General features: G+C 67.1%; 56 protein-coding genes, 1 tRNA gene and 1 other RNA gene (1 of these 58 cut by a window edge). 30 read left to right on the top strand and 28 right to left on the bottom strand.

Annotated features, from left to right (window positions below):
- The 7 genes from D6T64_RS10815 to D6T64_RS10785 all read right to left on the bottom strand — a co-directional run.
- Positions 1 to 861: the 5' portion of a glycosyltransferase gene (locus D6T64_RS10815; protein ID WP_119974677.1), read on the bottom strand. 558 nt of this gene lie to the left of the window's left edge; the window shows 861 of its 1,419 coding nt (coding positions 1-861); its start codon is at positions 859 to 861; the stop codon falls past the left edge of the window.
- A gap of 462 nt (positions 862 to 1,323) precedes the next feature.
- Entirely contained in the window at positions 1,324 to 2,493 is a 1,170-nt protein-coding gene (locus tag D6T64_RS10810) for a cysteine desulfurase family protein (RefSeq protein WP_267900482.1), read from the bottom strand.
- Positions 2,490 to 3,344, bottom strand: coding sequence for a carboxylating nicotinate-nucleotide diphosphorylase (gene nadC / locus D6T64_RS10805; RefSeq protein ID WP_119974676.1), 855 nt, complete (start codon positions 3,342 to 3,344; stop codon positions 2,490 to 2,492). The genes D6T64_RS10810 and nadC overlap by 4 nt, the downstream gene beginning before the upstream one ends.
- Complete coding sequence (nadB, locus tag D6T64_RS10800; protein WP_119974675.1) at positions 3,338 to 4,987, bottom strand: L-aspartate oxidase; 1,650 nt, start codon at positions 4,985 to 4,987, stop codon at positions 3,338 to 3,340. Before nadB ends, nadC begins: the two co-directional genes overlap by 7 nt.
- Positions 4,984 to 6,291: a quinolinate synthase NadA gene (nadA, locus tag D6T64_RS10795; protein WP_119974674.1), complete on the bottom strand. Its 1,308-nt coding sequence runs from the start codon at positions 6,289 to 6,291 to the stop codon at positions 4,984 to 4,986. Before nadA ends, nadB begins: the two co-directional genes overlap by 4 nt.
- Positions 6,272 to 6,991: an NUDIX hydrolase gene (locus D6T64_RS10790; RefSeq protein ID WP_119974718.1), complete on the bottom strand. Its 720-nt coding sequence runs from the start codon at positions 6,989 to 6,991 to the stop codon at positions 6,272 to 6,274. Before D6T64_RS10790 ends, nadA begins: the two co-directional genes overlap by 20 nt.
- A 97-nt stretch (positions 6,992 to 7,088) precedes the next feature.
- Positions 7,089 to 7,841 (bottom strand): polyprenol monophosphomannose synthase, encoded by a 753-nt coding sequence (locus D6T64_RS10785; RefSeq protein WP_119974673.1) that lies wholly within the window; start codon positions 7,839 to 7,841, stop codon positions 7,089 to 7,091.
- A gap of 276 nt (positions 7,842 to 8,117) precedes the next feature.
- Here D6T64_RS10785 and D6T64_RS10780 point away from each other — a divergent pair, with 276 nt between their 5' ends.
- Positions 8,118 to 8,945, top strand: coding sequence for a carbon-nitrogen hydrolase family protein (locus tag D6T64_RS10780; protein WP_267900483.1), 828 nt, complete (start codon positions 8,118 to 8,120; stop codon positions 8,943 to 8,945).
- Between the two features lie 42 nt (positions 8,946 to 8,987).
- On the opposite strand, the gene D6T64_RS10775 is transcribed toward D6T64_RS10780, so the two are convergent.
- Together D6T64_RS10775 and D6T64_RS10770 are read right to left on the bottom strand one after the other, a co-directional pair.
- Complete coding sequence (locus D6T64_RS10775) at positions 8,988 to 9,374, bottom strand: DUF7882 family protein (protein WP_233551048.1); 387 nt, start codon at positions 9,372 to 9,374, stop codon at positions 8,988 to 8,990.
- 252 nt (positions 9,375 to 9,626) lie between these two features.
- On the bottom strand, positions 9,627 to 10,760 hold the full coding sequence (locus tag D6T64_RS10770) for an alpha/beta fold hydrolase (RefSeq protein WP_119974671.1): 1,134 nt from the start codon (positions 10,758 to 10,760) through the stop codon (positions 9,627 to 9,629).
- Positions 10,761 to 10,974: 214 nt separating this feature from the next.
- Here D6T64_RS10770 and D6T64_RS10765 point away from each other — a divergent pair, with 214 nt between their 5' ends.
- Positions 10,975 to 12,048: an alkene reductase gene (locus tag D6T64_RS10765; protein WP_119974670.1), complete on the top strand. Its 1,074-nt coding sequence runs from the start codon at positions 10,975 to 10,977 to the stop codon at positions 12,046 to 12,048.
- Between the two features lie 66 nt (positions 12,049 to 12,114).
- Here the strand turns inward: D6T64_RS10765 and D6T64_RS10760 are convergent, their stop codons facing one another.
- On the bottom strand, positions 12,115 to 13,329 hold the full coding sequence (locus tag D6T64_RS10760) for a pyridoxal phosphate-dependent aminotransferase (RefSeq protein WP_119974669.1): 1,215 nt from the start codon (positions 13,327 to 13,329) through the stop codon (positions 12,115 to 12,117).
- 206 nt (positions 13,330 to 13,535) lie between these two features.
- Between D6T64_RS10760 and D6T64_RS10755 the strand changes: the two genes are divergently transcribed.
- The 5 genes from D6T64_RS10755 to D6T64_RS10735 all read left to right on the top strand — a co-directional run bounded on the left by D6T64_RS10755 (position 13,536) and on the right by D6T64_RS10735 (position 19,535).
- A complete protein-coding gene (locus D6T64_RS10755; RefSeq protein WP_199719136.1) occupies positions 13,536 to 15,161 on the top strand; it encodes a S1C family serine protease in 1,626 nt (541 codons plus the stop codon).
- A 237-nt stretch (positions 15,162 to 15,398) separates the two neighbouring features.
- Positions 15,399 to 16,472, top strand: a complete 1,074-nt coding sequence (locus D6T64_RS10750) for a glycosyltransferase family 2 protein (protein ID WP_267900481.1) — start codon at positions 15,399 to 15,401, stop codon at positions 16,470 to 16,472.
- 2 nt (positions 16,473 to 16,474) lie between these two features.
- On the top strand, positions 16,475 to 17,302 hold the full coding sequence (locus tag D6T64_RS10745; RefSeq protein ID WP_119974667.1) for a CDP-alcohol phosphatidyltransferase family protein: 828 nt from the start codon (positions 16,475 to 16,477) through the stop codon (positions 17,300 to 17,302).
- A gap of 13 nt (positions 17,303 to 17,315) precedes the next feature.
- Complete coding sequence (locus D6T64_RS10740) at positions 17,316 to 18,188, top strand: glycosyltransferase family 2 protein (RefSeq protein ID WP_119974716.1); 873 nt, start codon at positions 17,316 to 17,318, stop codon at positions 18,186 to 18,188.
- Between the two features lie 54 nt (positions 18,189 to 18,242).
- A complete protein-coding gene (locus D6T64_RS10735; RefSeq protein ID WP_233551047.1) occupies positions 18,243 to 19,535 on the top strand; it encodes a CDP-glycerol glycerophosphotransferase family protein in 1,293 nt (430 codons plus the stop codon).
- Here D6T64_RS10735 and D6T64_RS10730 read toward each other — a convergent pair.
- Positions 19,480 to 20,286 (bottom strand): hypothetical protein, encoded by an 807-nt coding sequence (locus D6T64_RS10730; protein ID WP_233551046.1) that lies wholly within the window; start codon positions 20,284 to 20,286, stop codon positions 19,480 to 19,482. The genes D6T64_RS10735 and D6T64_RS10730 overlap by 56 nt on opposite strands.
- A gap of 158 nt (positions 20,287 to 20,444) precedes the next feature.
- On the opposite strand from D6T64_RS10730, the gene D6T64_RS10725 reads away from it, so the two are divergent.
- The gene (locus tag D6T64_RS10725) at positions 20,445 to 20,756 is read left to right on the top strand and encodes a helix-turn-helix domain-containing protein (protein ID WP_119974666.1); all 312 of its coding nucleotides are present in this window, start codon (positions 20,445 to 20,447) and stop codon (positions 20,754 to 20,756) included.
- A 101-nt stretch (positions 20,757 to 20,857) separates the two neighbouring features.
- On the opposite strand, the gene D6T64_RS10720 is transcribed toward D6T64_RS10725, so the two are convergent.
- From D6T64_RS10720 to D6T64_RS10710, 3 genes are all read right to left on the bottom strand, one after another.
- Positions 20,858 to 21,640 carry an ABC transporter ATP-binding protein gene (locus D6T64_RS10720; protein WP_119974665.1) on the bottom strand — a complete coding sequence of 261 codons (783 nt, stop codon included), beginning with the start codon at positions 21,638 to 21,640 and terminating at the stop codon, positions 20,858 to 20,860.
- Complete coding sequence (locus tag D6T64_RS10715; protein WP_199719135.1) at positions 21,640 to 22,437, bottom strand: ABC transporter permease; 798 nt, start codon at positions 22,435 to 22,437, stop codon at positions 21,640 to 21,642. Before D6T64_RS10715 ends, D6T64_RS10720 begins: the two co-directional genes overlap by 1 nt.
- 70 nt (positions 22,438 to 22,507) lie before the next feature.
- Positions 22,508 to 23,200 (bottom strand): phosphocholine cytidylyltransferase family protein, encoded by a 693-nt coding sequence (locus tag D6T64_RS10710; protein ID WP_119974664.1) that lies wholly within the window; start codon positions 23,198 to 23,200, stop codon positions 22,508 to 22,510.
- A 275-nt stretch (positions 23,201 to 23,475) separates the two neighbouring features.
- On the opposite strand from D6T64_RS10710, the gene D6T64_RS23520 reads away from it, so the two are divergent.
- Positions 23,476 to 25,011, top strand: coding sequence for an ABC transporter ATP-binding protein (locus D6T64_RS23520; protein WP_325049792.1), 1,536 nt, complete (start codon positions 23,476 to 23,478; stop codon positions 25,009 to 25,011).
- Entirely contained in the window at positions 24,987 to 26,561 is a 1,575-nt protein-coding gene (locus D6T64_RS10700; protein ID WP_119974663.1) for a hypothetical protein, read from the top strand. The genes D6T64_RS23520 and D6T64_RS10700 overlap by 25 nt, the downstream gene beginning before the upstream one ends.
- Positions 26,562 to 26,641: 80 nt before the next feature.
- Here the strand turns inward: D6T64_RS10700 and D6T64_RS10695 are convergent, their stop codons facing one another.
- A complete protein-coding gene (locus D6T64_RS10695) occupies positions 26,642 to 28,153 on the bottom strand; it encodes an HNH endonuclease signature motif containing protein (RefSeq protein ID WP_147364525.1) in 1,512 nt (503 codons plus the stop codon).
- Between the two features lie 163 nt (positions 28,154 to 28,316).
- On the opposite strand from D6T64_RS10695, the gene D6T64_RS10690 reads away from it, so the two are divergent.
- On the top strand, positions 28,317 to 28,604 hold the full coding sequence (locus D6T64_RS10690) for a DUF3039 domain-containing protein (RefSeq protein WP_119974661.1): 288 nt from the start codon (positions 28,317 to 28,319) through the stop codon (positions 28,602 to 28,604).
- Between the two features lie 37 nt (positions 28,605 to 28,641).
- On the opposite strand, the gene D6T64_RS10685 is transcribed toward D6T64_RS10690, so the two are convergent.
- Positions 28,642 to 29,961 carry a nicotinate phosphoribosyltransferase gene (locus tag D6T64_RS10685; protein WP_267900480.1) on the bottom strand — a complete coding sequence of 440 codons (1,320 nt, stop codon included), beginning with the start codon at positions 29,959 to 29,961 and terminating at the stop codon, positions 28,642 to 28,644.
- Between the two features lie 57 nt (positions 29,962 to 30,018).
- On the opposite strand from D6T64_RS10685, the gene murI reads away from it, so the two are divergent.
- From murI to D6T64_RS10665, 4 genes are all read left to right on the top strand, one after another.
- On the top strand, positions 30,019 to 30,882 hold the full coding sequence (murI, locus tag D6T64_RS10680; protein WP_119974660.1) for a glutamate racemase: 864 nt from the start codon (positions 30,019 to 30,021) through the stop codon (positions 30,880 to 30,882).
- Positions 30,879 to 31,664 carry a ribonuclease PH gene (gene rph / locus D6T64_RS10675; RefSeq protein WP_325049791.1) on the top strand — a complete coding sequence of 262 codons (786 nt, stop codon included), beginning with the start codon at positions 30,879 to 30,881 and terminating at the stop codon, positions 31,662 to 31,664. Before murI ends, rph begins: the two co-directional genes overlap by 4 nt.
- Complete coding sequence (gene rdgB, locus D6T64_RS10670) at positions 31,661 to 32,272, top strand: RdgB/HAM1 family non-canonical purine NTP pyrophosphatase (protein WP_377010472.1); 612 nt, start codon at positions 31,661 to 31,663, stop codon at positions 32,270 to 32,272. The genes rph and rdgB overlap by 4 nt, the downstream gene beginning before the upstream one ends.
- Before the next feature lie 100 nt (positions 32,273 to 32,372).
- Positions 32,373 to 33,293 carry a cation diffusion facilitator family transporter gene (locus D6T64_RS10665; RefSeq protein WP_119974658.1) on the top strand — a complete coding sequence of 307 codons (921 nt, stop codon included), beginning with the start codon at positions 32,373 to 32,375 and terminating at the stop codon, positions 33,291 to 33,293.
- A gap of 14 nt (positions 33,294 to 33,307) precedes the next feature.
- On the opposite strand, the gene D6T64_RS10660 is transcribed toward D6T64_RS10665, so the two are convergent.
- The 4 genes from D6T64_RS10660 to D6T64_RS10645 all read right to left on the bottom strand — a co-directional run bounded on the left by D6T64_RS10660 (position 33,308) and on the right by D6T64_RS10645 (position 35,962).
- The gene (locus D6T64_RS10660; protein WP_119974657.1) at positions 33,308 to 34,036 is read right to left on the bottom strand and encodes a DedA family protein; all 729 of its coding nucleotides are present in this window, start codon (positions 34,034 to 34,036) and stop codon (positions 33,308 to 33,310) included.
- A gap of 111 nt (positions 34,037 to 34,147) precedes the next feature.
- Complete coding sequence (locus D6T64_RS10655; RefSeq protein ID WP_233551045.1) at positions 34,148 to 34,888, bottom strand: DedA family protein; 741 nt, start codon at positions 34,886 to 34,888, stop codon at positions 34,148 to 34,150.
- 27 nt (positions 34,889 to 34,915) lie between these two features.
- Positions 34,916 to 35,000, bottom strand: a tRNA-Leu gene (locus D6T64_RS10650).
- A gap of 2 nt (positions 35,001 to 35,002) precedes the next feature.
- Positions 35,003 to 35,962, bottom strand: a complete 960-nt coding sequence (locus tag D6T64_RS10645; RefSeq protein WP_119974656.1) for a LysR family transcriptional regulator — start codon at positions 35,960 to 35,962, stop codon at positions 35,003 to 35,005.
- 136 nt (positions 35,963 to 36,098) lie between these two features.
- On the opposite strand from D6T64_RS10645, the gene D6T64_RS10640 reads away from it, so the two are divergent.
- From D6T64_RS10640 to D6T64_RS10595, 10 genes are all read left to right on the top strand, one after another.
- Positions 36,099 to 37,505, top strand: coding sequence for an MFS transporter (locus D6T64_RS10640; RefSeq protein WP_119974655.1), 1,407 nt, complete (start codon positions 36,099 to 36,101; stop codon positions 37,503 to 37,505).
- Positions 37,498 to 38,337: a 3-hydroxybutyrate dehydrogenase gene (locus tag D6T64_RS10635; RefSeq protein ID WP_199719134.1), complete on the top strand. Its 840-nt coding sequence runs from the start codon at positions 37,498 to 37,500 to the stop codon at positions 38,335 to 38,337. Before D6T64_RS10640 ends, D6T64_RS10635 begins: the two co-directional genes overlap by 8 nt.
- A 324-nt stretch (positions 38,338 to 38,661) precedes the next feature.
- Positions 38,662 to 39,894, top strand: coding sequence for a CpaF family protein (locus tag D6T64_RS10630; RefSeq protein ID WP_119974654.1), 1,233 nt, complete (start codon positions 38,662 to 38,664; stop codon positions 39,892 to 39,894).
- On the top strand, positions 39,891 to 40,787 hold the full coding sequence (locus D6T64_RS10625) for a type II secretion system F family protein (RefSeq protein ID WP_233551044.1): 897 nt from the start codon (positions 39,891 to 39,893) through the stop codon (positions 40,785 to 40,787). The genes D6T64_RS10630 and D6T64_RS10625 overlap by 4 nt, the downstream gene beginning before the upstream one ends.
- Positions 40,775 to 41,722, top strand: coding sequence for a type II secretion system F family protein (locus D6T64_RS10620; RefSeq protein WP_233551038.1), 948 nt, complete (start codon positions 40,775 to 40,777; stop codon positions 41,720 to 41,722). Before D6T64_RS10625 ends, D6T64_RS10620 begins: the two co-directional genes overlap by 13 nt.
- A 57-nt stretch (positions 41,723 to 41,779) precedes the next feature.
- Positions 41,780 to 41,995: a hypothetical protein gene (locus D6T64_RS10615; protein WP_233551036.1), complete on the top strand. Its 216-nt coding sequence runs from the start codon at positions 41,780 to 41,782 to the stop codon at positions 41,993 to 41,995.
- Between the two features lie 20 nt (positions 41,996 to 42,015).
- Positions 42,016 to 42,432: a TadE/TadG family type IV pilus assembly protein gene (locus tag D6T64_RS10610; protein WP_119974653.1), complete on the top strand. Its 417-nt coding sequence runs from the start codon at positions 42,016 to 42,018 to the stop codon at positions 42,430 to 42,432.
- Positions 42,407 to 42,895, top strand: a complete 489-nt coding sequence (locus D6T64_RS10605; RefSeq protein WP_119974652.1) for a hypothetical protein — start codon at positions 42,407 to 42,409, stop codon at positions 42,893 to 42,895. The genes D6T64_RS10610 and D6T64_RS10605 overlap by 26 nt, the downstream gene beginning before the upstream one ends.
- Positions 42,892 to 43,371: a pilus assembly protein TadG-related protein gene (locus tag D6T64_RS10600; protein ID WP_119974651.1), complete on the top strand. Its 480-nt coding sequence runs from the start codon at positions 42,892 to 42,894 to the stop codon at positions 43,369 to 43,371. The genes D6T64_RS10605 and D6T64_RS10600 overlap by 4 nt, the downstream gene beginning before the upstream one ends.
- Positions 43,372 to 43,659: 288 nt before the next feature.
- A complete protein-coding gene (locus D6T64_RS10595; protein ID WP_119974650.1) occupies positions 43,660 to 43,932 on the top strand; it encodes a hypothetical protein in 273 nt (90 codons plus the stop codon).
- Positions 43,933 to 43,961: 29 nt separating this feature from the next.
- Here D6T64_RS10595 and D6T64_RS10590 read toward each other — a convergent pair whose 3' ends face one another.
- Genes D6T64_RS10590 through D6T64_RS10580 form a run of 3 tightly spaced genes read right to left on the bottom strand, consistent with a single transcriptional unit; the run spans position 43,962 to position 46,406 of the window.
- Positions 43,962 to 44,630, bottom strand: a complete 669-nt coding sequence (locus tag D6T64_RS10590; RefSeq protein WP_119974649.1) for a pentapeptide repeat-containing protein — start codon at positions 44,628 to 44,630, stop codon at positions 43,962 to 43,964.
- A 2-nt stretch (positions 44,631 to 44,632) separates the two neighbouring features.
- The gene (locus D6T64_RS10585) at positions 44,633 to 45,103 is read right to left on the bottom strand and encodes a nitroreductase family deazaflavin-dependent oxidoreductase (RefSeq protein WP_119974648.1); all 471 of its coding nucleotides are present in this window, start codon (positions 45,101 to 45,103) and stop codon (positions 44,633 to 44,635) included.
- A 43-nt stretch (positions 45,104 to 45,146) separates the two neighbouring features.
- Positions 45,147 to 46,406 carry an MFS transporter gene (locus D6T64_RS10580; protein WP_119974647.1) on the bottom strand — a complete coding sequence of 420 codons (1,260 nt, stop codon included), beginning with the start codon at positions 46,404 to 46,406 and terminating at the stop codon, positions 45,147 to 45,149.
- 82 nt (positions 46,407 to 46,488) lie between these two features.
- Between D6T64_RS10580 and prfB the strand changes: the two genes are divergently transcribed.
- The 5 genes from prfB to ssrA all read left to right on the top strand — a co-directional run bounded on the left by prfB (position 46,489) and on the right by ssrA (position 50,878).
- A complete protein-coding gene (prfB, locus tag D6T64_RS10575; RefSeq protein WP_119974646.1) occupies positions 46,489 to 47,601 on the top strand; it encodes a peptide chain release factor 2 in 1,113 nt (370 codons plus the stop codon).
- Between the two features lie 89 nt (positions 47,602 to 47,690).
- Positions 47,691 to 48,923, top strand: a complete 1,233-nt coding sequence (gene ftsE, locus D6T64_RS10570; protein ID WP_119974645.1) for a cell division ATP-binding protein FtsE — start codon at positions 47,691 to 47,693, stop codon at positions 48,921 to 48,923.
- Positions 48,920 to 49,834 carry a permease-like cell division protein FtsX gene (gene ftsX / locus D6T64_RS10565; RefSeq protein WP_119974644.1) on the top strand — a complete coding sequence of 305 codons (915 nt, stop codon included), beginning with the start codon at positions 48,920 to 48,922 and terminating at the stop codon, positions 49,832 to 49,834. Before ftsE ends, ftsX begins: the two co-directional genes overlap by 4 nt.
- 71 nt (positions 49,835 to 49,905) lie before the next feature.
- Entirely contained in the window at positions 49,906 to 50,382 is a 477-nt protein-coding gene (gene smpB / locus D6T64_RS10560) for an SsrA-binding protein SmpB (protein WP_119974643.1), read from the top strand.
- A 122-nt stretch (positions 50,383 to 50,504) separates the two neighbouring features.
- Positions 50,505 to 50,878: a transfer-messenger RNA gene (ssrA, locus tag D6T64_RS10555) on the top strand.
- Positions 50,879 to 50,956: 78 nt separating this feature from the next.
- Here the strand turns inward: ssrA and D6T64_RS10550 are convergent.
- The 5 genes from D6T64_RS10550 to D6T64_RS10530 form a co-directional block, all read right to left on the bottom strand.
- Positions 50,957 to 51,721, bottom strand: a complete 765-nt coding sequence (locus tag D6T64_RS10550) for a PIG-L deacetylase family protein (RefSeq protein WP_119974642.1) — start codon at positions 51,719 to 51,721, stop codon at positions 50,957 to 50,959.
- A complete protein-coding gene (locus D6T64_RS10545; RefSeq protein WP_233551034.1) occupies positions 51,718 to 52,950 on the bottom strand; it encodes a glycosyltransferase in 1,233 nt (410 codons plus the stop codon). Before D6T64_RS10545 ends, D6T64_RS10550 begins: the two co-directional genes overlap by 4 nt.
- Positions 52,951 to 52,959: 9 nt before the next feature.
- Positions 52,960 to 54,153, bottom strand: coding sequence for an XdhC family protein (locus D6T64_RS10540; protein ID WP_119974640.1), 1,194 nt, complete (start codon positions 54,151 to 54,153; stop codon positions 52,960 to 52,962).
- A 60-nt stretch (positions 54,154 to 54,213) separates the two neighbouring features.
- Positions 54,214 to 55,053, bottom strand: a complete 840-nt coding sequence (locus D6T64_RS23215) for an SRPBCC family protein (protein ID WP_233551031.1) — start codon at positions 55,051 to 55,053, stop codon at positions 54,214 to 54,216.
- 8 nt (positions 55,054 to 55,061) lie between these two features.
- Positions 55,062 to 56,335, bottom strand: a 1,274-nt coding sequence (locus tag D6T64_RS10530) for a vWA domain-containing protein (protein WP_119974639.1), incomplete at its 5' end; no start/stop codon positions are given.

Raw genomic sequence — 56,335 nt, 5'->3', positions numbered from 1 at the left:
ACGACTCCACCGCACCCGCTGCTTCACGAAGGTACGAAAGCTGGAGGGGAACATCGACAGGGCTCGCGCGGATGACTGGTGCACGGTCTTGTAGCCCGAGGCCAGTACCAGCCAGGTGAGGCGGCCATCATCGCCGGAGATGCACCGGCGGCCCAAGAAGAATTCGTTTTCGAGGTGCTCGAGCACAGGGATGACGGCCGAGCGGCGATACACCGCCGTTCGCCCGGAAACGCAGGGTACGGCGCCGGCCCGGCCCATAGCCGGCACATAGTCGAGGTAACGCAGGTCGACGAGCCAGTCAGCGACGCGGCGCCAGATGCTGGAGTCGCGCTGGTAGACGTTTTGGTGGGTGCTGACCGCGCCGACGAGCTCGTCTTCAAAGGGCATCTGCACGGTGCGCAGCAGATCACGGCGCCACCAGGTATCGGAATCCGTCAGGATCAAGAGGTCATTGCGGGCTTGGCGAATCCCCGCTCCGAGCGCGGAGCGCTTGCCGACGTGGTGGAAGAGGATCGGGCGTACCCTCGCGTCTCCGAGCGCTTCGATCCGTTCATAGGCGTCAAGATCCTCGACATCCAGAACGATGATGATCTCGCCCGGGTCCTGGTGGCGCCAGGAATCCAGGCAGCTCATCAGAATGTCGGGGTCTTCATGGAACGAGGGGACGACGACCGATGTGGTGGCTCGAAAGTCGCTGACGATCGGCCGCGCCCGGCGAGAGAGGACAAAGCGATAGATCCACAGTCCCCAGACAATCGCTCCGGCGATGGCGACGGGGAAGTAGGGGCGGGCATCGCTCAGGAAGTCGCCGACCAGAGTCCAGTTGAAACTGAGGTCGCCAAAAAAAGTCGGTTCGGGCATTGGGATCGGGTTCCTTTTGCTCAGTAGGCATTTTTACGGTGGGCATTTTTTTACGGTGGGCATGTTCGAGGGGGCATATTCACAGCAGGGCATAGTCGCAGCGGGGGTAGCGCTGCGGGCTGCTGTCTCGGCTGGTGGACGAAATCGGCTGGTGGACGAACTGGGGGACGAACTGGTGGACGAAACAGCCGAAACATCACGTCGCGGTCCTCAACACGGACGTGACGGGTGGGCGGGCGAGCTGCCTGGCAAACGAGTCCGCGGGAAAACTTCGTCGTGAAGTCTCGGCAGCACTCAAAGTACACAGGCCGAACCCGGCCCGGCAACGGGTTGACCCCGCGTTAAGCGATTGTTAACATCCCAGTATCTCGCACGAAACACACGTCTCGTCGGGCCAGAGAACCCCCCAAACAGCCGAAAACGCCCCCCGAACAGGAGTATTCCTCAAGTGTGGTGGCCTTCTCAGCGTGCGATCCGGCGAATCCGGGCGACGGACTCGTGCACAGACGCGGCCGCCGTCTCCAGCTCCTGCTCGGAGGTCCGTGCCGACAGGGTGAAGCGCACGGCTGTCTGGGCGTCGTCGGCGCTGAACCCCATCGAGGTCAGCACGTGGGAGGGTTCAGAGCTGCCGGCCGCGCACGCGGATCCACTCGAACAGACCACGCCGCGGGCTTCCAGCTCGAGCAGCACGGCTTCCCCGCTCGTCCCGGGAAACACGAACGATGCGGAACCGGGCAGCCGGCGCGTGCGGTGACCCGTGAGCCGGGCACCGGGGGTGTCCCGGAGCACCCGCTCGGTGAACGTGTCTCGCAATCGGGCGACGGAAGTTGCGGCCTGGAGACGTTCCCCCTCGGCCAGGCGAAGGGCAGTGGCGACAGCAACCGCCCCGGCGACATTCTCGGTTCCACTGCGCTTGCCGCGCTCCTGCCCGCCGCCGTGAAGGAGCGGCTCGATCGGCAGTCGGCCGCGCACGAAGAGCACTCCGGTGCCCGTGGGCGCTCCCATCTTGTGTCCGGACAGGCTCAGGGCGTCGACGCCGAGATCAACCACGTTGACCGGCAACCAGCCGGCCGCCTGCACGGCATCGCTGTGCAGCGGCACCCGCGCCGCGCGGGTCAGCGCCGCGAGGGCGGAGAGGTCCTGCACGGAGCCCACCTCGTTGTTGGCGTACTGTACCGAAACCAGGGTGGTGTCGGGGCGCAACGTTGCGCGCAGTTCGTCCGGGTCGACGAGCCCCGCGGCATCCGTCGCGAGCAGGGTGATCTCGAAACCGTGCAGGCGGTGCAGGTAATCGCAGGATTGGAGCACGGCCTCGTGTTCGATCGACGACGTGATCAGGTGGCGGCCGCGCGGAGACCCGAGGGCGATGCCCTTGATCGCGAGGTTGTCGGCCTCGGTTCCGCCGCTAGTGAAGATGACGTCGCCGGGCCGGCAGCCGAGAACGTGGGCCACGCTCTGACGCGCACCCAACAGCGCGGCGGCGGCGGCTTCGCCGACCCGATGATGGCTGGAGGGGTTGCCGAAATCGGACGTGAGGAACGGCCACATCGCGGTGAGCACCTCGGACCTGACCGGCGTGGTGGCCGCATTGTCGAGGTAGATGGCGGCGGGGGAGCGTCGGGGTTCGCTCACACGTGCACGTCCACATCGAGCCCGAGGTCGAGCGCGTGCACGCTGTGGGTGAGGGCGCCGACCGAGATGATGTCCACGCCGCACGCCGCGATCGCGGCCACCGTGTCGAGGGAGACTCCGCCGCTGGCTTCGACGAGCGCACGGCCGGCAACCCGGCTAACCCCGGTCAGCAGATCGGCGGTGGAAAAATTATCGAGCATGATCGTGTCGATCCCTGCCGCGAGCACCTCGTCGATTTGATCGAGGTGGTCCACCTCCACCTCCAGATGGGTGGTGTGCGAGAGCCGGGCGCGCACGTCGAGCAGCGCCTGCGTCAGGCCCAGCCCATTTTGCGTGAGCACGGCCAAGTGGTTGTCCTTGGCCATCACGGTGTCGGACAGGCTGAACCGGTGGTTGTGGCCCCCGCCATCGCGCACGGCCTGGCGTTCGAAGGCGCGCAGCCCGGGGGTGGTCTTGCGGGTGTCGACGATGCGGGCCCGGGAGCCGGCCACCTCGGCAACGTAGCGGGCCGTGAGCGTGGCGATTCCGCTCATCCGCTGCACGAAATTGAGCCCGACGCGTTCGGCCTGCAGCACGCCGCGGGCGGGCCCCGCAACGTCGGCGAGTACATCGCCGGGAATGAAGCGCTCGCCGTCGCTGAGCCGCACTGTCACGCTGATGCGGGGATCGGTGAGCCGAAATGCGGAGCTGAAGACCGCGCCACCGCTGAACACGCCCGGTTCGCGCGCGACGAGGCGGGCCGTGGCGACAGCGCTTTCGGGGATCAATACCGCGGAGGTGAGGTCGCCCCACGGAGCGTCTTCGTCGAGGGCCCCGCGGACGACGGTGTCGATCAGGTGTTCGGTTAGCATGCAATGGCCTCCTCGGCCTCGGTGTCGCCCGGGAGGGTCAGGACCGGGTGCGGCCCGTCGTCGGCGCGGGTCCACGCCGACGAGACGGCGAGCTCAGAGCGGGGTTCGGGGAAATCGGCCCGATGGTGTGCGCCGCGGGATTCCTGACGGCCGAGCGCTGCCGCGACGGTCAGACGTGCCAGGTCGAGGAGGTTGCGGTCCTCGTGTTCGGCCACTGTGCGCGGGTGTTCGGTGGCGGTCCAGAGGGCGAGGGTCTGCACCGCCGCCGCAAGGCCGGCTCCGGAACGGTGCACGCCGGCCGACTCCCACATCAGGTCTTGCAGGGCGCGACGCAGGCCAGGTGTGGCAGCGCTCGCTGTGCCTGTGCCTGTGCCTGTGCCTGTGCGCGTGGGCGTGGGCGTGGCCGTGGCCGTGGGCTGGGTGGCGGGTACGGGGTCGGTGGCGGTGGGGGTGGTGGTGCCGAGGGCGCGTACCGCGCGGTCCGCGAAGACCGCGGCCTCGAGCAGGGAGTTCGAGGCGAGCCGGTTGGCACCGTGCGCGCCGGTGCGGGCAACCTCGCCGACCGCGAACAGTCCCGGCAGCGAGCTGCGCCCCCACGTGTCCGTCACGATGCCGCCCATCCAGTAGTGGGCGGCGGGGGCCACCGGGATTGGTTGTTCGGCCCAGTCGAGGCCCGCCGCGCGGCAGGCGGCGGTGATGGTGGGAAAGCGACGCTCGAGCGCACCGCGGCCGAGGCCGGTCGCGTCGAGCACGACCGGCTCACCGTTCTGGGCCGCCATCTGGCGGGCAATGCCGCGGGCAACGACATCGCGCGGGGCAAGTTCGGCGTCCGGGTGTTCGGCGAGCATGAAACGATCGCCGGCGCGGCCGAGCAGCACGGCGCCCTCCCCGCGCACGGCCTCGGAGACCAGGGGCGTGCCGGGAACGGCGAGGGCCGTCGGGTGAAACTGGTAGAACTCAAGATCGGCGACGGATGCCCCCGCCCTCCAGGCCGCGGCGAGTCCGTCACCGGTCGCGACGTCCGGGTTGGTGGTGTGGCGGTAGAGCATCCCGGCGCCTCCGGTGGCGAGGATGACGACATCCGCGCTCAGCGTGCCGGGGTTGCCGTCGTGCACGGTCCGAGCCCCGGTGACCCGACCGGCGTCGACCACGAGGTCGGTCAGCATGGTGTGCTCGAGAATCTGCAGCGTCGAATTTGCTCGCGCGGCGCGCTGCCGCGCGGTGGCGACGAGGGCATTCTCGACGATCGCCCCGGTCGCGTCGCCCCCGGCGTGCACAACTCTCGACCGTGAGTGCGCGGCTTCGAGGCCCCGGGCGACCCCGGACTCGTCCCGGTCGAAGTCGACCCCGAAGCGAATGAGGTCACGGACCCGTTCCGGGCCTTCTGAGCACAGAATTCGCACCGCCCGCGTGGAACAGAGGCCGGCCCCGGCACGCAGGGTGTCCCGCATGTGGGAGTGCACCGAATCGTCGGGAAACAGGGCGGCCGCGATCCCACCCTGCGCGTAGCGGGTATTGCTTTCGGGCAGCGCGGCCTTGGTGACGAGGACGACGTGGTGACCGGCATCCGTCGCCCGCACCGCGGCGACCAGGCCCGCGAGGCCGCTGCCGATCACGAGCACGGACAGGGGTCGGGCGCTCATGCGACCGGCACCGGCGGACGGGCCGCGAGCATGCGTTCGAGGGCGACGCGGGCCTGGTCGGCGACGTCGCTGGCGACCGTGATGCGGTTGAGCGCCACGGGTGCGGTCTCGGCATCTCCGACCAGGCCTTCCAGTACCCAGGCCAGGTAACCCGCGTGGATGCGGTACATCGTCGAGCAGGGGCAGACCACCGGGTCCAGGCAGAATATCGTGTGTTCGGGGTGCGCGGCCGCCAGGCGCTGCACGAGGTTGATCTCCGTGCCGATCGCGAAGGTGGTGCCCGCCGGCGCAGCGCTGATCGCCTTGCCGATGTAGTCCGTCGAGCCGTTCTCGTCGGCGGCGTCCACGACCTCCATCGGGCACTCGGGGTGCACGATCACGCGCAGTCCCGGATGCTCGGCACGGGCCGCGGTGATCTGGTCGACCGTGAATCGACGGTGCACGCTGCAGAATCCGTGCCACAGGATGACGCGCGCATCGCCCAGCTGCTCTTCGGTGCTGCCGCCCAGCGCACGGCGCGGGTTCCACATCGGCATCTGGGTCAGCGGCACGCCCATCGCCTTGGCGGTGTTGCGCCCCAGGTGCTGGTCGGGGAAGAACAGCACGCGCTGTCCGCGTTCGAATGCCCACTCGAGAACGGTCTGCGCATTGGAAGAGGTGCAGACAATGCCGCCGTGCTCGCCGCAGAATCCTTTGAGCGCGGCCGAGGAATTCATGTAGGTGACGGGGATGACCGGAACCCGGCCGGAGGCATCCGGTGCCGTGCCGTACAGGTCTTCCAATTGTTCCCAGCACTCGGTTACGGAGTCGAGGTCGGCCATGTCGGCCATGGAGCAGCCGGCCGCGAGGTTGGGCAGGATGACGGACTGGTCGGGGCCGGAGAGCAGATCCGCGGTCTCGGCCATGAAGTGCACACCGCAGAAGATGATGGCCTCGGCGTCCGGCCGGCTCGTCGTGGCCTGCGCCAGCTGAAAGGAGTCGCCGATGACGTCGGCGTGCCGCAGCACTTCATCGCGCTGGTAGAAGTGCCCGAGAATCACCACCCGGTCGCCGAGGGTGGCCTTGGCCGAGCGGATGCGCGCATCCAGCTCGTCGGCCGTGGCCGTGCGGTAGCGGGCGGGCAGTTCGCCCTGCCGGGGCGAGCCGGTGGGAATCACGTCGCCCATCGACGAACCCGGGCCGTAGCCGGGGGCCTCGGCATCGAATTCCCACGGGTTGCGGGCGAGATCGGGGCTGCAGGTGCTTCCGGTGGTCTTGCCCGTGCTGATCAAGCTGATGGTGAGATCAACGGATGCGGTCGTCATGGGCGAACTCCTCGTGGCGGTTGGTCGGGTCGGTCGGCGGGGTGGGTTCTGTGCTGGTGTAGCGGTAGAGGCGGGGCGGCCGATGCCGTGCACCTGCGACCCGTTCGCCGGTGTCGATCAGTGTGCCGGAGGATTCCATCGATCGCCGAAAGTTGGCGGGGTCGAGGGGACGCAGCAAGACCGCTTCGTGCACTTCCCTCAGCTGCGCGAGGGTGAACGAGGTTCCCAGAAAGGCCTGGGCGATGCGGGAATACTCCATCTTGGTCCGCAGTCTCCACAGGGCGTAGGCCACTATTCGGTTGTGGTCGAAGGCGAGCTGAGGCAGCGCGTCGGCCGCAAACCATCGCACGTTGTCGTCGACGATCGCACGGTCGGCCTCGGTGGGCTGAACGAGCGCCCAGTAGACGATGGACACGACCCGATCGCCGGGTGTGCGATCCAGGTCGCCAAAGGTGAAGAGCTGCTCGAGAAATTTCGGAGCAAGCCCGGTGGTCTCTTCGAGGGTGCGGGAGGCTGCGTGCTCGAGCTCTTCCTCGGCCGAGAGCCAGCCCCCGGGAAGTGCCCATTGGTTCAGGAAGGGGTCGCGGGTGCGACGCACGAGCGGCACCCAGAGCACGTGGGCGCTGGGCCCGGCACCTCGGGGGCGCAACGCAAAGATCACGGTCGACACGGCCAGTGTGTTCGCTCGGGGACTCGTCATCGTGGGTTCCATCAGGTGGCTTCAATCAGGTAAAGGTCAGTAAGACTCTAACTGCTGAAGCCATCATATAGGGGATCGGGCCGGGCCGAGCGGGCTGCTAGCCGCCGGTATTCGCTGCCGGCTGGCTGACCGCCGATCGGGTGGCACCCTTGCCGGTCAGTCCCCAGAGCGTCACACGGCCCATCGCTTCCGCCACGATACGGCCGCTCATCTTCGAGGAACCCAGGGTACGTTCCACGAAGGTGATCGGCACCTCGACGACCAGGAGGTGCGCCTGGACGGCATGCAGCAACATGTCGATCTGGAAGCAGTAGCCGAGGCTGTCGATGTTGGACAGGCGCATCCGCTCGAGGGCATATTGTGAATAGACGCGGTACCCGCCCGTGACGTCACGTTGCCGCAGGCGCAGGATGACCCGTGAATAGATCGAACCGCCCTGTGACAGGGCGCGCCGGTGCCAGGGCCAGTTCTCCACCATGCCGCCCGGCACCCAGCGGGACCCCATGACGACGTCCGCCGTTTCGGACGCACGCAGCAGTGCTGGGAGTTGTTCGGGCAGGTGCGAGCCGTCGGCGTCGAGCTGCACGAGGCGATCGTAGCCGCGGCTCAGGCCCCAGCCGAAGGCCTCCAGGTAGGCCGCGCCGAGTCCGGCCTTGGAACGGCGATGCAGCACGTGGACGTGCGCGTCTCCGGCAACGAGCGCATCGGCGAGCACCCCGGTGCCGTCCGGGCTGGCGTCATCCACGATGAGCACGTCGGCCGCCGGTACGCTCGCACGCACTCGCGCCACGATCGGGCCGATATTGTCGCGCTCGTTGTACGTCGGGATGATGACCAGGGTGTTGGGCATTCGGCTACCTCAGGTTTTTGGCGGAAGGGCTACAGGATGACGCTAGGCCACCCACATGAACGTTGTGCACGGGTGGGGGTTGACGGCCTGGAAAAGACCTCTGAGTCTGCTCCATAATGCGCGTCTGCTCCACCGTGCGAGTCTGCTCCCAGTTGGCACAGGGGGCACCGATGGCATGGACGTTCCCGGCGGGCTCACGGCTAGGCTGGCGTGATGAGCGAGTTGTCGAGCACACCGGAGTTGTCGAGCACACCGGAGTTGTCGAGCACACCGGAGTTGACGAGCACCGCGGGCACCGCCGAGTCCCCGATCGCCGTCGCCGTCGCTCAGTTTTGCCCCGGGACCAACGAGCAGTGCAACCTCCGGGCGATGACCATCCTCGCCACGACGGCGGCCGAGCGCGGAGCACGCCTGGTCGTCTTCCCGGAATACTCCGCATTTTTCGAACCGGTCCTCGGGCCGGGGTGTGTCGCTGCCGCGCAGCCGCTCGACGGGACCTTCGTCACGGCGATCGCGGGCCTGGCCGCCGAGCTCGACATCGCCATCGTCGCGGGCATGCTGGAAAGCACGGCCGTGGCTGGCCGGTTCAGTAACACCCTCGTCGCCGTCGACCCGCGCCACGGGCTCGTGGCGACCTATCGCAAGCAGCACCTCTACGACGCCTTCGGTCAGCGCGAATCGGACTGGGTGCTGCCCGGCCCCATCGAGGCCCCGCACACCTTCCGGGTCGGCGACCTGACGGTGGGCATGCAAACCTGTTACGACATCCGGTTTCCCGAGGTGACCCGCCGGCTCGTGGATGCGGGCGTCGATCTTGTACTCGTGCCGGCTGAATGGGTGCGGGGCCCGCTGAAGGAACAGCACTGGCGCACGCTCCTGACCGCGCGTGCAGTGGAAAACACGGTCTACCTCGCCGCAGCCGACCAGGCCCCGCCGGTCGGGGTCGGCAACAGCATGATCCTCGACCCGATGGGGGTCGAACTCGTCACGATCGGGGAGACCACCGACGTCGCCGTCGCGTGGCTGTCCGGCGATCGGCTGCGGACCGTCAGAGCTCAGAATCCTGCCCTGCAGCTGCGTCGATTTCGCGTTGTGGAACGTTAGGCACGCTGTCCGTCTGGTGGGTTCCGTGTGTTTCGAGCGGCGCTAGTTTTCGGAGGCCTTCGTGGCGCGCGTGGTCGCGGCCGGACGGATACTGAAGGCGACCTCGGAACGCGCAGCCGGGTCGCGCTCGACCATAGAGCTTTCCTCGCCCGTCACCACGAGGCCCTGCGAGCTGTTCGCTGAGCGCGTGAGCTGGGCCAGCCATTGCGGGTTGATGATCGGCGCCCGTCCGCCGGCGAACTTGAAGTACAACGGAATCGCCGGGTGCAACCACGCAGAACTGCGACCGTCCCCGACGACGGCGGCGTCCCGCCAGGACAGCAGGAAGCTCTCGCCCCTGCGCAGCTTCTGGATGATGACGACCTGAAGGTGGGCCAGAATCCGGTCATCGAATTCGACCACCACTCGGTCGTAGGTGAGAGAACCCATGGTGTGTCACTTTCGATCGGTCGCGCGAGTGCAGGAGCCGGCGAAAGCGAGGCTGTTCACGGTGACGATGTCACTGTGGACATAGTCACCGTGAACACGTCACCGTGAACGCGTCACCGTGAACATGTCGCGGGGACATGAATCACTGGGGAAATGAACCGGAGCTTTACTCACTCTGCTCCTTTTATACGCCCGCCACAAGAGACGTGCCAAGCATTGGGGGTGAAATCCCAATGCCGTGGTGCGCTGCCTTCACTGCGTCGAGCACGGAGATCGCAGTGTATCGAGCACTGTGAACGGTCGCTCGATGTGCGCAAAGTGGCCGACTCCGCCGACGGTGACGGCCTCGAAGCGTCGGATAACCCCGCGCAGCCGGTCGGCATCCGTCGCTGCCACGAAGACGTCAGATTCGCCGGTTAGAGTCCGCACCGGGCAGAGAATTCGGGACCACCGCTCGCCGGCGGGATAGGCACCGGCTCGGGCGGATGCGACGGCGAAGCCGAGTGGACGGACCTCACCGGCGAGGGCCCTGATGATTCCGGCCTCGATGTCGTCGGGGCGCGCGAACAGTGGGGACACGGCCACACGGAGCAGGGGCAGCCGCGAGACACCGGAGATGAGCGCTCGGCCAAGCCGGCCGAGCCGCGCAAGCAGACGCATCACCAGCAAGAGCGCCGTGTAGGCGGGCAGCGTGGTAAATCTGGTCAGCGGATGCCGCACGCTGTCGATGACCGCGAATGTGGTGGGAGAGATCAACTCGACCCGCGCTGTCGCCTCGGGGGCGGCGGCGGCGAGTTCCAGGGCAACAAAACCGCCCATGGAATGTCCGACGACAATCCACCGGCGGTAGCCCAACGCCCGGGCGATCTCGGCGACGGTGGCGGCGAGGACTTCCACGGTGCGGTCGGCCGGATCGCCGGGCAGTGCGCTGTCGCCCCAGCCGGGAAGGTCGGGGATGATGAGGTCGGTCAGCGGCAGGCCGGAGGCATCGGCCTCCCGCAGACCAGACGAGGTCATGGTGGCCTCGGCCGCGGTGAGGAGCGGCGTCCACGTCGTCCACGATCCGGCGGCGCCGTGCAGCAGGATGGTGGCCGTGTCTCCCGCGGTTCGGCGGCCGTGCCGCACGACGACGACGCCGTGGGCGAGGCGCATGGCGCTCGTGGTGAGGCCGAAGGTGCGGGGATCGTGGCCGAGCGGGAATGGACTGTACCGCGCTCGTGACTCGACTGCCGGATTGGGCCGGCGCAGGCTGCTCTGGACGTCGAGTTCGGTCTGGCGGTCGAGTTCGGTCTGGCGGTCGAGTTCGGTCTGGCGGTGCAGGCGGTGCAGGCGGTGCAGGCCGTGCTGCGGTGTCGGGCGCTGCACCCTCGTCATTGTCGTGCTCATGCGGGGGGTTCGTCGCGGACGCCCGGACGGATTGGAACCGTCTGTAGCTCAGCCGGGAATGACCTGATGACTCCGTGCGCATGGAATATCGCCGCTCACACCGCCGTTGTCGACCAGTGCGCCGGTTTTCGGCGCTGCCCGGGCGCATGTTCCAGACGGGCATATTCCAGACGGCACGATCAACAGATCAACAGATCAACAGAATGAGTGGCTCGTGAAACTTTTCTCCCCCCTGAACCTTGGCGACATCGAACTGCCCAACCGTGTGATCATGGCCCCGCTGACCCGCACCCGCTCGGGCGCGCTCGGCATTCCCGGCCCACTCGTTGTGGAGCACTACACCCAGCGCGCCACGCTCGGTTTGATCGTCTCCGAGGGCACCTACCCCAGCCACGCCGGCCAGGGCTACGGCGGCCAGCCCGGCCTCGTCACCCCCGAGCAGCTCGCCGGTTGGAAGACCGTGACCGACTCCGTGCATGCCGCCGGCGGCCGCATCTTCGCCCAGGTCATGCACGCCGGCCGTGTCAGCCACTCCGACACCAACGGCGGCTATGAGGTCGTCGCGCCGAGCGCCATCGCCATCGTCGGCGAGACCCGTACCAGTACGGGCAAGCAGCCCTACCCGGTGCCGCACGCGATCACCACCGCCGAGCTGCCCGGCGTGCTCGCCGAGTTCGTGCAGGCGTCGACGGATGCCATCGCCGCCGGCTTCGACGGTGTCGAGATCCACGGCGCCAATGGCTACCTGCTGCACGAGTTCCTCTCGCCGGCCTCAAACGTGCGTGATGACACCTACGGCGGAACCCCGGCCAACAGGGCCCGTTTCGTGGCCGAGGTCACCATCGCGGTCGCCGCGGCGATCGGTGCCGGCAAGGTCGGCATCCGCATCTCCCCGGAGCACAACATCCAGGATGCCCTCGAGACCGACGCTGCCGACGTGCTCGCCACCTATGGCGCCCTCGTGGACGCCCTCGCTCCCCTCGACCTCGCCTACCTCAGCGTGCTGCACGCCGACCCGACCGGGGCGCTCGTGCAGGAACTGCGCACCCGGTTCGCGGGAACGTTCATCGTGAACAGCGGATTCGGCGAGATCACGACCCGCGAGGAGGCTCTCGCCATCGTGCGCGACGGCCACGCCGACGCCGTCGTCGTGGGCCGCCCCGCGATCGCCAACCCCGACCTGGTGCGTCGCTGGCGCGAAGACCTTCCGGTCAACGCTCCGAACGCGGCGACGTTCTACGGTGACGGTGCCGTCGGCTACACCGACTACCCGGCGCTGGCTTCCTAACGAACCAGGCCCTTCTGGCCCCCGCCTGACTCCGTGTCGCCGACACGGAGTCAGGCGGGGGCTGAATCAAGCGGGGCTGAGGGTCGCGAGATTCGCGGCGGCGCGAGTGAGCACATCCGTCGTCTTGCAATAGGCAAAACGTACGAGCGACGCATACTCGGCGCGGTGGTCCGGGGAGCAGAACGCCGAGATCGGCACCGCCACCACGCCCGCGAGCCCGGGGAGGGCGCGGCAGAATTGCGCGCCATCCGTGTATCCCACAGGGCGGGCATCCGCCACGATGAAATACGAGCCCTGCGGTAGGGCGATCGTGAATCCGGCGCGGGTCAGCCCGGTTGCGAGGGTGTCCCGTTTAGCCTTCAGCACGGCTGCGATCCCGGAAAAATAGCTGTCCGGAAGGTCGAGCCCCACGGCCATTGCCGGCTGGAATGGAGCCCCGTTGACATACGTCAGAAATTGCTTCACGGCCAAAATCGCTGTGACCAGAGCCGCCGGCCCACTCAGCCAGCCCACCTTCCACCCGGTCGTGCTGAACGTTTTCCCGCCCGAGGAAATCGTCACGGTGCGCTCCCACGCGCCGGGGAGCGTGCTGATCGGAATATGCCGTGCACCAAAGGTCAGGTGCTCGTAGACCTCATCGGTGACGATCAGGGCGTCGTGCCGGTGCGCCAACTCCACGATCAGCGTGAGTGTCTCGGCGGTGAAAACCGCGCCCGTCGGGTTGTGCGGGTCGTTGACCAGGATCAGCCGAGTCTTGTCGGTGACGGCCGCCCGAAGCACGTCCAGATCGGGTTGAAAGGTCTCGGTCACAGACCCGGGCGCTCGCAGCGGAACGGTGCGATGGATGCCCCCGGCCAGGGCGATCAGGCCGCCGTAGGCATCGTAGAACGGCTCGAAGGTGACGACCTCATCGCCGGGTTCCAGCAGCGCCAGGAGTGTCGCGGCAAGGGCCTCCGTCGCGCCGGCGGTCACCAGGATCTCACTGTCGGCGTCCAGGTCAAGTCCGTAGAAGCGCTTTTGGTGGCCCGCGATCGCCGCACGCAAAACAGGCATTCCGCGGCCGGGCGGGTACTGGTTCACGCCATCCCGGATGGCGCGCTGCGCGGCTTCCAGCACCTCGGGCGGGCCGTCCTCGTCGGGAAAACCCTGGCCGAGATTGAGGGCGCCGGTGCGCGCGGCGAGGGCGCTCATCTCGGCGAAGATGCTGGCGGCGACGCTGCCGTCGTCAGCGAGCAGACCGGCGCCCCGGGCCGTTCGGCGCCATGCTCCCGAAATCGTCATGCGCCGCGCCGCCCCGGGGTCTGATGAACCTGCATCGTTCCAACCTAGGACACCGCCCCCGTGAGAGTGCACGAGCACGGTCACGGTGTCTTCCACGGTCACAGTGTCGTTTAAGGTCACAGTGTCATCATTGAATGCTCCCAGTTTGCACATATCGAACGCTCAGGTTGAGGCGCAAAGCTGGCACAGCTTGGAAGGAGCATCCCATGACCGACAGCACCAAGGAACCCGGCAACATTCCTGAACCCACCCCGGGCGAGGCCATCACCGGCACTCCGCCCGCCGAACCCGTTCAGCCGTTCCAGCCGGTTCACCCCGAGCCGACCCGAGCGGCCGACCCCGACACCTCCGTCGACCGCACCTCAAACACTCTGGCCTACCCCGCCGCAGTCGGCGCCCCCGCAGTCGGCGCCCCTGCAGCCGGTGCCACTGCCGCCGGTGCCACTGCCGCCGGTGCCACTGCAGAGTATCCGCGAGACGCCTTCGGCCGACCGATTGACGTCGCCCCCGCGGGCGCCGAAACCCTCGCCTATCCGGCCTACCAGGCGCAGCAGGGATATGCCACCGAGTCCGGCCAGCCCGGCCAGCCGAGCGGACCCGGGTCGAAGGACCCGGCCCGGCGCAAGAGCAGCGTCGCCCTGATTGCCGCGCTGGCCATCGGCGCCCTCGTCGGCGGTGTCTCGGGTGCCGGCATCTACGCCCTCGCCGATTCCGGCCGTGGCAACGGGACCGCCGTGAGCGACTCCCAGGGTCCGAGCAACGTCGTGGTCAACAACACCGACAGCGTCAACCAGATCACCGCCGTCGCCGCCAAGGCATCCCCGAGCGTCGTCACGATCGAGGTCGCGAGCGGCCAGGACGGTGGCACCGGTTCCGGCGTGATCCTCAGTTCCGACGGCTACGTGCTCACCAACACCCACGTCGTCACCCTCGACGGTGCCGTCTCCGACGTCTCCATCCAGGTCAAGGCCGACGACGGCAGGCTGTATAGCGCGACCGTCGTCGGAACCGACCCGATCTCCGATCTCGCCGTCATCAAACTCGACAACGCCAGCGGATTGACCGCCATCGACTTTGCCGATTCGAGCAAGCTCAATGTCGGGGACACGGCCATCGCCATCGGCGCTCCGCTCGGACTCTCGGGCACGGTGACCAACGGTATCGTCAGTGCCCTGAACCGCAGCATCACGGTCGCATCGTCCGCGGCCCCGTCGACACCCGACGAGACCGTTCCCGATGACAGCGGCCAAAGTCCGTTCGACTTCTGGAACTTCGACATTCCGAACGAAGACGGTTCCCCGTCCCAGGCGCCCACTGCCAACAGCAGCATCTCGCTGCCGGTGATCCAGACGGATGCCGCCATCAACCCCGGCAACTCCGGCGGTGCCCTGCTCAACGGCGAGGGCGAACTGATCGGCATCAACGTCGCCATCGCCAACGCCGGCGGTAGTTCCTCTACCGCGGCCGGCAGCATTGGAGTGGGATTCTCCATTCCGTCCAACTTCGCCAAGCGCATCTCCGAGGAGCTCATCGCTGACGGCGCCGCGACGCACGGGCTGCTGGGAGCGAGCGTGACGACCGCATCGAGCGATGCAAGCAGCACGACCGTCGGCGCGCTGATCAGTGAGGTCAGCTCGGGCGGGGCTGCCGAAGCGGCCGGGCTCCAGAAGGGTGACATCGTGACCAACTTCAACGGCGTACCGATCACCGATTCCATCGACCTCACCGCTCAGGTTCGCGTTCTCCCCGCCGGTGGAACCGCCGACCTCACCTACGTTCGCGACGGCGAGTCCGCGACCGTGTCCGTGACCGTCGGGGAGCTGTCCAGCTAGGCAGCCCGGCCCTCGGGCCCGCTCCTTCCAAGCTCCACAACTGCGCCGCCGGTCGCCCGGCGGCGCAGTTGTGCGTGTGCCGATATGTCTGGGCCGATCCGGGAAGCCTGGGCCGATCCGGGAAGCCTGGGCCGATCCGGGAAGCCTGGGGCGATCCGGGAAGCCTGGGCCGATCCGGGGAAGCCCGACTGATAGGCTCGATCGTCCTACCCCTCAATCGGAAAGCTGGCCAGCCAGGTGCATGACCGACAGGGGAGTGACGCACCAGAGAGTGACGCTCGGGGGAGCGCATCCGCACTTCCGGGCGTTTCCTACGTCATGCCGGTGTTGAACGAGGCGACCCACGTGCGGGATGCCGTGGCCAGCCTGCTCACCCAGGACTATGCCGGCCCCTTCGAAGTCACCCTTGCCCTGGGCCCAAGCATCGACGGCACCACCGAACTAGTCGAAGAAATGGCCGCCGTCGATTCTCGAATCCGCGTGGTGGACAACGAGGTCGGATCGACCCCGGCCGGGTTGAACACCGCCATCCGAGCCTCCCGATACCCCATCGTCATTCGGGTTGACGCCCACTCCGTGCTGCCGACGGACTACGCCCGCATCGCGGTCGAGACGCTCGAACGCACCGGCGCCGACAACGTCGGCGGCATCATGGACGCGCAGGGCGTGAGCCCCTTCGAGAAGGCCGTCGCCCGTGCCTATGGCACGCGCATCGGCCTCGGTGGCACGCCACTGCACGTGGGCGGGCCGGAGGGGGAAGCCGAGACGGTGTACCTCGGCTGCTTCCGTATCCAGAGCCTGTTTCGGGTCGGGCTCTTCGACGAGAACATCAAGCGCGGCCAGGACTGGGAGCTCAACCGCCGGCTCCGTGAGACTGGCGGTTCCGTCTGGTTCACCCCGCGGTTGAAGGTGCTCTACCGGCCCCGGCCGAACGTCTCGCGTTTGGCACGTCAAATGTTGTCGACGGGCCTGTGGCGCGGCGAACTGGCCCGACGGTTTCCTGAGGCGAACGGCATCCGCTACTTCATTCCACCCGCGATGGTGCTTGCCGTATTCCTCGGCACGCTGGGCGGACTCGGCGGGCTGGTGCAGGTCGCTGTCGGCGCGGCCCCGTGGCTGCTGCTCGGCTGGCTCGCACCCCTCGGGTATTTCGCCATCGTGCTCGCGGCGACGCTGGCCCGGCGCGACGAATTTCGTACCGCCCTGCGCTTTCTCGTAGTCTTGCCCTGCATCCACTTCTGCTGGGGGATCGGTTTTGTGCTCGGCTACCTGACCTTCACCCGCAACATCACCGCTCACACCGGAAGGTGACCATGACACCCGGTTCACCCGCATCCGCTCGCCCGCAGTCCGAACGGCCGTCCTCGATCGCCGAGTTGCGCCGCGTGGCGCAGCCGCCCGAGGTTCGCCTCCGCGCCAACGCCGAGCACTGGACGGCCTCGCTCTACCTTCGGGACCTCTCGCCCTACGTGACCTGGCTGCTGCTCAAGACCCGGATCTCGGCAAACGGGGTGACGGCGCTGATGATCCTGGTTGGCTGGTCGACCGCCGCCGCGCTGTTGATTCCCGGAATCTGGGGTGCCCTGCTCGCTCTCGCGCTCGGGCAGTTGCAGATGCTCGTGGACTGCTGCGACGGCGAAGTCGCCCGGTGGCGCCGCACGTCCTCGCCGGCGGGGGTGTTCCTCGACAAGGTCGGCCACTACTCGACCGAGGCCCTGATTCCGATCGCCCTCGGCATTCGGGCGGCGGCCTACCCCTTTGAGGCCCCGGCGGACTTTCTCTTCACGAGTCTCGGCCTGATGCTCGCCCTGATCATCGTGTTGAACAAGGCCCTGAACGACATGGTGCACGTGGCACGCGCCAACGCCGGCCTGACCAAACTCGCCGATACCCACGGCGAGAAAACGCCGACGTCGAGCCTGCTCGCCCGGGCTCGCAAATTCGCGCGGTTCCTGCCGTTCCACCGCCTGTATCACTCGGTGGAGCTGACCATGGTGATCTTCGCGGCCGCGGTCATCGGGCTGGTTTTCGGCCAGCCGGTCGTCGACCGGGTTGTGCTGTGTGCTCTCGTTCCCCTTGCTTTCTTGTCTCTGATCGGGCATTTCGTGGCCATTATGGCCTCGAAACGCGTGCGTTCCTGAGATCGTGCCAGCTCTGACAGAAGCCCCGACGATCGGGGTCGTGGTGCTGACCCAGGGCACCCGTCCCGCTGACCTGGACCGCGGCATCCGCAGCATTCTGGCCCAGCAGGGCGTGCAGCTCGACGTGGTGTGCGTGGGAAACGGATGGCAGCCCACTGGCCTGCCCCAGGGGGTGAAGGCGCTCGGCCTGTCGGAGAACCTGGGAATCCCGGCCGGGCGTAACCGCGGCGTGCCGCTCGTGTCCGGCGACTACCTCTTCTTTCTCGACGACGACGCGAGCATCCCCGACCCCGGTTTTCTCCTCGCTGCCATCGAGCGGGTGCGGGCCGATCCGAGTATCGGCCTGCTGCAACCCCGGGTGGTCGACCCTCGCGGGATCGAGTCACCGCGGCGCTGGATCCCGCGCATTCGCAAGGGGCTCGCCACCGAGTCCGGGCCGGTGTTCTCCGTGTGGGAGGGCGCCGTGCTGCTGCCTCGAGCCGTCTTTCTGAAAACGGATGGCTGGGCCGAGCCGTTCTTCTATGCCCACGAGGGAATCGAGCTGGCCTGGCGGGTCTGGGACCAGGGGCTGCGCACGTGGTACGCGGGCGATCTGGTCGCCAACCACCCGGTGATCCAGCAGACCCGGCACGCCGACTATTACCGGCTCAATGCCCGCAACCGGGTATGGCTGGCGCGTCGAAACCTGCCCGGTGTGTTCGTTGTGCTCTACGTGGCGGCCTGGACGGGGATCCAGACTCTGCGTTGGGCACGAAACCGCCCCGCCCTGAGCGCCTGGTTCGGCGGCTGGCGCGAAGGCTGGACCGGTGACCCGGGACCGCGCCGCGTGCTCTCGATGCGCACCGTCTGGCGCATGACCCGCGCCGGCCGGCCGCCGATCGTCTAGTCGGGCCGTTTCCTGAGCGTGCCGGGCAGGCGGGCGGGCCGGTAAACTCAATTGGTGGATATTCAGAAGGACGCCCGCCTCGCGGTCAAACTCGTGCGCGATGCCGTGCACTCGCGCATCGCGGATCGTCGCCTGTCGGGGCGCATGAACGCGCGAACACCCTTCGCACCGAAGCACTTCACGATCGCCGTCTACTTCGCCGACGGCCCCGTCAACATGTACCAAATGCGCCAGTGGTACCAACCGCTCGCCGCACTCGCCGAGGTCTGGCCGGTCGTGGTGCTCAGCCGCACCGCGGGCGGCACGATCATGCTCATGGAGGAATCTCCGGTTCCGGTTGCGTATGTGCGCAAGGTTTCTGATCTGGAACAGATCATCGAGGAACAGGACATCCGGATAGTTCTGTACGTCAACCAGAACCCGCGCAATTTCCAGATGATGCGCTACGGGCGCCGGTGGCACGTGTTCATCAACCACGGTGAGAGCGACAAGATGTACATGCTCACCAACCAGTTCAAGGCCTACGATTACGCCTTCGTGGCGGGGGACGCAGCCCTCGCGCGCCTGAATCGGGTCCTGTGGGACTACGACTTCGACAAGCGCGCTCTCGCCATCGGGCGCCCGCAGGCCGATCATTTCTCCCGGGACGTGCCGTATACCCCCGACGACCGCTCCGTGGTGCTCTACGCGCCCACCTGGGAAGGGGACCGCCCCTCAGCCGCCTACGGTTCCGTCGTGACCCACGGCGTGGCCCTCGTGACGGCGTTGCTGGCGACGGGTCGTCACCGGGTGATCTATCGGCCCCACCCGCGTAGCGGTGTCGCGAACCCCGACTACGCAGCGGCCAACCGGCGTATCATCGCCGCGATCGCCGCTGCCAATGCACGGGATGCCACCGCCCAGCATGTCTACGACGACGGCCCCGACCTCGGCTGGCAGCTGGTCGCGGCGGATGTCGCGATCGTCGACATCTCAGCGATGGTCTACGACCGACTGGCGACCGGCAAACCTCTCTTTGTGACCCGCCCGGTGGACCCCGCCGCCGAGATCGACACGAGTGGATACCTCTCCGACTGTGAGTGGCTCTACGCCGAACAAACCGGCGACATCACGACCGCGCTCGATGCGCTGGCCGTAGACGGCCCGGCACGGGCGCGCCTGGCTTCCTGGGTCACGCGCTATTTCGGAGACACCACACCCGGCAGGGCCACCGAGCGCTTCCACGCGGCGATAGCGCGGCTTCTCGGCGAGTGGGATCGGTTCGCCGCCCTGCACGCCGGCGACGACGCGATCAGCCCTTACTCCGAACGCTCCACGGACGGCGTCTCCCCGTCGGACGCAGCGTGATTTCACGCAGGCGAGGATCAAGCTCCGCGCGGAAATCGGCGGGAGCCGGTCCGAAGGCGAGACGCGAGGTCTGTAGCACCCGCTTGCCCAGAATGTGATTGCCGGCGCCGCCGATCACCGCGCCGATTCCGAAGGGCAGCGCCTTTCCGACCAGACTGGCACCGCCGCGTGCCGCGAACTGGCGGATGAAGGCGGTCCTCAGACGATCGGTGAGCGGGCCGAGGATAGCCCGGGGGATGCTGTTCGTCACGAGCTCCCCCCAGTAGGCGCCTCGAGCGGCCCCGCTGCCCGTGAACTGGCCGGCAAGCTGGCGGACCAGATCAGTGCCCTCGTGTCCGAGCATCATCGTCATCACGAGTGCTCGGGCACGTTCGGGGTCGTCGACGGCGATGCCGTGCACTTCACTCACCGATTGCGCGAACAGGGCGGTCGCTTCAAGAAAACCGGCCGTCTCGACGCCGGAGATGGCCAGGGTCACGCCGGTGCCGATGCCGGGGATCACTGCGGTGGCGCCGACCGCAGCCCCCCCGGTAGTCACTGCGGCGAGGTAGCGGCGTTCCAGGATGCGCACCAATTCGGGCGGGGTCGCCTCCGGGTGGCGGAGACGGATGCTGCGGATATGCGCGAGAACCGCCGGCCGGTGAATCGACATGATGCGGTCGAAACCCTTGACGACGCCGGTCGGCAGTTGCCCGCCTTCGGGAGTGCCGCCGGTCGACGACAGGATCGGTGTGGGCTGCTTGGCCATCATGGTTGCCCTTCGGTGGTCGAGGTGGTCGAGTTCGGGTGCCGTGGTCAGTTTACGCGAGTTGACGGGATGACCCCAGTGCTGGTCTGATGCCGAAAGTGGGGGTACCGCGAGCCTCAAAACCACTGGTGCCATATCCCCTGCAAGAGTAGAACTGAGTCATGCCTGAGCCTAAATCTGAAGCGTCCCGAATTTTGGGCGGTCGCCTGCGCGAACGCCGTCTGGCGCTCTCCCTGAATCAAGAGACCGTCGCCCACCTAGCCGGACTCAACGTGTCGAATTATGCCCGAATCGATCGCGGTCACGGCAATCCCACATTTCACACCCTGATCCGTCTTGCGACGGTGCTCGGGATGGAACCGAGTGAACTACTGGTCGGATTCACGACGGCAGACCTGCCGCCGACCCGAGACAGCTACACCGCGCTGGACTTTCGCCGCGAACAGGAGGCCCACGCCGGACAGCATCGCTGAGGCTTATTCCGATCGTTCCCACCGATCGTTCCTACCGATCGTTCCTGCCGATCGTTCCTTCCGACCGATTATTTCGATCGATCGTTCACGGTCGCTGACACTTATTTTGGTGTGATGCCGTAGTCGGCGTTATACCGGGCCAGTACCTCGGCGAGCGGTGCGTCCAGCACCAAATCGCCCTTGTCGAGGTACAGGCCACGCTGGCAGAAGCGGCGAAGGTCGCGCTCGTTGTGCGAGACGATGAACAAGGTTCGCCCACCAGCCAGCATTTCCTCGATGCGGCGGTAACATTTTTCCCGGAACGCCTTGTCGCCGACGGCGAGGACCTCATCGACGAGGAGGATCGGCTCCTCCAAACGGGAGATCACCGCGAAGGCGATCCGTACTTTCATGCCGCTGGAGAGGTGCTTGTACGGCGTATCAACGAAATCGGCAATCTCGGCGAAGTCGATGATCTCATCGAAGCGCTCGCCGATCTCCGCCCGGCTCATACCGTGCAGCCCGGCCGTGAGATAGACGTTGTCGCGCACGCTGAGGTCGTCCACAAATCCGCCGGTGATTTCGATCAGGGGGGCGACGCCCTCCGTGACATGCACGCGGCCCTCGTCGGGGAGCACGACCCCGGTGACGAGCTTGAGCAGGGTGGACTTTCCCTGACCATTACGGCCGACCACGCCGATCGCCTCTCCCGGCTGCACCGAGAACGTCACGTGCTGCAAGGCCCAGAATTCGCCCGGACGACTGCGTCGCTGGCGTGGGCCGAACAGGTCCTTGAAGGATCGGCGGCCGCGACGATTGCGGCGAAAGCGGATGCCGACATCCGTCAGGTCAATGACCGGCGCTGCCGGCGTCGATCGAGCCTGGTTCGTTGCCGATGTGACCATCAGATCTCCTTCAGGACGGCGCGCTCGGTGCGGGTGAAGACCAACAGCCCCAGGCCCAGGAAGGCCAGTGACATGGCCGCGCTCACACCCACGACGAACCAGTCGAGCTGTTCCGGAAAGAAAGCCGCGCGGTACAGGCTGAATATCCCGCTGAGCGGATTGAAGGCCGCCCAAAACTGCAGGTTCGAGGGGAGATCGGCGGTGCCGTAGATGACCGGAGAGGCGTAGAAGAGAAAGCGCAGGACGAGCTTGACGGCGCGCTCGAGGTCGCGGAAGAAGACCACGAGCGGCGCGACGAGCAGCCCGACCCCGGCGGTCAGAACGGTCTGAATCAGGATGGCGAGGGGAAAGAACACCGCTTCGGCGTTCAGTTCCGCCCCGAACAGGATGGCGAACAGCACGAGCACGGGTATCGCTGCCACGAATTCGATGCCTTTGGACAGGACCAGCCGATTCACCCAGATGGTGCGCGGGATACGCGTCGACCGAATCAGTTTCGCCTCGCGCAAAAACGCCCGGGTCGAATCGGACACCGTGCCGTTGAACCACATCCACGGCAGCAGCGCGCTCAACAGGAACACGATGTACGGCTCATTACCGACGTCACGCTGGAAGACCTGGGTGAAGACGAACCAATAGATCCCGGCCATGACGAGCGGGTCGAGGATCGACCAGAAGTAACCGAGGACCGACGTCGAATACCGTACGCGCAGGTCACGCTGCGTCAGGAGCCAGAGGGAATGCCGGTACCGGGCAGCGGGCGTGCGCGGGTGCACGGCGGGGGCGGAGCTATTCACGCGATCTATCGTAGAGGAGCGCCGACCCTGCCAATTCACACTGCTGGCCTCAGGGGCGCAGCCACGTCGGTCAGACGAAGAGGTTCGCGCGCTCGAGGTCTTCGGCGAAGTCGACCTCGACCGCGTAGAAGTCCGAGATGTTGATCGGCTCGACGAGCATGCGGTTCTTCTCGATCGCGAGCTCGATACCGCGCTCGAAGTAGTCCTGGGCGTCTACCTTGGCGAGGTGCCGGATCAGCAGGGCCTTGTCGGTCGCCGACACGTAGTTGATGCCGACGGCTTCGCCGAGTCCGCCCTTGACGGTCTTGGAGAGCTCCTTGATGTAGCCCTCGGGACTCATCGTGTATTTGACCTCTTCGTCGGATACCTTGTCGGTGTTGACCATGACGAAGGACTGGTTGCGCACCATCATGGCCGCGGCACGGTCGAGAATGGCCGGGTCGAAGACCACATCACCATTCATCCACAGCACACCGCCGGGTGCGGATGCCTGCAGCGCGCGCAACAGGCTCTTCGAGGTGTTCGTCTGGTCGTACTGCTCGTTGTATACGAAGGAAGCCTGGGGGAAGGCTTCGATGATGTGCTCAAGCTTGTAGCCGACAACGATGGTGACCTTGGCGACCGTGCCGAAGGCGTGCGCAATGTTGTCGAACTGCTGCTGCATGATGGTGCGGCCGTCGCTGAGCTCGGTCAGCGGCTTCGGAAGCGAGCGGCCGAGACGGCTGCCCATGCCGGCCGCGAGAATGACTACCTGGGTGGTCACGATTATCTCCTCAAGAATGGTGTGGGCCCGCCCCGGCCAACTCCTCGTCTCAGGTCATGCCGAGTCAGAGTTTGCCCAAGGTTTACCCTCTGGTTCACACAAAGACACATCGTTATGCCACTATCACCATACACTTTGACGAGAATTGGGCCAAGGATGATCGAATTTTGTGTTCAACTCGTGACCCGGTCAGTCCCCGCAGCACTCACCCGCAGCACTGACCCACAGCACTGACCCACATGCGGGTGTCAGGGTCGAATTGGTAGGTTAGCGGGGTGACCCCCGTAGCCCCGAGAGCCGATTCCCCGACAGCCGAGGTCTCGATCTCTTCAGCAGAGGTGCCGGTCCCGGCCGAGATCGCCAGTCGTGCTCGCACGGCATCCGGACGCCCCAAACCGTCCGGTTCGGCGCGACCGCGAACGGCCCCCGCCCGGGCGGGAAAGTCCGCGACGCCAGGAAAGCCTGCCGTAGGCGTGAAGTCCGCCGCGGCGGAGAAGTCCGTGGCCGTGCCTCCCGTCGCGCCGAAGTCGGCTGTCCCGCGCACGACAGCGACCAACACCGCACAGGCTGCTGCGGCGGTTCGCAGCCAGGCCCGTGCCCGTGCGGCCGCGTCGGCACCTTCGGCCCGGCTTGGCGCTGCTCGGTCGAGTGCTGCGAAAACGGCCGCCAGTGCTGCTGCGGCCCTCCGTGCGACCGCCGCCCGCGAAGCCAAGGCCGCAGCGGCGGCACGAGCAGCCGCGCTCGAGGTCGAAGCTCGAACGCTTGCCGCCGCCGAGGCGGAACGTGCCGCAGAAGTGTCCGCCGCCGCGGAATTTGCCGCCGAGACTCTGGTCACCACGGTCCAGACCACGTCGCCACTGGACACTATCGAGGCCCCGCATTCTCCGCCTGCTCCGCGTTCTGTAGCTGCTCCGCTTTCTCCAGCGGACCCGCATTCTCAGGCTGACCCGCAAACCCTGACGGTCCCGAGCACGGCGGTCCCGCGGCAGAAGAAACGCAAGCCGGTTGCGGTCGTCGAGCGCCCGACCGTTGAGCTTGCCGACCCCCTCGCGCCGGTCGTCGTGCGAGCCTCAGGCCTGATGAAAAAATTCGGGCCCAACACGGCCGTCGCCGGCATCGACCTGCAGGTGCGAGCCGGATCCTTCTACGGCATCGTCGGTCCCAACGGAGCGGGAAAGACCACGACGCTGTCGATGATCACCGGGCTGCTCCGACCCAACGCCGGGTCGATCCACGTCCACGGTATCGATGTCTGGGCCAAGCCCGTGCAGGCCAAACGACTCATTGGCGTACTGCCGGATCGCCTGCGCCTGTTCGATCGGCTGACAGGTGCCCAACTGCTCTATTACTCGGGCACCCTCCGCGGACTCGACAACCGTGCGGTGCGCGAGCGCAGCGCCGACCTGGCTGCCGCGTTCGGTCTCGAGGACGCCCTCAACCGGCTCGTCGCCGATTATTCGGCCGGAATGACGAAAAAGATCGCGCTCGCCTGCGCCATGATCCACTCACCACGCGTTCTCGTGCTCGACGAGCCGTTCGAGTCGGTCGACCCGGTTTCTGCCGTCAACGTGACGGAGATTCTGCAGAAATACGTGGCCAGTGGTGGCACGGTACTGCTCAGCAGCCACGGGATGGATCTCATCCAACGGGTCTGCGATCACGTTGCCATAATCGTTCAGGGCACTGTGCTGGCCTCCGGGACGATCGCCGACGTACGCGGCACGTCCACGCTCGAGGAACGCTTTATCGAGCTGGCCGGCGGGCGCACGGTCGCGGAGGGCATGGAATGGTTGCACAGCTTCTCGGACTGAAGATCCGTCTGCTCGGGAACGCATTTCGGCGGAGCCCCTGGCAGGTCGTGGGAATTCTGGTTGGCCTCGCCTACGGTCTGGGTATCGCCGGCGGCCTCGTCGCCGTTCTGGTCAGCGCCCGATTCGTCGAGGACGTCACCCTGATTCGCGACGTCTGCACGGTTGCCGGCGCGGTCGTCCTGCTGGGGTTCTTTCTGGTCCCTCTCCTGGTGGGTATCGACGACACCATGGATCCGCGAAACTTTGCCCTTCTGGGCATGCCGACGCGCACGATTGCCGGGGGACTTCTGGTCTCCTCCTTCGTGGGCGTTCCGGCCCTCGTGCTTGGACTCGCGCTGCTCGCCTCGGTCGTGACGTGGTCGAGGGGAGTCCTCGTCACACTGTTCGCCCTGGTCGCCGCCGCGCTGTTGTTCGTCACGTGCATGCTGGCGACGCGCGTGAGTACATCGCTGGCCGCCTTTCTGCTGTCGACGCGGCGTTCACGGGAATTCTCCGGAGCAACGGGAGTGCTTGTTCTGCTCATCGGGGCTCCGGTCGCTTTTCTGCTGCTGAACGTGGAATGGAGCCGATACGGCCTGGACTTGTTGGGTGGTCTCAGCGCGATCCTCGGTTGGACTCCGCTGGGCGCTGCCTGGGCGGTTCCCGGTGATGCCGTTGCGGGCGCGTGGGGGTCTGCCCTTCTGCGGCTTCTCCTGGCGGGCGTTACGGTGGGGCTGCTCTGGTTGGCCTGGGTCGCACTCGTGGCCCGGATGCTGGTGACTCCGGGTCGGGAAGCTGCCGCGAAGCACTACGCGGGGCTCAGCTGGTTCGGCCGGCTGCCGCACACTCCCGCAGGAGCGATCGCCGCCCGCAGCATCACGTCCTGGGGCAGGGACTCACGGTACTGGGTGTCGCTCATCATGATCCCGGTTGTCCCGATCCTCGTGTACCTCCCCCTGACGATCGCCGGAGTCCCGGAGCACTACCTCACGCTGCTGCCCGTGCCTCTGATGTGCCTGTTCCTCGGCTGGACGATCCACAATGACGTCGCCTATGACAGCACTGCGATCTGGTTGCACGTCGCCTCGGGAACCCGGGGCGTCGCCGACCGCGTCGGTCGCTTGATACCGACCCTCGTGGTCGGTATTCCACTGATCGGTCTCGGTTCGGCGCTCAGCGTGTTCTTCTATGGCGATTGGGGCCCCCTCCCGGCGATGCTGGGAGTGAGCACGTGCATCTTCCTGACGGGCTTGGGCTTCTCCAGTTACACCTCGGCGCGCTTCCCCTACCCGGCCACCAAGCCCGGAGACAGTCCGTTTGCACAACCACAGGCCTCCGATACGGGCTCGGCGATCGTGCAGTCGCTTACGTTCACCGGTGCGATCGTGTTGTCCAGCCCCGCAATCCTCGGGCTGCTGCTCGGCATCTTTGTCGACCCTTACTGGTTCATGCAGTCCCTCTACTATGGGGTCGGGATGGGCCTGCTCGCGCTGGTGATCGGGGTGTGGCGCGGCGCGCGGGCCTTCGAGCGGCGCGGGCCTGAAATTCTGGCCTCTGCCCTGCGCGCCTAGGGCGAACTCCTGGCTTGCCACGCTCGCAGATGCCCATGGGTGCGGTGGCGCGGCGGCCATGTTCTCGGCCGGAGCTGGTTCTAGCTACTGGGACTGCTGGCGCGGTGTTTTTGGGGTGGTCGCCAGGTGTCGGTGGGGTCGAGCCAGTGCGGTGCTTTGACCTGGGGTAGTCCGTTGACCATGCGAATGCGCCAGCCGCCGATGTTGTCGAGGCCTTGGTGATGCCACCAGCAGATCAACGACCCATTTGATATCACGGTGTCTCCGCCTTGGCTGTAGGGGATGACGTGGTTGACTTCGCAGAAGTAGGCGGGCACGGTGCAGCCGGGAATGACGCAGCCGCCGTCGCGGGCGGTGATGGCTCGGCGTTGCAGGTGGTCGAAGAGGCGTTTGCGGCGGTTTTGCACGCTGCCGACCTGCACGATTTTGCCCTTATGGTCGAAGACGACGGGTTCAACGTTGCTGATTTTCATCAGGTCGGTGACGGTGGTGAGGGAGATCGGGGCGTCGAGGCCGTCGATCCAGCCGACCCCGCGGCCGGCTTCGAGGTCGGCGGCGTTCACGTGCACCATGACGGTGGGGGCGGCGGCGCCGATGGTGGGTGCCTCGGGGTCGCGGGCGCCGGCGACGAACAGGGCCCGCAACACGTCGACCCGTTTCTCGCCCGCTGGCCGGGTATCGACGGAGACGACCGGGCGGGCCTCCGTACCGTCTCCAGCATCACCCAGACCCTCCGTGCTGTCCGAGTCTTCGCTGCTGTCCGTGCTGTCCGTGCTGTCCGTGCTGTCCGTGGTGACGAAGGTGGGGGTGCTGGTGGCGAAGTGCGCGGCCCAGAGCTTCTCCATGATGCCGCGATCGAGCGGGGTCATGCCGCCGGTCAAGGGGTAGAGGCCGTCACGCAACTGGCCGAAGCCAATGCTGCTTTTGGCCTCGCGGGCGCGGTCCTGTGGGGCGATACCGTTCGGGTCAAGGTGGGCCTGATAGACCGCCAACAGCCCGCGCACGCCATCGGCGGGAAACGCGAACCCTGGGCACGGGTCGCCGGTGGCGTCGACAGTGGGAGCGCCGGTCGCCACGTCGACCAGGTGCTGCTCGGCAGCATCCAGCTGGCCCTGATCGGCCCGCCGAGCCACTTTATCGAGGCCTGTGACGATGATTTCGGCCGCATCGACCCCGATCGTTCCGGCGGACAGGGCCGCGCCGACGGCCGGATACAGCACCGGCAGCGGCGCGCCCACCCCGGCGCGCACCGCGGTGAAGTTGCCCAGCGCCAGGCGCCGTTTCACCTCCCGCACCGACACCCGCGTCACCGTGGTGATCACGTCGATCGTGTTGCGGCAGCCGAGCTTCTTGATCAGGCTGCCGGAGCCGACATCGATCGCCGCCCGCTGCGCGACGTCATGGGCCGCCGAGACCCGGGCGGCGTCAACCAGCCGGCCCAGATTCTCCAGCCCGCCCATCACCCCGACCGCCGCCATGTCAGATGGTCGTGAGACGCTGAGCCCAGCAAGAACTTCGGCGAGACGCTCCTGAACTTCAGTGAGCGCCTCAACCGCTTCGTGGCCGGAATCTGTGTCCGACGGGAGTGTCAATGACCTATTCTCAGTTTAGCAATCTAGAACTGAAATTCAAGACTATAAATACACAATGCATAATGTAAACGTATTTATCTACGCAAAAATACGAGCTGCGCGAGTTGTATTACTGGACCTAACCCGTCGGACGCACCCGGGAGCGGAGGCTTAGACTGAGTGCATGACTCAGGACATTCGCGCCAGCATCGCAGATCCAGGCCAGCCGGGCGGCGGCACATCGACCCTCGACCGGGAACTCGAAGAACTCATCGAGCAGGAGCAGATCGAGCCCGGCGATCACGAGCGTTTCTCCCACTACGTACCCAAAGACAAAATTCTGGAGTCGGCGCTCTCAGGCAAGCCGGTCAAGGCGTTGTGTGGCAAAAAGTGGCTTCCGGGCCGCGATCCCGAGAAATTCCCGGTCTGCCCGACCTGCAAGGCCATCTACGAGAAGATGAAGGCCAGCTAAACCGAGCAGCCTGGTTTCAGCACCGAAGCCTCTGCTCCTAGCGATACGACGTGGGAATGACCGCATCGCCGCGACCGAGGCGGAAGGCCTCGATCGGTAGTTCCTGCATGACGGCCGCGTGGTGCTGGCGGGCGCGCTGCGTGCCGGCCACTCCCACGAAGCGTTCATCGACGGTGCCGCCCTCGATCAGCGGCACCAGCAGTTCGCGCTCCAGGCCGCCGTGCGGGGCGGGAATTGTGCCCTCCGGGCCATCTCCGAGTTGCACGATCTCTTCTCGGGCGATGCCCGCTGAATCGAGTCGCCGCAGCGCGGTCTTCCGGCCGCCCACGGAGAGCTTGGCGGTCGATGTCTTCGCCACGCTGGTCCACTGACCGGCATCGTTCTTGTGGGCGACCAGCTTGTAGACCATTCCCGCGGCGGGCTCGCCCGAGCCGGTGACGACGGATGTCCCCACGCCGAACGCGTCCACCGGCGATGCCGACAGCGCGGCGATGGCATGTTCGTCCAGGTCGCTCGTCACCGTGATGCGAGTCTGCACCGCGCCGAGCGCGTCGAGCTGTGCACGCGCCGCCGCGACGACGGTCGGCAGGTCACCGGAGTCGATGCGGATCGACCCCAGCGCCGGTCCGGCGACGGCTACGGCGAGGTCGATTCCGGTGGGCACGTCATAGGTGTCCACGAGCAGGGTCGTGCCGGGCCCGAAGGCGGCTACCTGGGCGCGGAAGGCATCCTCTTCGGTGTCGTGCAGCAGCATGAATGAATGGGCGGCCGTTCCCATGGTCGGGATTCCCCAGCTGCGCCCGGCCTCGAGGTTGCTGGTGGAGGAGAACCCGGCAATGTAGGCGGCGCGGGCGGCGGCCACGGCGGAGTGTTCGCCCGTTCGGCGGGACCCCATCTCGGCGAGCGGACGGCCAAGACTCACCGAGACCATGCGCGCGGCGGCACTCGCGACGGAGGTGTCGTAGTTGAGCACGCTGAGAATCAGCGTCTCGAGCAGAACCCCCTCGGCGAAGGTGCTCTGCACGTTGAGCAGCGGAGAACCCGGGAAGTAGGCCTCGCCCTCCTGATAGCCCCAGATGCTGCCGCTGAAGGAGTAGTCGGCCAGCCAATCGAGGGTGGGGCGGCGCACGACCGCGTTCTCTTCCAACCAGCCGATGTCCGCATCAGTGAAGCGAAACGCCCGAATGAGCTCGAGCAGGCGACCGGTCCCGGCGAGGATGCCGTAGCGGCGTCCCGGCGGCAGCCGGCGCGCGAACGCCTCGAACATGCACTCTCGGTCTGCGGTGCCGCTCTGGATGGCGGCATCGACCATGGTGAGCTCATAGCGGTCAGTGCGGAATGCGGGGGACGGGATCACCTCGCCAGCTTATCCGCCCGCCCACCCGGCTGACCCGCCGCGACTAAGCTTGATCCAGTGACAGACGCACCGATCGGAATCTTCGACTCGGGAGTGGGCGGCCTGACCGTCGCCCGGGCCATCAAGGACCAACTCCCCAACGAGTCCATCCTCTATATCGGCGACACCGCGCACTCGCCGTACGGGCCCAAAAAGATCGCGGATGTGCGCGGTTATGCCCTCGAGGTGCTCGATGAACTCGTGGCGCAGGACGTGAAGATGCTCGTGATCGCCTGCAATACGGCATCAGCTGCCATGCTGCGTGACGCCCGTGAACGGTACAGCGTGCCCGTGATCGAGGTGATTCAGCCGGCCGTGCGCCGCGCGGTCATCACGACCCGCAACCAGCGTGTCGGCGTGATCGGAACGGCCGGCACCGTCAATTCCCGCGCCTACGACGACGCCTTCGCTGCCGCCACGCACATTCGGCTGTTCACCCAGGCCTGCCCGCGTTTTGTGGAATTCGTCGAGGCCGGTATCACCACGGGGCAGGAACTGTTCGACGTGGCGGAAGAATACCTGGCCCCGCTGCGCGAGCAGAACGTGGACACGCTCGTGCTCGGCTGCACCCACTACCCGTTCCTGCGCGGAGCGATCTCGTACGTCATGGGTGATGCCGTGACGCTTGTCTCAAGCGACACCGAGACGGCCAACGACGTCTACCGCACCCTCATCAGCCAGGGCCTTGTCCGAGAGGAAACGACGGCGCCGAGCTACCGCTACGAAGCGACCGGCGACAGCGCCGAAGACTTTCTCGCCCTGGCCCACCGACTGCTGGGCCCTCAGATTTCGCGTGTCGACCTGATCGAGACCGGGGCGCTCAGCCTCGCGTCTCTCGAGGCCTTCGCCGCCCAGACCCGCCACCCCAAGGAGAACCCGTGACCATCCCCACCCCCGCGACCTCGGCCGCCCTGCGCATTGACGGCCGCACCAACGACCAGCTGCGCCCGATCACGATCGAGCGCGGCTGGAGCAAGCAGGCCGAGGGCTCGGCCCTGATCTCATTCGGCAACACCCGCGTGCTCTGCACGGCCTCGTTCACCAACGGGGTTCCGCGCTGGATGAGTGGCAAGGGCAAGGGCTGGGTCACCGCCGAATATTCGATGCTGCCCCGCTCGACCAACTCGCGGATGGACCGTGAATCGGTCAAGGGCAAGATCGGCGGCCGCACCCACGAGATCAGCCGCCTGATCGGTCGCAGCCTGCGCGCCGTGGTGGACATGAAAGCCCTCGGCGAGAACACTGTGGTGCTTGATTGTGACGTGCTGCAAGCGGATGGCGGCACCCGCACGGCCGCGATCACCGGCGCTTATGTCGCCATGGTTGACGCGATCGAGTGGGGCCGCTCGAAGAAGTTCATCTCGGCCAAGGCGCAGCCCCTCATCGACAGCGTCTCCGCCGTCTCGGTCGGCATCATCGGGGGAGTGCCCATGCTCGACCTCGCGTACACGGAAGACGTGCGCGCCGACACCGACATGAACGTCGTCGTCACCGGTCGCGGTCTCTTCGTCGAGGTGCAGGGCACCGCCGAGGCGGCACCGTTCGATCGTACAGAGCTGAACTCCCTGCTCGACCTGGCCCTCTCCGGTGCGGTCTCGCTCACCGAGTTCCAGAAGACAGCGCTGACCGACGCCGTGACGGCCGGCACGGCAACGGGAAACTGACCGTGGCCGCAGCGCCGACCGTGCAGGTCGTACTCGCCACCCACAACCCGCACAAGGTCGAAGAACTCCGCCGCATCCTCGAGCCGGCACTGCCCGGGGTTGAGGTTCTCGCCTACGACGGGCCCGAACCCATCGAAGACGGCGCAAGTTTCACCGCGAACGCGCTCATCAAAGCCCGAGCGGCCGCCGCCCACACGGGACTCCCTGCGATCGCCGACGACTCGGGCATCTGCGTCGACGTGCTCGGCGGCTCACCCGGCATTTTCTCCGCCCGCTGGGCGGGCCCCGCGAAGGATGCTGGCGCGAACCTTGACCTGCTGCTCTGGCAGTTGGGGGACATGTCGGCCGAACACCGAACAGCTCACTTCACCTGCGTCGTGGCGCTCGCCCTGCCGGACGGTACCGAACGGGTGGGAATCGGTGAGTGGCCCGGCCAGATTCTCGCCGAGGCGGCCGGGGCAAACGGGTTCGGCTACGACCCGATCTTCCTGCCCGACGGGTACGCGATCTCGGCGGCGGAACTGACGGCATCCGTCAAGAATCAGATCAGCCACCGGGCGCTCGCATTCGAGGCCATCGTGCCGGAATTGCGCGCCCTGCTCGGCTAAGGCTCCGTGCGCGGGCGCGTCCCGGGCGCCTGAGAATGGCACTCATACCCAACTGGGGTGCTGGCTGGCAATTGGCCGGTCGCGGTTCTAGTTTGGAACTATGGCGCACTCCCACGGGCATTCTCACGGCACGGGCACGTCGAACCGCGCCCGGCTGACCCTTGCCATCGTCATCGTCGCGGCGGTGCTCGTCGTCGAGGTCATCGGGGCCTGGATCACCGGGTCGCTCGCCCTGCTCGCCGATGCCGGACACATGTTTTCCGACCTGGCCGGCCTCACGATCGCCCTGGCGGCGACCCTTGTGGCCGCCCGGCCGCCGACGGACCGGCAGACCTTCGGTTATCAGCGCGCCGAAGTCTTCGGGGCATTGCTGAACGGGATCATCCTGGTCGGGGTGGCCGTTGCCGTCGTGATCGGTGCGCTCGGACGCCTGCTCGATCCGGGGACCGGCCACGTGCTCGGCGCACCGATGCTCCTGGTGGCGGTCATCGGGCTGCTCGCCAACATTGCCGGCGTGCTGTTGCTGCGCCCGGCGCAGGGCACGTCGATCAATATGCGCGGTGCCTATCTCGAGGTGCTCGCCGACGCGCTCGGGTCGGTCGCCGTGATCGTGGCCGCGGTGGTTATTCTGTTCACGGGCTTCGATCAGGCGGATGCGATCGCCTCCCTGCTGATCGCGGCCATGATCCTGCCGCGCGCATTCGTGCTGCTGCGCGACGTCGTGCGGGTGTTCAGCGAATCCACGCCCGCGGACACCGACGTCGACGAGATCCGTCGTCACCTCGTCGCCACTCCCGGGGTGCTGGCGGTGCACGACGTACATGTCTGGGCGATCACGAGCGGGGCCCATGTCTTCAGCGCCCATATCGTGGTCGATCCCGTCGTGCTGGCCGCTGGCGGTACCGGCGCCCTGCTCGATGAGCTATCGGAGTGTCTAGCCCACCATTTCGACGTGGAGCACTCCACGTTTCAGCTGGAGCCCGCCGAGCACGCCGCCCATGAGGACCAGCACCACCGTTAGCCGGATAGAACCGCTCAGGCCTCGTGACGGCCGTCGTGGGCGGTCTTGAAGGTGTTCGGGTCGAGGATCAGGTTCTCCGTCGTGACGGGGCGGCTGCTCAGACGCTTGGCTTTGCGCACGGACTGCGCGTAGTGGAATGCGGTCGGCACGAGCGTGAGCACCACGGCCGCGATCAGGATCACATCAATGTAGTTCTGCACGAATTCGGCGACGGGCGGGATGAAACCCAGCAGGTAGCCACCGAAGGTGAGTCCTGCGCCCCAGATCAACGCGCCGATCAGGTTGTAGAAGGTGTACTTGCGGTAGTCCATGTGCCCGACACCGGCAGCGACCGGGGCGAAGGTACGTACGATCGGAACGAAGCGGGCGACGATGACGGCCAGCCCGCCGAAGCGCACGAAGAAGGCATTCGTGCGTTCGACATTCTTGATGCTGAAGATGCCCGATTCCTTGCGCTCAAAGATGCGCGGGCCAAATCGGTGCCCGATCAGGTAGCCCACCTCCCCGCCGAGGAACGCCGCAAACCCGATGGCGAGGGCCACCCACCAGATGTCGATGGTGATGACCCCGGCAAAGGTGAGCAACCCGGTGATCACGAGGAGAGTGTCGCCGGGCAGCAAGAATCCGATCAGCAAGCCGGTCTCCGCGAACACGATTGCGCAGACGCCGAGAAGTGCCCACGGGCCGAACCCGGCGATGAGGACTTCCGGGTCAAGCCACGGGATCAGGGCGGTGTGATTCACAGAGAAAACTCCAGTCGGCGGGCGGCCACGGGGGCAAGGGGTGGTGAGCGCGGATACTGACGACAGGCTACCCCGTTAAGGCCAATATGAGCCGTGAAAGTGGGGGCTTGCTCAGCCGTTCGGCGCGGCGTCGGACGGGGCGACTGCCTCGTTGCTGGCCTGCAGCCGCGCCTCGGTGCGGGCATCACGTCGGTCCGCGCGCCAGGTGCGGTAGCCGAACACGATGGACGCGGCTATGAACACGCCGGCGATGACGTAGGCGGCGCTCTTGACGCCGGGGATCGAGGCTGCGTAGTAGCCGGTGAGCGTCAGCCCGACGCCCCATGCGACCGCGCCGAGCAGGTTGCTGGTCAGGAATTTGACGTAGTTCATTCGGCCGACGCCGGCGATCACCGGGACGAAGACCCGAGCCCAGGGCATGAAGCGGGCTATCACCACCGCCCACCAGCCGAACTTGCGATAAAACGTCTCGGTGCGGGCGATGGCGGCGAGGGTACGCCGTCCGCCGCGACGCTCGAGGTAGCCCCGCCCGTACCGCCGGCCCAGCAAAAAGCCGACCTGATCGCCGAGGAACGCGGCGACGCCGGTACCCATGACGAGGAGGACGATGTTCAGATCACCGCTCGCGGCGGCGACGAGACCCGACCCGAACAGCAGTGAATCCCCGGTCACAAAGGGAATGAAAACTCCGAGAAAAAGGGCAGTGCCCGCGAAGACCAAGCCCCACACGATCAGGTAGAAGAGCACGATGCCGGTTGTGCCGAGCAGGTCACCGAGCTGTTGATCCAGCGCGGCGGTTGGCAGCACGGCGGTTGGTAGCACGGCGGTTGGAAGCACGGCGGATACCAGCACAGAACCCCCTTCTGACGGCGTTGCAGCTGGTGCGGGAGAGGGGACTTGAACCCCCACGCTCGAAAGCACAGGAACCTAAATCCTGCGTGTCTGCCAATTCCACCACTCCCGCAGCTACTCGGTCAGTCTACTTTGTCCGCCCTCGTCCCGCCGAGCAGTACCGCCGAGCAGGGCCTGCTGAAATTCGGACGTACGCGTGCGCAGTGCCGTGACGACGGCGGCGACCGCAGGCTGTCGCAGGGACTCGGGGCGCAGCACCATCCAGTAGGGGAGCTGTTCGTGAAAGTCCCCCGGCAACAGCCGAACCAGGTCTGGGTGCTGATCCGCCATGAAACAGGGCAGAAAGCCAATCCCGGCTCCGGCCCGCGTCGCTTCGACGTGCACGAACACGTTGGTCGAACTCACCGAGTCCATCATTGTCGGGACCAGCCGGCGCGGTGCGTCGAGGTCATCAACCTGCAGCATGGAGTCCACGAAATAGACGAGCGGATGCCGCGTCAGCTCGTCGACGCTGCTCGGCGTTCCCCGCTCCGTGAGGTAACTGCGCGAGGCGTACATGCCCAGCGTGTAATAGCCCAGCCGAAAGGCTTCGGCGCGGTGAACCTGCGGTTCACCGACGACGACCTCTATGTCCAGGCCGGAGCGGTGCTGCAGCGCGCGTCGGGTCACCGTGACGATTTCCACCCGCAGCTGAGGGTGCGCGCGCTGCAGGTCGGCGACGGCGGGCGCCGCGATGTAGGCGCTGAAACCGTCCGTGGCCGACATGCGCACGACCCCGGTGAGCCGAGCGGGGGCATCCGCGGGAGCCTGTAAGACACCAACGGCCGATTCGATGCGTTCGGCGGCCTCGACGGCTCGGCTGCCGAGGTCGGTGACCTCCCAGCCACCCGCCGTTCGGGACAGTACCCGTCCGCCGAGAGCACGTTCCAGGCTTGTGATTCGACGCGAGATGGTCGTGTGGTTGAGCCCGAGGCTGTCGGCCGCGGTGGTGAAACGACCGGTGCGAGCCACGGCGAGCAGCACGAGCAGATCGTCGGGGTTCGGTGGCGTCGCGGGCGTGTGGGGAAACGTCATGTCTGCAATTATGCACACGGCCTGTGTCGAAGTGGTTCTTGTTGCACGCGGGACCTGCGGGAATACTCAGTACAGGCAACAGCCAGCCCACCCTCACCCCCACAACCTGTCAGTGACGACAGCGAAGGAGACAGCCATGAGCGTCAATGAGCGTCTGGAAGCCGACGGGGCGAATAAATCGTCAGCGCGCGGCCCGGAATCTGAGAAGTCCGGATTGAAGAAAATCGTGGCGGCCTCGATGGTCGGCACCGTCGTTGAATGGTACGAGTTCTTCCTCTACGCTACCGCGGCCAGCCTGGTCTTCGGAAAGGTCTTCTTCCCGAACGCCGGCAGTGAGCTCGACGGCATCATCGCCGCGTTCCTCACCTATGCCGTGGGCTTCATCGCCCGGCCGCTCGGCGGAATCGTCTTCGGTCAGATCGGTGACAAGCTCGGCCGCAAGCACACCCTGCAGGTCACCATCATCATGGTCGGTGTCGCCACCTTCCTGATGGGCTGCCTGCCGGGGTTCGACACCATCGGCTACTGGGCGCCGGCGCTGCTCGTCGCACTGCGCTTCATCCAGGGCTTCGCGGTCGGCGGGGAGTGGGGCGGCGCGGTGTTGCTCGTCGCGGAGCACAGCCCGAACAAGTCCCGCGGATTCTGGTCGAGTTGGCCGCAGGCGGCCGTACCGGTCGGTAACCTGCTGGCCACGCTCGTTCTGCTCACGATGACCTGGATCCTCCCCGCCGACCAGTTCCTCAGCTGGGGCTGGCGCGTTGCCTTCTGGCTCTCGGCGGTCATCGTCGTGATCGGCTACTACATTCGTACCCACGTCAGTGAAGCCCCGATCTTTCTCGAGGCCCGCGCGCAGGTCGAGGCCGAGAAGGCCATCAGCTACGGCGTTCTCGAAGTCGTGCGCAAGTACCCGAAGGGCATCCTCGGTGCCATGGGCCTGCGGTTCGCCGAGAACATCCTCTACTACATCATCGTGAGCTTCTCGATCGTGTACCTCGTGACCGTGCACCAGTACGACACCAGCCAGTTGCTGCTCGCGCTGCTGATCGCGCACGTCGTGCACTTCCTCGTCATTCCCCAGGTCGGGCGTCTCTCTGACGCACTGGGCCGCAAGCCGGTCTACCTGGCCGGCGCCATCCTCGGCTCCACCTGGGCCTTCTTCGCCTTTCCGATGTTCGACACCCTCAACCCGGTGCTCATCGTGCTCGCGATCACCGTGGGGCTGTGCTTCCACGCCCTCATGTACGCTGGCCAGCCCGCCATCATGGCCGAGATGTTCCCGACCCGCATGCGCTACTCGGGCGTCTCCCTGGGCTACCAGGTCACGTCGATCCTCGCCGGGTCCCTGGCCCCGATCATCGCGTCTGCGCTGCTGCAGCGCTTCGAATCATGGGTGCCGGTCGCGATTTACATCATGATCGCCTGCGCGATCACGGTCGTCGCGGTGGTCACCCTGAAAGAAACCCGCGGGGCCTCCCTCCGTGAGATCGACGCGGTCGATGCCCGCAAGCACGGCCTCGCCCCGGCGGCTGCTGTCCATGAGTGATCTCGCTCAGGCCACTCAGGCCACTCAGGCCACTCAGGACACTGAGACTCGAGCGCTGCTCGCGCTGCCAACCGGTTCCCTCACCGGCCGCCGTGCCGTCGTGACCGGGGGAGCAAGCGGCATCGGCGCGGCCATCGTGCGCTCCCTCGCCGAACGCGGAGCCCACGTCATCGTCGCCGACATGGACGATCGCGGCGCGAAATCGCTCGCCGAGGAGATTGACGGGTCGAGCTGGCCGGTGAATCTGCTCGACCCGCAGGCGGTGGCCGACAGCGCGCTCGCCGAGGCGCTCGATGGCGTCGACATCCTGGTGAACAACGCCGGAATCCAGCGCATCAATCCAATCGAGGATTTTGCGCCGGAGGACTTCCACCGCATCATCAACCTGATGCTCGAGGTGCCGTTCCTGCTCATCCGGGCCGTACTGCCGCAGATGTACACGGCCGGCTTCGGGCGCATCATCAACGTGTCCTCGGTGCACGGGCTGCGGGCCTCGCCTTTCAAGAGCGCCTACGTCGCCGCCAAGCACGGGCTCGAGGGACTCTCCAAGGTCACCGCCCTCGAGGGCGGGCCCCACGGAGTGACGAGCAACTGCGTGAGCCCCGGATATGTGCGCACACCCCTGGTGGAAAAGCAGATCGCCGACCAGGCTGCGGCGCACGGCATTCCCGAGTCTGAGGTGCTCAGCCGCATCATGCTGACCGAGAGTGCGATCAAACGGCTCGTGGAACCCGCCGAGGTGGGCTCGCTCGTGGCCTGGCTGGCGTCGACCGAGGCCGCCATGGTCACCGGGTCGAGCTACACGATGGACGGCGGCTGGTCCGCCCGCTGATCCGCGCAGGTGTTGATCCGCGGCATCCGCTCGAAAAATACTCCGGCACCCCCGCGCTTCGCGGGGTGCCGGAGTATTCGTGCAGGCGCCGATCAGCAGAGGATGCGCCCGATCTCCGGTGCCGAGGTCGGCTGCCAGGGAGAGGTCGGCACGGGGGAAGTCGGCTCGGCGTGCTCGATGGTCGGTGAGCATGGTCGAGTGCTGACAAGTCCTCATTGAGGGGCACTGTCCCTGTGGCTATACGAGTTCGCGATAAAGAGACCCGCGAAATATTGCCTGTGGAGAACTTTCCCACTGACGGTCGGAATGCTGCATCATGCAGTCATGACCGAGGCCGTGCGCGAAATTACCGAGCAAGTTCGCCTGCGCGTGCGCCGTGAGGGAGTGGACCTGGCCGCCGATCGGGGGCTGGCCGAGCAGTATGTGCGCGATGAGCTGCGCCGCTACAGCGAGCGCGCGCTGGGGGGCCACGGTGCCCTCATCCGCGACGAGCATCAGGCCGCTCGCGAGATCGTCGCCTCCCTGACCGGCTTCGGGCCGCTGCAGCCGCTGCTCGACGACCCCGACATCGAGGAAATCTGGATCAACGGGCCCGATCGCGTGTTCGTCGCCCGAGACGGGATCGCCGAACTCACCGCGATGACATTCACCGAGCAGGAGATGCGTGACCTCGTCGAGCGGATGCTGCAGGCCTCCGGCCGCCGCGTCGACCTCTCGTCGCCGTTCGTGGACGCCACCCTTCCCGACGGGTCGCGGCTGCACGTGGTCATCCCGGATATCACGAAGCATTTTGTGGCGGTCAACATACGCAAGTTCACCCGGCGCATCCGGGACCTGAACCAGCTCGTGGAGCTCGGCTCGCTGACACCGCAGGCGGCCGAATTCCTCCGGATGTGCGTGCTCGCCGGGCAGAACATTCTCGTCTCCGGCGCCACCCAGACCGGCAAGACCACCCTGCTGAACGCGCTGCTGTCGGCCACCCGGGCCCGCGACCGCATCGTCACGGTCGAGGAGACGTTCGAGCTGAACCTCACGGCGCGCGACGTGGTCGCGATGCAGTGCCGCCAACCCAGCCTCGAGGGCACCGGCGAGATCACCCTGCGACGCCTGATCAAGGAGGCCTTGCGGATGCGCCCGGACCGCCTGATCGTGGGGGAGGTGCGGGAGGCCGAAAGCCTCGACCTGCTCATTGCTCTGAACAGCGGCTTGCCCGGGATGTGCTCGATCCACGCCAACAGCGCCCGGGACGCCCTGGCCAAGCTGTCGACGCTGCCGCTGCTGGCTGGGCGCAACATCGACTCGGCCTTCGTGCTGCCGACCGTTGCCGGGTGCATCGACATCGTGGTGCACTGCGAGCTGGACCGTCACGGTTTTCGCCGGGTATCGGAGATCATCGCGCCGAGTGGCCGACTCAGCGGTGCCCTCATCGAGGCGAGCCCGATCTTCCTCTCACCGGACGGGCGCCTCACAGCCACCGGCGGCTACCCGACGAAACTGGCCAAGTTTCGAGCGGCAGGCCTCGACCCGGCGATCGTGCTCGGTCCGGGAGCCGCATGATCGCCGGCATGGTCGGGGGCGTGCTGCTCGCCGGCGCCGGGCTCGGTGGGGTGTTGGGAGCAGGCCTGGTGCTGGTGCTGGCACCGTTCCTGTGGCCTGCCCCGATGACCGCCGATCCGGGCCGACGCGGTTCCGGGCAGCGGATGCGCACCCTGCTCGCCCAGGCCGGCCTCGGCACCGTACCGGTGCCGGCTTTCCTCGCCGTCTCGATGGTGCTCGGCCTCGCCGGCGCGGGACTGGTTCAGGGCCTGTTGGGCGTGGCCGCCCTCACCCTGGTCGGGGGCGCCGCCAGCGCCGCCGGGCCGTGGCTGATCGTGGCCTCGCGGGCTCGTGCCCGGCGCCGGGCGAACCGCACGGTGTGGCCGGATGTCGTCGACCACCTCGTCTCGGCACTGCGATCGGGTCTCGCCCTGCCTGACAGCGTGAGCAGTCTGTCGCACGCCGGCCCGATCGCCACCAGAGCGGCCTTCGCCGCCTTCGAGCGCGAGTACCGGGCGACGGGAAATTTCGCGCACGGTGTGACGGAACTGAAGGAGACCCTCGCCGATCCGATCGCGGATCGCATCTGTGAAACGCTCCGAATGGCGCGGGAAGTCGGCGGCAGCGACCTGACCGTCGTGCTGCGGAGCCTGGCCGCCTGGCTGCGCCAGGACGCGGCCATCCGCTCTGAGGTCGAAGGCCGGCAATCGTGGATCGTCAATGCGGCCAGACTGGGCGTCGCGGCGCCGTGGCTGATCCTCGTGCTGCTCGCCTCGCGCCCGGAAGCGGCGTTCGCGTACAACACGCCCACGGGAACGGTGGTGATCGCCGGCGGACTGGTCGTCTCGATCGTGGCCTACCGGGTCATGATCCACCTCGGTCGTCTGCCCGAGGAACAGCGGTGGTTCCGGTGACGGCGGCCCTCGGCTGGGCGGTGCTCTGCGGTACGGGCCTCGGCGTCGGACTGTGGTCGCTCGTCAGCCTCACGCCCCGGCTCAGCCGCCCCCGACTCATCGACCGCGTGGCGCCGTACATCCTCGATGTGTCCAGCGCGGCCCGGGCGTTCGTCGGACGTAAAACCCTCGACCCGGTTCCGGTGCTCGGCAGCCTCGCAGCGCCGATGCTGGGCTCCCTCACGCGACTGTTGGCCCGCATCCTGGGCGGCGCGGATGCCATCGAACGTCGGCTGCGGCAGGCCGGCCTGACCCTCACCAGTGATGAATTCCGGTTTCGGCAGCTGGTCTGGGCGCTCGGGGCCTTCGCCGCTGGCGCGGTAGTCGTGCTGGTCGCACCGGCGGCACGGTCGCTACCCGTGCCGCTGCAGCTGGTAGCCCCGCTGCTCGCCGGACTCGGCGGGGCACTCGGCCGGGAGGCCCTGCTGCAGCGGGCGGCCACCAGGCGGCTGGCCCGGATGTCCAGCGAACTGCCCACGGTGCTCGAATTCCTCACGCTCTCCCTCTCAGCGGGGGAGGGGATCCTCGACTCGATTCGGCGCGTGGCAACGTCGAGCTCCGGAGAGCTCGCGCGCGAGCTCGGCGGTGTCGTCACCGACGTGCACGCGGGGGTGCCGCTTGCCGCTGCCCTCGCATCGATGGCTCGCCGACTCGACCTGCCCGCAGTGACCCGGTTCACTGACCAGGTCACCGGCGCCCTCGACCGGGGTTCGCCGATCGCCGAGGTGCTGCGCGCCCAGGCGCAGGATGCCCGCGAGCAGGCCAAGCGCGACCTGCTTGAAACGGCGGGCAAGAAGGAGGTCGCCATGCTGGTTCCCGTAGTTTTTCTGATCCTGCCCATGACCGTTCTGTTCGCGATTTTTCCCGGGCTGGTTGTTCTGCAGACCGGTTTCTAGTACGCCCAGTTCCCGCTCCAGTCCGAGTTTCAGGCCCGATCCGAAAGCAGGCAACCCATGTTCACCGTTCTCCACCAGTACTTCCTGTCGCTGTGGTGCCGGCTGCCGGGCAGCCGACGTCGTCCGCGCTGGGCCGAAGAGCGCGGTGACGTGCCGGGCTGGGTGCTGATCACGCTGATGACAGCGGGCCTCGTGCTCATCATTTGGGGGCTCGCCGGCCCCGCGCTCAGCGGCGTCTTTCAACAGGCGATCGACCGCGTGAGCGCGTTCTAACAGCGATGATGGTGCCACGGATGTTGCGCGCGGGGTGGCGGCAAGACCTGCGTTGCGGGAACCCCGCCGACGGCGGCTCGGCCGTCGCCGAGTTCGTCATGGTGGTCTCGCTGCTGACGCTGCTCACCCTGTCGGTGATGCAGCTGGCCCTCGCCCTCCACATTCGCAATACGGTTCTCGACGCGGCGGCCGAGGGCGCCCGCTTCGCGGCGCTCGCCGGAAACACGCCGGGGGACGGCAGCCTGCGTACCCGTGATTTGATCGGGTCCGCGCTGGGCGAGCGCTTCACCGTTGACGTCACGGCGAGCCTCGAGAGCGTGAGCGGCGTCTCAACCGTGGCGGTGCGCGTGCGTGCGCCGTTGCCGATTCTCGGGCTGCTCGGACCTCAACATGGGTTCGAGGTGACCGGGCATGGAGCGCTCGAAGAACTGGAGTAGCGCGAGTCGATGGTGGGGCCGGGGCCGCGGAAAGGGCGAGACCGGGTCGGCCGCGCTCGAGTTTCTCACGGCCGGATTCCTGCTGCTGGTGCCGCTGGTCTACCTCGTCGTCTCGCTGTCCGTAGTGCAGGCCGGGGCCCTGGCGGTCGAAGGCGCCGCCCGGCAGGCCGCGCGCGTCTATGTTCAGGCACCCACTGAAACCGTCGCGGTCGAGCGCGCCACCCGGGCCGTGGAATTCGGGCTGGCGGACTACGGACTGAAGGCAACGGATGCCACGGTGCGGGTCGCCTGCACCGGCGGCGCCGACGGGTGCCTCACCCGTGAGTCGGGGGTCACGGTGACCGTGAGCCTGAGCGTCGCGCTGCCGCTGATCCCCGATGTGTTGTCCCTGCGCGGCGCGGCGAGTATTCCACTGCAGGGAACGGCCACCCAGATCGTGTCGCGGTTTCGGGAGGACCTGTGAGTGCCGCCGAAACGCCCGACCCGAGCGACCGCACCGACCCGAGCGACCGCACCGATCACGGCGAAGACGGCTCGACGCTGCTGCTGACCATCTTCTACGGGTTCCTGGCCACCACGCTCATCCTGATTGTCGTCGCGGCCACCTCGCTGTATCTCGAACGCAAGCGGCTGTTCACGCTCGCCGACGGTGCCGCCCTCGCGGCCTCGGAGGCGTTCACGCTCGACACCACGTCGGGCACTCCGGTGCCCCACCTCGATTCTGCGACGGTGTCCGCCGCCGTCGATCGCTACCTGGCGCTGGCACCGCACGACGGTTTCGAGGGCTTCGGCGTCAGCCGGGCAGTCGCCGTGGACAATATCGGCGCGAGTGTGACCCTGACAGCCTCGTGGCGCCCGCCGGTGGTGTCCCTGGTGCTGCCGACCGGCATTGCCCTCGTCGTCACCGCCGACGCGCGGGCCGCGTTCGGCGGCCGCTGAGCCGAACTTCAGATCTGGACATTTCAGAAGTTCTGACTTATTCTGAGTAATTGTCGGGATTGCGTGTAGACTATTCTCAACTCGTAGTCGACAAAGAAAGCCTCCTACTCTGTAGGAGGCATTTTTTATTTCACGGCCCATCCGCTACCCCGGGTTGGGCCTGTCAGGAATTGTGAATTGAATCGAACGTGGTTCGGTTTGGGAACCTGTCCATACGGTGTGGCCGCCACCGTGTGCCCCAGTTTTTTCGCGGCACTGTTTCACCCATTGTGATTGACCGTGATACTCATGGACGTAATCCTGGACATGCGCAGCGTTTCGCTGCTTGATTTTGACTCCGTGCTCCCCTGCGAGGGAGTGCACCACGAACGCGGACTCAGCGGGCACGATCCGGCAGAGTCCGGCGGGTTCATGGTGATCTCTCCGTGCTGCGGGCCCAAAGTCATCCAGTGCTCGCCCCGCGTCGCGGCCATGCAGAGTTCCGGTGTGCTCTACTGCGGGGTGTGTGAACGTGAGCACCTGACGAGCGAATATCGTTTCATCCCGCTCGATAATACGTAGGCCCTGCGCCGCGCTCTCTCGTGCGGGTGCTATTCGACACGGATGCCGAGGTGCGCGGCCAGCAGGGGCGCGAGCAGGGCGAGCTGCGCGTCGTCGATCGTGGCGCCGCGCAGCCCCTCGAGGCCGTGGATGGCACTGAACTCGCTCGAACGCAGGTCGACATCGGTGCAGCGCGCACCGGTGACATCGAGGGTGCCGATGCGGCAGTTCTGCAGCTCGACCCGCTGCAGGGTCGCGCTGCCGAGATCGAGCTCATCGATGATGCAGTTCGAGAGCAGAACGTCGGTCAGTGTCGCGTTGCGCAGGTTGACGAAGTCGAGCTTCGATCCGTCGATGTGCACCGATCGCAGGGTGGCCTCGTACGCCTCCATCGAGCCGATCCGCGCATGGTCGAGGCGCACATCACGCCAGGTCGAGCGGGGCGCACTGAACACGGGCGCATGCAGATCGGTGAAAATGCTCTCCGACACGGTGATACCGCGCAGGGCCGCATCATGCAGGTCGACGCCGACGAACTCGCACTCCTCAAACGTCGCACCCGTCAGGTCGCGCTCGCCGAGGCTGACGCCGGTGAAGCGCAGCGCTTCGCATCCGTCGCCGCGCCCGAGCGCTGCGCCGTCGCTGTCGGTGATGCCGTGCAGCCTGATCGGGTCGATCAGGGGTGAGCGGATGCCGGTCGTCGGGCGCGGGCGGGCCACGCTTAGGCGGCGGGAGTGGTCGTGGTAACGGGAAGCTCGGCCACGGGCTCGAGCACGAACACCGGAATCTCCCGGTCGGTCTTGACCTGGTAGTCCGCGTAGTCGGGGAACGCAGCGACGGAACGCTCCCACCACACGGCTTTTTCATCGCCGGTGACTTCGCGGGCGCGCATATCCCACTTGCGAGTGCCGTCCTGCAACTCAACCAGCGGATGCGCGATCACGTTCGCGTACCAGACCGGGTTTTTCGGGGCGCCGCCGAGGGACGCCACCGCGGCGTAGACGCCGTCGTGTTCGACGCGCATCAGCGGGGCCTTGCGCAGTTTGCCGCTCTTGACGCCGAGGGTGGTCAGCACGATCACGGGCATGTCGCGCAGCGTGGTGCCCTGCGTGCCGCCGGATGTTTCATACAGGTCGACCTGGTCGCGCACCCACTGGGCAGAGCTGGCTTCGTATTCTCCGATGAGGGGCATACACGCGGGAACCATTGCGGGGTCGTGAGTATTCCCGACCGGCTCAGCGGCGTGGGTGCGGAGCGTAGCGCGGGATATACCGACCGAGGATCACGGCGCCGCACAGGCCGAGCACGCCCATCACGCCGCTGGCCAGCGAGAGCGAGGCGAGGGCCGTGATGCCGGCGACGCCGAGCGGAGCCAGGGCACTGCCGAAATCGGCGGTGAAGCGCCAGGCGCCGAGGAACTGGGCAGGGTCGTGCCGGGGAGCCAGGTCGGCACCGAGGGTCATGATCAGGCCGCTGCCGATTCCATTGGCCAGGGCGAGGAACATGGCGACGGCGATGAACCACTCCACGTTGCTCGCAAGGTCGTGAGTCGTGGCGAGCACCAGATGGCCGGCGCCGAGGCCGATCAGCGAGGGCACGGCGGTCCAGATTCGGCCGAAGCGGTCCATGATCTGGCCGCTCGCGTAGAACAGGGCGAAGTCGATGCCGCCGGCGATGCCGATGATGAGCGCGGTCTCGGGAGCGCTGATGCCGATACTGACCGCCCAGAGCGGCAGGATGACCGTGCGGCTGGCCCGCATCGCGCCGACCAGGGCCGTGCCGGTGCCGAGCCGGGTCAGAACGCCGCGGTGGCTCCAGATCGTCTGGAAGAGGCCGCTGGCCTGGGCGGATGCCTCCGCCACCGGGTCCGCAGGTTCTGACCGGGAGGGTCGCGCGAAGGTGCTCGACGGGTCAGGCAGCAGGAGCAGCACCGTGGCCGCGGCGGCGCTGCAGACGATGAACATCCAGAACACGGACTGGGTGCTTCCGGTCAGGTAGATCAGGCCGGCCGACAGCAGCGGGCCGATGAACCAGCCCGCCCGAAAGACCCCGCCGAGGGTGGACAGCGCTCGGGCGCGATAGACCAGCGGAACATAGACCGTCATGAAGGCATGCCGGGCGAGTGAGAACACCGCGGTCGCCACCCCGATCAGGAAGATGCCGACGCCGAGCACCCAGGGATTCTGGGCGCTCAGGCAGATCAGCACGGCGCCGACCGTCAGGGCCGACGACCAGATCATGGCGTTACGCTCGCCGATCCGGGACACGACCCAACCGCTCGGAATGTCACCGATCAATTCGCCGACCATGATCATCGCCGCGATAAAGCCGGCCAAGGCGAGCGTGGCGCCGAGGTCGTCGGCCACCAGGGGAATCAGCGGAATGATCGCGCCCTCCCCGATGGAGAACAGCAGCGTCGGCAGGAAAGCGACGAGGGCGACCGATCGAAGACTGAACGGGCGCTCCGGCTCGCGCGCAGACTCCGGAGGGCTCATAGATTTCGATGCTACGCCAGTGTCAGGACCGCACTGTGCGACCCGCGCGGGTGGGCGGCCGCGCCCGGTAGGCTGGGTCGACATGATTGACCTGGATTTTTCGGAGCAGATCGCCGCACTGCGGACCACCTTTGGCGACATCCGTTCGGTCGTCGATGTCGAACGCCTGCGGGCCGACATCGCCGAGCTGAGCGAGCAGGCGGGGGAGCCCGACCTGTGGGACGACACCGAGCACGCGCAGAAGGTGACCAGCGACCTCAGCCACCGCCAGAGCGCCCTCGCGCGCATGGAGAGCATCGAGACCCGCCTCGACGACCTCGAACTTCTCGTGGAGATGGCCAACGAGGGCCACGGCGACCAGGATTCCGCCGACGAGGCCACGATCGAGCTGGCGAGCCTGCAGAAACTCCTCGGCGAGCTCGAGGTGCAGACCCTGCTCAACGGTGAATTCGACGAGCGCAACGCCGTCATCACCATTCGCGCCGGAGCGGGCGGTGTCGACGCGGCGGACTTCGCCGAGATGCTGCTGCGCATGTACCTGCGCTGGGCCGAACAGCACGACTACCGCACGAGCGTGCTCGACATCAGCTACGCAGAGGAGGCGGGCATCAAGTCCGCCATCGTCGAGTTCGACGCGCCCTACGCGTTTGGCACGCTGAGCGTGGAGGCCGGCACTCACCGCCTCGTGCGGATGAGCCCGTTCAACTCCGCCGGTAAACGCCAGACCTCCTTCGCCGCGGTCGAGGTCGTGCCGCTGATCGAGCAGACCGAGTCGATCGAGGTGCCCGACGGGGACATTCGCGTCGATGTCTTCCGGTCGAGCGGACCCGGCGGCCAGTCCGTCAACACGACCGACTCCGCCGTGCGCATCACCCACCTGCCCACCGGCACCGTGGTGAGCTGCCAGAACGAGAAAAGCCAGATCCAAAACCGCGCGGCGGCGATGCGCGTTTTGCAGTCCCGACTGCTGCTGCTCGAGCGCGAGAAGGAAGCCGCGACAAAGAAGGAACTCGCCGGTAACATCACCGCCAGCTGGGGTGACCAGATGCGCAGCTATGTGTTGGCGCCGTACCAGATGGTCAAGGACCTCCGCACGAACCACGAGGTCAACAACCCGACCAACGTGTTCAATGGTGACCTCGACGGCTTCATCTCCGCCGGAATCCGCTGGCGCAAGAAAGCTCCCACGGACTAGTGCCAACCGGTGGCCGAAGCTTGGCATTCGGTGGGTGGGGCGAGTCGTAAGTCGCTATTCGGTCGACGCGTGCCTAGGCTCGGTATGCCATGATCCGATTTGATCACATTTCCAAGAAGTATCCCGGTACTACCCGACCGGCACTGAACTCGATTGACGTCGAAATTCTGCGAGGTGAGTTCGTCTTCCTCGTCGGTGCGTCCGGCTCGGGCAAATCGAGCTGCCTGCGCCTCGTGCTCAAGGAGGAGAAGCCGACCAGCGGCAGCATCCACGTGCTGGGCCAGGACCTGCGCTCAATCTCGAACCGCAAGGTGCCCTACTTTCGCCGAAACCTCGGCGTCGTCTTTCAGGACTTCCGCCTGCTGCCGAACAAGACCGTGTTCGACAACGTGGCCTTCAGCCTGCAGGTCATCGGCAAGTCCCGGGGCTTCATCCAGGAAGCCGTGCCTGACACCCTCAAGATGGTCGGCCTCGCCGAAAAGGCCCTGCGCTTTCCCCACGAACTTTCCGGTGGTGAGCAGCAGCGAGTGGCCATCGCCCGTGCCATCGTCAACAAGCCCCAGATTCTGCTCGCCGACGAGCCCACCGGAAACCTCGACCCGACCACGAGTGCGGGAATCATGGCGCTGCTCGCGAGTATCAATGCCGGCGGCACCACGGTGATCATGGCCACCCACGAAGCCGGCATCGTCGACGAGATGCAGCGCCGCGTGATCGAGCTGGTCAATGGCGAGATCGTTCGTGACGAGCGTCAGGGTGGGTACGCCACCGCGGCGATTCCCACGGTCACCGCCGCCGCACAGACCAATGCGACACGCGTCGAGGCGGCGGCCCGCCAGGCCGAGGTTCCGGTGCCTCTGGCCGCACCGGTGGCCCACCCCGTGCGGGTCGGCGCGGGCGCGACCGGCCAGTCGCTCACTTTTCCCTCCCCGATCGAACGGGTGCCGGCCACTGAACCGGCAGTCGAGCCGCCGGCCGCACCGGTGGTCGTCACGGCCCCCGACTCCGGCATGCCGGTCACCCGGTTCGCTCCCGTGCGCGACGCCCAGCCGGCCCCGATTGTGGCCGAGCCGCCGGCATCCGCGCCAACGCCTGAAACGTCGGCAGCGGATGCCGCTGATCCCGCGACGACCGTCACCAGCGCCGTTCAGTCGGACACCGACCCCGAGTCGACCGGTGGAGGGCCGGTCATGGCCCGCCCGGTCGTGCCCGCAACCCCGCACGATGCCGCCGACCAGCTCACCCTCGCCGAGAAACTCGGCCTGAGGGCACCCGGCGAGAAACCCGATACCGGCGAACAGAATGTAGGACCCACCCGATGAGACTGGGATTAGTGCTGTCCGAAGCCGCCAACGGGTTGCGACGCAACGCCTCGATGGTCGTGTCGGTCGTTCTCGTCACGTTCATCTCGCTCACCTTCGTGGGCGCCGCGGTGCTCATGCAGATGCAGATCGGCCAGATGAAGAGCTTCTGGTACGACAAGGCCCAGGTCGGCATCTACATGTGCACCGAGATCTCGCCCGGGGACACCTGCACGTCGGGGGAAGCCTCCGCAGAGCAGATCGCGGCCGTCGAAGCCCAGCTCGAATCGCCGACCCTCGCCACGTTCGTCGACCAGTATTACTTCGAAACGCACGAGCAGGCGTTCGAGAACTTCCAGAAGCAGTTTGCCGGCAACCCCGTGGCCGACTATGTCACGGCCGACCAGCTCAACCAGACGTTCTGGGTGAACCTCAACGATCCCTCACAGTCGGATGTGCTCGTGGAGAGCCTGTCCGGGGTTGCCGGGGTCGAGAACGTCGCCGACCAGCGCAAATACCTGGACCAGATCTTCTCCGTGCTCAACGTGGCCAGCTACACGGCGATCGGAATTGCCGGGTTGATGCTCGTTGCCGCGGCCCTGCTGATTGCCACGACCATCCGTCTGTCGGCGTTCTCACGGCGCCGAGAACTCGGGATCATGCGCCTGGTGGGCGCATCGAACCGGTTCATCCAGACCCCCTTCATCCTTGAGGGCGTGTTTGCGGCGCTGCTCGGGTCGCTGCTCGCGGGTGGGGCCATCGTGGCCCTGGTGAACTTCTTCGTGCAGGGCTATCTGGGTGAGCGCCTCACCGGCTTCGCCCTCGTCGGCCTCGATGACGCCCTGATCGTGGTGCCCATCCTGCTGGTGGTCGGAGCGGTGCTCGCCGCCTTCTCGGCCAACTTCGCCATCACCCGGTACCTGAAGGTCTAGACTGGAGGGCTGCTCGGCGTTCGCGGGGCGCAGCATCAGGATTTGAGCAACAACATTTCGAGGAGGGGACCGTGCCCAGGGAACGTGGCGAAAAGGTCGTAGCCAGCAACCGCAAGGCGCGGCACGACTATTCCATCGGTGACACCTACGAGGCCGGGATGGTCCTGAGCGGCACCGAGGTGAAATCCCTGCGCGCCGGGCGCGCCTCGCTCATCGACGGCTACGCCTTCATCGACGGCGGGGAAGCCTGGCTCGACGCCGTGCACATTCCCGAGTACACCGCTGGCACCTGGACCAATCACCCGCCCCGTCGCAAGCGCAAGCTCTTGCTGCACAAGCAGGAGATCCTGAAGATCCACCAGAAGACCAAAGAGGGCGGCTACACCCTCGTGCCGCTGCGGATCTACTTTCTCGACGGCCGGGCGAAGGTCGAAATCGCCGTCGCCAAGGGCAAGAAAGAGTACGACAAGCGCCAGACCCTGCGCGAACGCCAGGATAAGCGGGAATCCGACCGCGCCATGTCGGCCCGCCGCAACCTCGGCGACTAGGATTCTGGCGCGCGTCGATGTAGTATTGGGGGCTGCACAGGTTGGGCCCTTCAGTCGTTGACTCGAAATTCCTGACTCGTGCAGATTGGCAATTCAACAGCGTGTGACAACGACCCCACCAGGGGGATGATCGGTTTCGACATTGTTTGCGCAATTGTGAGAAGCGGGTCGAGGATGCAGGGTTATCTCGTTAACGATCTCTGCAAAAAAATAGATGCCGATTCTAAGCGCATCGACTTCGCTCTCGCTGCCTAAGCGAGCGCACTAAGAAGTCCGCCAGACCGGGAATGCTCTCTACCCGGATCCTGACGCCATTTAGAGAGATTGCTTCTACATTGAGCCACGGGGTGTAGAGGGACTTAAACGAAGGCTGGGCCTGTCGGAGTAGATGCCAGTGGCAAATTCCGGGGCCGAGAAAGCGATTTCACTGGATACACCCGTAGAAGGCATATGACCACAGCAGTGGACCGGGGTTCAATTCCCCGCATCTCCACCACTGGGCACGTTGTCACACGCTGTTGTTTGTCTCACGCTGTTGTCTGTCTCACGCTGTTGTTTGTCACACGCTGTTGCGTCAGCGCAGCTCGTGCAGCCCGATCGAGGTTGTGATCGTTTCGCGCTGCCCGCCGGAATGCACGATCTCGGTACCGTCGACGGTTAGCTGGCTCGCGTGCTGGCGCAACGCCGCCGTGACCGTTGCCCGATGCTCCTCAAGCTCGAACCACTCCACTCGGGCACCGGGCGTCGACGCGATTTCGGCGAAGCGGATGCGGCACTCCGCGCTGGCCTGCACGGCCGCTTCGTGCACCCGGACATGGTCGGGATGTCCGTAGCCGCCGCCGTTGTCGTAGCTGATCACGAGATCGGGCTCGACGTGACGCATCAGTGCCGCAACATCCGTGACGACCTCGACCAGCGGAGCCCGCACGAGTGCGTCCTCATCGACGTCGTTCGCCGGCCCGGCCAGGCCGGGGCGGATCCACTCCATTCCCGAGTCACGGTACCGGCGGGGCGAGCGGGACGGCTCCTGGGCGGGAATCTCCCCGAGCCAGAACCGCTCGGCAATGCCGAGGGCATCCGTCGCCCGTTGCAGCTCTCGCTCGCGCTCCGCGGCGAGCTCGACCGTGCCTTCGAGGCCGGTCAAAGGGCCGGCGACGACCTCGCCGCGTTCGCCGCGGGTCGCCGTCAGCAGCGTCACGCGGATGCCCCGGGCGACGAGTTCCGCGATCAGGGCGCCGGTGCTGATGGTCTCGTCATCGGGGTGCGCGTGCACGAACAGTGCCGAGCAGCATCCGTCGAGAATGCTCGTGCGGGCCGTAGCCGCGGGCAGCGCGGTCACGCGATCGCGAGCTCCTGGTGGCGGCCCGCGCTGTCGGGGTGCAGCAGGGCCCGATAGACGGCGGCGAGGCTGGCGGCGGAGCGGGTCCAGCTGAGGTGCTCGGCGCGCTCCCGCCCGGCACGCGACAGCCGCTTGGCGAACACCGGATCGGACACGATACGCGCGATCGCCGCGGCCCACAGCTCGGGGTCACGCGACTGCATGACCAGGCCGGTCTCGCTGTCGATGACGGCCTCGCGCAGGCCACCGGCCGATGCCGCCACCACCGGCACGCCGCTCGCGGCACCCTCGAGGGCGACCAGGCCGTAGGTCTCCGAGTGTGAGGGCACGAGCACGACCCGGGCGCCGCTCAGCAGTACGGCCAGCTTCGCCCGGGGCTGGGGACCGACGAAGCGCACGCCGTCGGCGATTCCGTGCGACGCTGCCAGCGCGCGCAGTTCGTCGACGTAGCCGTCGAAATCGCTCGAGGCATCGCCGGCGATGACGAGTTCGGGGCGCAGCGCCTCGGGAACGGCCGCGATCGCCTCGATGGCGAGGTCGAGTCCCTTCAGCGGCTGCAGGCGCGCGGCGACGACGGCGTACCCCCGGTCCTCGGGCTGCGCGGCCGCGCTGGGCCGGAACAGGGTTCCATCGACCCCGGGCGGCACGACAGCGAGCCGGTCTGCCGAACCGCCGAGGCGCTGCAGTACGGTGTCGGCCTCGGCTTCGCTGATCGCGATCACGGCATCGGACTGTTCGGCGAGCCAGGCCTCGCCGGCCAGGCGTCCGGGGGATTCGGGGCGTTCGCCCCAGGACAGCGGGGAGCTCTCGGGCGCCGCGATGCTGTGGAAGCTTTGCACGTGCGGGGTGCCGGTCAGCCGGGCGAGCGGCAGGGCGGCCATCCCGGAGAACCAGTGGTGAGAGTGGATGACGTCCCACGGCCCGAGCGCGCTCATGCGGGCCCGGAATTCATCGACGAACGACTCGTGGTCACCCTTTGCGACGGGCTCGGCCGGGCCGGCGTCGAGAAACCGCAGGGTGACGCCGGGCGCCAGGTCGACGAAGGGGGGAAGGCCCGCCGAGGATCGGCGGGTGAGGATGTCGACGGAATGCCCGAGCGCGGCGAGGGCTTCGGCCTGATGCCGCACGACGACGTTCATGCCGCCGGCATCTCCGGAACCCGGTTCGTCACCCGGCGAGGTATGCAGGCAAACGAGGGCGATGTGGAGGGGCGTCAAAACATGGGGCACCCCGAAATCTTAACGCACGCGGCTGGGATGCGGCTCGGGAGCGGCATCCGTCGTCGTCGAATCGCTACGCTGCGCCCCGGGAGGCGGGTCCGAATGGATGCGCCGCTTCAGCGTTCCGAGCGGCTCGCCTGTTCCGCCCCAGCGTTCGGCGATGATCTCCGCCACGATCGACACGGCCGTCTCTTCCGGGGTTCGGGAACCAAGGTCGAGGCCGAGCGGACTGTGCAGACGGGCCAATTCGGCGTCGCCGACGCCGGCCTCCTGCAGCCGGCGCATGCGGTCGTCGTGGGTGCGCCTGGACCCCATCGCGCCGGTGTAGGCCAGGCGAGGGCCGCGCAGGGCGACTTCGAGCAGTGGAACGTCGAACTTCGGATCGTGGGTGAGCACGCACACGACCGTGCGATCGTCGACGAGCCCCGCAGCGAACTGTTCTGACAGGTACCGGTGCGGCCAGGCCACGATCACCTCGTCGGCGCCCGGAAACCGCGCGGGGGTGGCGAAGACGCCGCGCGCATCGCAAACCGTGACCCGGTAGCCCAGAAAGCTGCCGGCCCGGGCGAGCGCGGCGGCGAAGTCGATGGCTCCGAAGACCAGAAGCCGCGGTTTGGGGGCGTAACTGGCGAAGAACACGCGCAGTCCTGCTCCGAGGCGTTGCCCGTCGGGACCGTACGTGAGGGTGCCGTGCCGGCCGGCCGCGAGGAGCCCGAGGGTGTCGTCGCCGACGGCCTGGTTGGCTCGGGGGGAACCCAGGTCGCCGTCGATGCCGCTTTCCCGCACGACGAGGTGGCGACCGAGCCGAGCGGCATCGGGATGTTCGATGACCGTGGCCACGCCTACGGGACGGCCGGCCTCGATGTCGGCCTGGACCGACTCGAGTTGCGGGTAGCTCGTGCGGGAGACCGGTTCCACGAAGACGTCGATGATGCCCCCGCAGGACAGGCCGACGGAGAAGGCGTCGTCGTCGCTGACCCCGTACCGCACGAGCACCGGCTCGCCGTCGAGGGCGACCTGGGCACCCAGCTCGTAGACGGCGCCCTCCACGCAACCGCCCGAGACCGATCCGAGCGCCTGCCCGTCGGCGGTCACGAGCATCGCAGAGCCGACCGGCATCGGTGCGGACTCAAAGGTGCGCACCACGGTGGCGAGTCCGGCCTGTTCGCCGGCCCGCCAGCCCGCGAGCACGGAGCCCAGGATCTCTCGCATGTCGTCCTTCGTCGTTCGTTCGTCGGGGCAGTCGGGGCGGTCTTCGTGATGTCCTGAAGACTAGCCGCCCGAACGCCGACGGCCGACCCGGTAGGCGACGAAGGCGACACCGACCACCAGCCCGAGCAGTTTCGTCGGGTTGCTGAGCTGGTCGGTGATGATGCCCTTGATGAGGTCCAGTGCATTGAGGCTGCTCGCGGGCTCGGGCGCGGGCGACGCCGGCGGGGAGGTGGGCCGCTGCGAGGATGCGGGCCGGTGGGTGTACCGGTGTGGGGACTGGCGCGGCTCGTCGGGACCGGGAGTGACGGAAGTGAGCCGATCGGCGGCGTAGGCCTCGCCCGGCGGGATATCGGCTATCTCGGCGACCGCCCGTTCCGAGTCCTGCGTATGCTCGGCCGGTTCGTCGAGGTGCGCGCCGACGGGGGCGGATCCGTCGACCGGACCCGCGGCATCCGTCTGCTCGAGGAGTTCTTGCAGGTTGCCGGCGAACAGCGCCATCATCTGGTCGGTGACGCTGCCGATGACCCCCTTTCCCATCGCGGCCGCCTTGCCCGACAGCGCGAGCTCGGCGCTCACCGTGCCCTGCGTGGAGCCGTCGGTTTCCACGAGCACGAGGGTTACCGTCGCCGAGGCGGTGCCCTGGCCGCGGATCTCCTGGGCCTTGCCGTCGAACACCGCGCGGTGGCCGTGCGCATCCCGTTCGAGCACGTTCATCTGCCCGCGATACTGCATGGTGACGGGGCCGAGCTTGACCTTCATGCCGACCTGGTAGGCATCATCGGAGAGCCGATTCAGAATCTGCGCCCCCGGAACGCAGCCGGCGACGCGCTCGAAATCCATCAGCGTCGCCCAGACGGTGTCAACCGGTGCGACGACGGTGAAGGTGCTGTCCAGTTCCATGAGGTCCCCTAACGTCGGTGTTGCGGATATTCGGGTCTATCGGGTCTGTCGGGTCTGTCGGGTCTGTCGGGTCTATCGGGTCTGTCGGGTGTTCGGCGGTCGGTTGCACAGTTATCGTCACCGATCAGGGCGGCGAGTTCGCCGAGCGCGGCGTAGCTGTGGCCGCTCGCGAAGGCATCGCAGTAGGGCAACGCGGCCCGCATGCCGCCCACGAGCGGCCGGTACCCGGCCGCAGCCTTGCGCGGGTTGACCCAGATGATGCGGTGCGCCAGTCGCCGCAGACGTGCCATCTGCGCGGCGACGAGCTCGGGATCGTCGGTCGCCCAGCCGTCCGAGACGATGACGACGACCGCCCCTCGGGCCAGCCCTCGTCGACCGAAATCGTCGATGAAACGACGGATGCTGCCCGCCAGCCGGGTGCCGCCGGCCCAGTCCGCTGCGCTCGCGGCGGCAGCGGCCAGGGCCACGTCGGGGTTGGGGGCCGCCAATACGCGAGTCACCCGGGTGAGTCGGGTGGCGAACACGAAGGCTTCGGCGTGTGCCGCGGCGACCGCGCCCTGCAGCAGTGACAGGTAGACCCGGCTGTACGGCTCCATCGACCCCGACACGTCGCAGAGAAAGACCAGCCGCCGCGGGCGCGGCCGGCGGGCTTCATAGACCAGCCGGCTCAGGTCGCCGCCGGTGCGCCGCGCTGCGCGCACGGTGTGCCGGAGCGACAGCCGATCGCTCGCGTGCCGCGAGCGCCGGGTGCGGCGGCTCCGCCTGCGGGGCGGTGAGAGCACCAGCCGGCGCACGAGTTGCCGCAGCTGGTCGAGCTCGCCGGGCTGCAGTTCGGCGAAGGAGGTGGTGTGCAGCCGTTCATCCGGGGACGCGACCAGCAGCCAGGTGTCCCGCTCGGCGGCATCCGTCGTGCCCGTTTCGTCGTCGGTCGGAGGCGCGGAGGCCGCGGGCTGCGGGTCGGGGGAGCCGGCGTCGGGCGGGGTTCCCTGGCGCGAATCGGGGGGTGTCGGCCGGGTGCGCGCTTCAGCGCCGACGGCCGGCGGTGCCGTGGGATCTCCGCGACCGTCGGCGGGATCGAGCAGCCCATCGAAGACGGCCGAGAACACCGCGTCAAAAACCGGAAGCTGACTGTGGGCCGAGACCAGGACAACCCGGCAGGTCCAGTAGAGGGGGCCGCGGGCGACCGGCGGCACCTGGGCGAGGGCTTCGGCGAGGCGGGCGGCCCGGTCGGGGCTGGTCGGCAGCCCCGCCCGGCGCAGCGCCGTCGTCAGCCCGACCGCCA

Origin of the sequence: Cryobacterium melibiosiphilum (genome assembly GCF_003602235.1) — a bacterium.
GTDB classification, from domain to species: domain Bacteria; phylum Actinomycetota; class Actinomycetes; order Actinomycetales; family Microbacteriaceae; genus Cryobacterium; species Cryobacterium melibiosiphilum.
Note: the sequence above shows the minus strand (reverse complement) of the source record. Positions and strands in the feature narration are given on the sequence as shown.

What these genes read in the sequence shown, in the direction of transcription:
- D6T64_RS10745 (WP_119974667.1), top strand. Translation starts at nt 16,475, where the DNA reads ATGACACCCGGTTCACCCGCATCCGCTCGCCCGCAGTCCGAACGGCCG.
- nadB (WP_119974675.1), bottom strand. Translation starts at nt 4,987, where the DNA reads ATGAGCGCCCGACCCCTGTCCGTGCTCGTGATCGGCAGCGGCCTCGCG.
- D6T64_RS10700 (WP_119974663.1), top strand. Translation starts at nt 24,987, where the DNA reads ATGGTTGCACAGCTTCTCGGACTGAAGATCCGTCTGCTCGGGAACGCA.
- D6T64_RS10665 (WP_119974658.1), top strand. Translation starts at nt 32,373, where the DNA reads ATGGCGCACTCCCACGGGCATTCTCACGGCACGGGCACGTCGAACCGC.
- D6T64_RS10640 (WP_119974655.1), top strand. Translation starts at nt 36,099, where the DNA reads ATGAGCGTCAATGAGCGTCTGGAAGCCGACGGGGCGAATAAATCGTCA.
- nadA (WP_119974674.1), bottom strand. Translation starts at nt 6,291, where the DNA reads ATGACGACCGCATCCGTTGATCTCACCATCAGCTTGATCAGCACGGGC.
- D6T64_RS10610 (WP_119974653.1), top strand. Translation starts at nt 42,016, where the DNA reads ATGTTGCGCGCGGGGTGGCGGCAAGACCTGCGTTGCGGGAACCCCGCC.
- D6T64_RS10595 (WP_119974650.1), top strand. Translation starts at nt 43,660, where the DNA reads ATGGACGTAATCCTGGACATGCGCAGCGTTTCGCTGCTTGATTTTGAC.
- D6T64_RS10630 (WP_119974654.1), top strand. Translation starts at nt 38,662, where the DNA reads ATGACCGAGGCCGTGCGCGAAATTACCGAGCAAGTTCGCCTGCGCGTG.
- ftsE (WP_119974645.1), top strand. Translation starts at nt 47,691, where the DNA reads ATGATCCGATTTGATCACATTTCCAAGAAGTATCCCGGTACTACCCGA.
- D6T64_RS10770 (WP_119974671.1), bottom strand. Translation starts at nt 10,760, where the DNA reads ATGAGCACGACAATGACGAGGGTGCAGCGCCCGACACCGCAGCACGGC.
- D6T64_RS10645 (WP_119974656.1), bottom strand. Translation starts at nt 35,962, where the DNA reads ATGACGTTTCCCCACACGCCCGCGACGCCACCGAACCCCGACGATCTG.
- prfB (WP_119974646.1), top strand. Translation starts at nt 46,489, where the DNA reads ATGATTGACCTGGATTTTTCGGAGCAGATCGCCGCACTGCGGACCACC.
- D6T64_RS10585 (WP_119974648.1), bottom strand. Translation starts at nt 45,103, where the DNA reads ATGCCCCTCATCGGAGAATACGAAGCCAGCTCTGCCCAGTGGGTGCGC.
- D6T64_RS10725 (WP_119974666.1), top strand. Translation starts at nt 20,445, where the DNA reads ATGCCTGAGCCTAAATCTGAAGCGTCCCGAATTTTGGGCGGTCGCCTG.
- D6T64_RS10775 (WP_233551048.1), bottom strand. Translation starts at nt 9,374, where the DNA reads ATGGGTTCTCTCACCTACGACCGAGTGGTGGTCGAATTCGATGACCGG.
- D6T64_RS10755 (WP_199719136.1), top strand. Translation starts at nt 13,536, where the DNA reads ATGACCGACAGCACCAAGGAACCCGGCAACATTCCTGAACCCACCCCG.
- D6T64_RS10730 (WP_233551046.1), bottom strand. Translation starts at nt 20,286, where the DNA reads ATGATGGCCAAGCAGCCCACACCGATCCTGTCGTCGACCGGCGGCACT.
- D6T64_RS10790 (WP_119974718.1), bottom strand. Translation starts at nt 6,991, where the DNA reads ATGACGAGTCCCCGAGCGAACACACTGGCCGTGTCGACCGTGATCTTT.
- nadC (WP_119974676.1), bottom strand. Translation starts at nt 3,344, where the DNA reads ATGCTAACCGAACACCTGATCGACACCGTCGTCCGCGGGGCCCTCGAC.
- D6T64_RS10540 (WP_119974640.1), bottom strand. Translation starts at nt 54,153, where the DNA reads ATGCGAGAGATCCTGGGCTCCGTGCTCGCGGGCTGGCGGGCCGGCGAA.
- D6T64_RS10625 (WP_233551044.1), top strand. Translation starts at nt 39,891, where the DNA reads ATGATCGCCGGCATGGTCGGGGGCGTGCTGCTCGCCGGCGCCGGGCTC.
- D6T64_RS10605 (WP_119974652.1), top strand. Translation starts at nt 42,407, where the DNA reads ATGGAGCGCTCGAAGAACTGGAGTAGCGCGAGTCGATGGTGGGGCCGG.
- ftsX (WP_119974644.1), top strand. Translation starts at nt 48,920, where the DNA reads ATGAGACTGGGATTAGTGCTGTCCGAAGCCGCCAACGGGTTGCGACGC.
- D6T64_RS10690 (WP_119974661.1), top strand. Translation starts at nt 28,317, where the DNA reads ATGACTCAGGACATTCGCGCCAGCATCGCAGATCCAGGCCAGCCGGGC.
- D6T64_RS10760 (WP_119974669.1), bottom strand. Translation starts at nt 13,329, where the DNA reads ATGACGATTTCGGGAGCATGGCGCCGAACGGCCCGGGGCGCCGGTCTG.
- D6T64_RS23215 (WP_233551031.1), bottom strand. Translation starts at nt 55,053, where the DNA reads ATGGAACTGGACAGCACCTTCACCGTCGTCGCACCGGTTGACACCGTC.
- D6T64_RS10580 (WP_119974647.1), bottom strand. Translation starts at nt 46,406, where the DNA reads ATGAGCCCTCCGGAGTCTGCGCGCGAGCCGGAGCGCCCGTTCAGTCTT.
- D6T64_RS10785 (WP_119974673.1), bottom strand. Translation starts at nt 7,841, where the DNA reads ATGCCCAACACCCTGGTCATCATCCCGACGTACAACGAGCGCGACAAT.
- D6T64_RS10720 (WP_119974665.1), bottom strand. Translation starts at nt 21,640, where the DNA reads ATGGTCACATCGGCAACGAACCAGGCTCGATCGACGCCGGCAGCGCCG.
- D6T64_RS10615 (WP_233551036.1), top strand. Translation starts at nt 41,780, where the DNA reads ATGTTCACCGTTCTCCACCAGTACTTCCTGTCGCTGTGGTGCCGGCTG.
- D6T64_RS10635 (WP_199719134.1), top strand. Translation starts at nt 37,498, where the DNA reads ATGAGTGATCTCGCTCAGGCCACTCAGGCCACTCAGGCCACTCAGGAC.